Origin of the sequence: Marinitoga piezophila KA3, from assembly GCF_000255135.1 — a bacterium.
GTDB lineage: Bacteria > Thermotogota > Thermotogae > Petrotogales > Petrotogaceae > Marinitoga > Marinitoga piezophila.
The window spans coordinates 1,441,787-1,499,457 of the sequence record NC_016751.1 but is presented as its reverse complement, the minus strand read 5'-3'; the positions used below and the strand labels follow the sequence as shown (position 1 = coordinate 1,499,457).

45 protein-coding genes, 2 tRNA genes and 3 rRNA genes (1 of these 50 cut by a window edge) are annotated in these 57,671 nt (G+C 31.1%); 27 read left to right on the top strand and 23 right to left on the bottom strand.

The annotated features are described in order from the left end of the window. Window positions 1-400: 400 nt before the first annotated feature. Genes speE through MARPI_RS07070 form a run of 3 tightly spaced genes read right to left on the bottom strand, consistent with a single transcriptional unit; the run spans window position 401 to window position 2,261 of the window. Window positions 401-1,282 carry a polyamine aminopropyltransferase gene (gene speE, locus MARPI_RS07080; protein WP_014296905.1) on the bottom strand — a complete coding sequence of 294 codons (882 nt, stop codon included), beginning with the start codon at window positions 1,280-1,282 and terminating at the stop codon, window positions 401-403. A 13-nt stretch (window positions 1,283-1,295) separates the two neighbouring features. Then, window positions 1,296-1,691 (bottom strand): adenosylmethionine decarboxylase, encoded by a 396-nt coding sequence (gene speD / locus MARPI_RS07075; RefSeq protein WP_014296904.1) that lies wholly within the window; start codon window positions 1,689-1,691, stop codon window positions 1,296-1,298. A gap of 36 nt (window positions 1,692-1,727) precedes the next feature. Next, window positions 1,728-2,261: a cupin domain-containing protein gene (locus MARPI_RS07070; protein WP_041638989.1), complete on the bottom strand. Its 534-nt coding sequence runs from the start codon at window positions 2,259-2,261 to the stop codon at window positions 1,728-1,730. Window positions 2,262-2,612: 351 nt separating this feature from the next. Here MARPI_RS07070 and MARPI_RS07065 point away from each other — a divergent pair, with 351 nt between their 5' ends. Next, window positions 2,613-3,221 (top strand): hypothetical protein, encoded by a 609-nt coding sequence (locus MARPI_RS07065; protein ID WP_014296902.1) that lies wholly within the window; start codon window positions 2,613-2,615, stop codon window positions 3,219-3,221. Window positions 3,222-3,230: 9 nt separating this feature from the next. After that, window positions 3,231-3,689: a flagellar export chaperone FliS gene (gene fliS, locus MARPI_RS07060; RefSeq protein ID WP_014296901.1), complete on the top strand. Its 459-nt coding sequence runs from the start codon at window positions 3,231-3,233 to the stop codon at window positions 3,687-3,689. A 56-nt stretch (window positions 3,690-3,745) separates the two neighbouring features. Here the strand turns inward: fliS and MARPI_RS07055 are convergent, their stop codons facing one another. Continuing rightward, on the bottom strand, window positions 3,746-4,339 hold the full coding sequence (locus MARPI_RS07055) for a hypothetical protein (RefSeq protein ID WP_014296900.1): 594 nt from the start codon (window positions 4,337-4,339) through the stop codon (window positions 3,746-3,748). A gap of 151 nt (window positions 4,340-4,490) precedes the next feature. Here MARPI_RS07055 and MARPI_RS07050 point away from each other — a divergent pair, with 151 nt between their 5' ends. From MARPI_RS07050 to MARPI_RS07015, 8 genes are all read left to right on the top strand, one after another. Beyond that, a complete protein-coding gene (locus tag MARPI_RS07050) occupies window positions 4,491-5,516 on the top strand; it encodes an L-threonylcarbamoyladenylate synthase (RefSeq protein WP_014296899.1) in 1,026 nt (341 codons plus the stop codon). Between the two features lie 3 nt (window positions 5,517-5,519). Continuing rightward, complete coding sequence (locus MARPI_RS07045; RefSeq protein ID WP_014296898.1) at window positions 5,520-6,290, top strand: type III pantothenate kinase; 771 nt, start codon at window positions 5,520-5,522, stop codon at window positions 6,288-6,290. After that, a complete protein-coding gene (locus MARPI_RS07040; protein ID WP_014296897.1) occupies window positions 6,287-7,630 on the top strand; it encodes a B12-binding domain-containing radical SAM protein in 1,344 nt (447 codons plus the stop codon). Before MARPI_RS07045 ends, MARPI_RS07040 begins: the two co-directional genes overlap by 4 nt. Before the next feature lies 1 nt (window position 7,631). Beyond that, a complete protein-coding gene (locus MARPI_RS07035) occupies window positions 7,632-7,988 on the top strand; it encodes a signal transduction histidine kinase (RefSeq protein ID WP_014296896.1) in 357 nt (118 codons plus the stop codon). A 64-nt stretch (window positions 7,989-8,052) separates the two neighbouring features. Next, window positions 8,053-9,003 (top strand): class II fructose-1,6-bisphosphate aldolase, encoded by a 951-nt coding sequence (gene fba, locus MARPI_RS07030; RefSeq protein WP_014296895.1) that lies wholly within the window; start codon window positions 8,053-8,055, stop codon window positions 9,001-9,003. A gap of 104 nt (window positions 9,004-9,107) precedes the next feature. Further along, the gene (locus tag MARPI_RS07025) at window positions 9,108-10,139 is read left to right on the top strand and encodes an HD domain-containing phosphohydrolase (protein WP_014296894.1); all 1,032 of its coding nucleotides are present in this window, start codon (window positions 9,108-9,110) and stop codon (window positions 10,137-10,139) included. 25 nt (window positions 10,140-10,164) lie between these two features. Then, window positions 10,165-11,244 carry an ABC transporter substrate-binding protein gene (locus MARPI_RS07020; protein ID WP_014296893.1) on the top strand — a complete coding sequence of 360 codons (1,080 nt, stop codon included), beginning with the start codon at window positions 10,165-10,167 and terminating at the stop codon, window positions 11,242-11,244. A 17-nt stretch (window positions 11,245-11,261) separates the two neighbouring features. After that, window positions 11,262-13,346, top strand: coding sequence for a hybrid sensor histidine kinase/response regulator (locus MARPI_RS07015; RefSeq protein WP_014296892.1), 2,085 nt, complete (start codon window positions 11,262-11,264; stop codon window positions 13,344-13,346). Window positions 13,347-13,376: 30 nt separating this feature from the next. On the opposite strand, the gene MARPI_RS07010 is transcribed toward MARPI_RS07015, so the two are convergent. The 12 genes from MARPI_RS07010 to MARPI_RS06955 form a co-directional block, all read right to left on the bottom strand. After that, window positions 13,377-13,745 (bottom strand): hypothetical protein, encoded by a 369-nt coding sequence (locus MARPI_RS07010; RefSeq protein ID WP_014296891.1) that lies wholly within the window; start codon window positions 13,743-13,745, stop codon window positions 13,377-13,379. Window positions 13,746-13,755: 10 nt separating this feature from the next. Next, window positions 13,756-15,378: a hypothetical protein gene (locus MARPI_RS07005; RefSeq protein WP_014296890.1), complete on the bottom strand. Its 1,623-nt coding sequence runs from the start codon at window positions 15,376-15,378 to the stop codon at window positions 13,756-13,758. Window positions 15,379-15,388: 10 nt separating this feature from the next. After that, a complete protein-coding gene (locus MARPI_RS07000; protein ID WP_014296889.1) occupies window positions 15,389-17,137 on the bottom strand; it encodes a hypothetical protein in 1,749 nt (582 codons plus the stop codon). A gap of 20 nt (window positions 17,138-17,157) precedes the next feature. Continuing rightward, a complete protein-coding gene (locus MARPI_RS10955; protein WP_014296888.1) occupies window positions 17,158-21,540 on the bottom strand; it encodes a beta-alanine-activating enzyme beta-propeller domain-containing protein in 4,383 nt (1,460 codons plus the stop codon). Window positions 21,541-21,694: 154 nt separating this feature from the next. Further along, window positions 21,695-21,808, bottom strand: a 5S ribosomal RNA gene (gene rrf / locus MARPI_RS06990). 34 nt (window positions 21,809-21,842) lie between these two features. Beyond that, window positions 21,843-24,761 (bottom strand): 23S ribosomal RNA (locus tag MARPI_RS06985). Between the two features lie 30 nt (window positions 24,762-24,791). Then, window positions 24,792-24,868: transfer RNA gene (locus tag MARPI_RS06980), tRNA-Ile, on the bottom strand. Window positions 24,869-24,917: 49 nt separating this feature from the next. Then, window positions 24,918-26,458: ribosomal RNA gene (locus MARPI_RS06975) — 16S ribosomal RNA — on the bottom strand. Together the 16S, 23S and 5S rRNA genes with 1 tRNA gene alongside form the textbook arrangement of a ribosomal RNA operon. Before the next feature lie 229 nt (window positions 26,459-26,687). Continuing rightward, complete coding sequence (locus MARPI_RS06970; protein ID WP_014296887.1) at window positions 26,688-27,713, bottom strand: potassium channel family protein; 1,026 nt, start codon at window positions 27,711-27,713, stop codon at window positions 26,688-26,690. A 16-nt stretch (window positions 27,714-27,729) separates the two neighbouring features. Continuing rightward, the gene (locus MARPI_RS06965) at window positions 27,730-30,621 is read right to left on the bottom strand and encodes an Eco57I restriction-modification methylase domain-containing protein (RefSeq protein WP_014296886.1); all 2,892 of its coding nucleotides are present in this window, start codon (window positions 30,619-30,621) and stop codon (window positions 27,730-27,732) included. Between the two features lie 6 nt (window positions 30,622-30,627). Beyond that, window positions 30,628-31,335, bottom strand: a complete 708-nt coding sequence (locus tag MARPI_RS06960; RefSeq protein WP_014296885.1) for a hypothetical protein — start codon at window positions 31,333-31,335, stop codon at window positions 30,628-30,630. Window positions 31,336-31,339: 4 nt separating this feature from the next. Beyond that, window positions 31,340-33,073: an NAD+ synthase gene (locus tag MARPI_RS06955; protein WP_014296884.1), complete on the bottom strand. Its 1,734-nt coding sequence runs from the start codon at window positions 33,071-33,073 to the stop codon at window positions 31,340-31,342. Between the two features lie 916 nt (window positions 33,074-33,989). On the opposite strand from MARPI_RS06955, the gene pgeF reads away from it, so the two are divergent. Beyond that, window positions 33,990-34,757 (top strand): peptidoglycan editing factor PgeF, encoded by a 768-nt coding sequence (pgeF, locus tag MARPI_RS06950; protein ID WP_014296883.1) that lies wholly within the window; start codon window positions 33,990-33,992, stop codon window positions 34,755-34,757. 56 nt (window positions 34,758-34,813) lie between these two features. Then, window positions 34,814-36,184 carry an MATE family efflux transporter gene (locus MARPI_RS06945; protein WP_014296882.1) on the top strand — a complete coding sequence of 457 codons (1,371 nt, stop codon included), beginning with the start codon at window positions 34,814-34,816 and terminating at the stop codon, window positions 36,182-36,184. Window positions 36,185-36,219: 35 nt separating this feature from the next. Here the strand turns inward: MARPI_RS06945 and prfB are convergent, their stop codons facing one another. The 5 genes from prfB to MARPI_RS06920 all read right to left on the bottom strand — a co-directional run bounded on the left by prfB (window position 36,220) and on the right by MARPI_RS06920 (window position 43,075). Further along, window positions 36,220-37,326, bottom strand: coding sequence for a peptide chain release factor 2 (gene prfB, locus MARPI_RS06940; protein ID WP_014296881.1), 1,107 nt, complete (start codon window positions 37,324-37,326; stop codon window positions 36,220-36,222). A gap of 7 nt (window positions 37,327-37,333) precedes the next feature. Further along, window positions 37,334-39,784 (bottom strand): preprotein translocase subunit SecA, encoded by a 2,451-nt coding sequence (secA, locus tag MARPI_RS06935; protein WP_014296880.1) that lies wholly within the window; start codon window positions 39,782-39,784, stop codon window positions 37,334-37,336. Window positions 39,785-39,792: 8 nt separating this feature from the next. Then, a complete protein-coding gene (locus tag MARPI_RS06930) occupies window positions 39,793-41,133 on the bottom strand; it encodes a hypothetical protein (RefSeq protein WP_041638554.1) in 1,341 nt (446 codons plus the stop codon). A 110-nt stretch (window positions 41,134-41,243) separates the two neighbouring features. Next, window positions 41,244-42,584: a collagen binding domain-containing protein gene (locus MARPI_RS06925; protein ID WP_014296878.1), complete on the bottom strand. Its 1,341-nt coding sequence runs from the start codon at window positions 42,582-42,584 to the stop codon at window positions 41,244-41,246. 20 nt (window positions 42,585-42,604) lie between these two features. After that, window positions 42,605-43,075 carry a hypothetical protein gene (locus MARPI_RS06920; protein WP_014296877.1) on the bottom strand — a complete coding sequence of 157 codons (471 nt, stop codon included), beginning with the start codon at window positions 43,073-43,075 and terminating at the stop codon, window positions 42,605-42,607. A 188-nt stretch (window positions 43,076-43,263) separates the two neighbouring features. Here MARPI_RS06920 and ruvC point away from each other — a divergent pair, with 188 nt between their 5' ends. Genes ruvC through MARPI_RS06885 form a run of 7 tightly spaced genes read left to right on the top strand, consistent with a single transcriptional unit; the run spans window position 43,264 to window position 49,497 of the window. Next, the gene (gene ruvC / locus MARPI_RS06915; protein ID WP_014296876.1) at window positions 43,264-43,737 is read left to right on the top strand and encodes a crossover junction endodeoxyribonuclease RuvC; all 474 of its coding nucleotides are present in this window, start codon (window positions 43,264-43,266) and stop codon (window positions 43,735-43,737) included. A gap of 47 nt (window positions 43,738-43,784) precedes the next feature. Then, the gene (mreB, locus tag MARPI_RS06910; RefSeq protein ID WP_014296875.1) at window positions 43,785-44,795 is read left to right on the top strand and encodes a rod shape-determining protein; all 1,011 of its coding nucleotides are present in this window, start codon (window positions 43,785-43,787) and stop codon (window positions 44,793-44,795) included. 17 nt (window positions 44,796-44,812) lie between these two features. After that, window positions 44,813-45,478, top strand: coding sequence for a hypothetical protein (locus MARPI_RS06905; RefSeq protein WP_171814212.1), 666 nt, complete (start codon window positions 44,813-44,815; stop codon window positions 45,476-45,478). Further along, the gene (locus MARPI_RS06900; protein ID WP_014296873.1) at window positions 45,478-45,888 is read left to right on the top strand and encodes a hypothetical protein; all 411 of its coding nucleotides are present in this window, start codon (window positions 45,478-45,480) and stop codon (window positions 45,886-45,888) included. The genes MARPI_RS06905 and MARPI_RS06900 overlap by 1 nt, the downstream gene beginning before the upstream one ends. Beyond that, the gene (locus MARPI_RS06895) at window positions 45,869-47,581 is read left to right on the top strand and encodes a penicillin-binding transpeptidase domain-containing protein (protein WP_014296872.1); all 1,713 of its coding nucleotides are present in this window, start codon (window positions 45,869-45,871) and stop codon (window positions 47,579-47,581) included. Before MARPI_RS06900 ends, MARPI_RS06895 begins: the two co-directional genes overlap by 20 nt. Next, complete coding sequence (locus MARPI_RS06890; protein ID WP_014296871.1) at window positions 47,578-48,828, top strand: hypothetical protein; 1,251 nt, start codon at window positions 47,578-47,580, stop codon at window positions 48,826-48,828. Before MARPI_RS06895 ends, MARPI_RS06890 begins: the two co-directional genes overlap by 4 nt. 15 nt (window positions 48,829-48,843) lie before the next feature. Next, a complete protein-coding gene (locus tag MARPI_RS06885; protein ID WP_014296870.1) occupies window positions 48,844-49,497 on the top strand; it encodes an HAD family hydrolase in 654 nt (217 codons plus the stop codon). Between the two features lie 28 nt (window positions 49,498-49,525). Here the strand turns inward: MARPI_RS06885 and MARPI_RS06880 are convergent, their stop codons facing one another. Together MARPI_RS06880 and MARPI_RS06875 are read right to left on the bottom strand one after the other, a co-directional pair. Continuing rightward, entirely contained in the window at window positions 49,526-49,798 is a 273-nt protein-coding gene (locus MARPI_RS06880; RefSeq protein ID WP_014296869.1) for a stage V sporulation protein S, read from the bottom strand. Between the two features lie 51 nt (window positions 49,799-49,849). Then, a tRNA-Arg gene (locus MARPI_RS06875) sits at window positions 49,850-49,926 on the bottom strand. Between the two features lie 152 nt (window positions 49,927-50,078). Here MARPI_RS06875 and MARPI_RS06870 point away from each other — a divergent pair. The 8 genes from MARPI_RS06870 to MARPI_RS06835 all read left to right on the top strand — a co-directional run. Then, window positions 50,079-50,546, top strand: a complete 468-nt coding sequence (locus tag MARPI_RS06870) for a metallophosphoesterase family protein (RefSeq protein WP_014296868.1) — start codon at window positions 50,079-50,081, stop codon at window positions 50,544-50,546. Continuing rightward, window positions 50,531-51,502: an adenine nucleotide alpha-hydrolase family protein gene (locus MARPI_RS06865; protein WP_148265158.1), complete on the top strand. Its 972-nt coding sequence runs from the start codon at window positions 50,531-50,533 to the stop codon at window positions 51,500-51,502. The genes MARPI_RS06870 and MARPI_RS06865 overlap by 16 nt, the downstream gene beginning before the upstream one ends. Window positions 51,503-51,518: 16 nt before the next feature. After that, on the top strand, window positions 51,519-52,997 hold the full coding sequence (gene lnt / locus MARPI_RS06860; RefSeq protein ID WP_014296866.1) for an apolipoprotein N-acyltransferase: 1,479 nt from the start codon (window positions 51,519-51,521) through the stop codon (window positions 52,995-52,997). A 25-nt stretch (window positions 52,998-53,022) separates the two neighbouring features. Beyond that, window positions 53,023-53,871, top strand: coding sequence for a carboxypeptidase-like regulatory domain-containing protein (locus MARPI_RS06855; RefSeq protein ID WP_014296865.1), 849 nt, complete (start codon window positions 53,023-53,025; stop codon window positions 53,869-53,871). Window positions 53,872-53,899: 28 nt separating this feature from the next. Continuing rightward, window positions 53,900-54,790: a bifunctional enoyl-CoA hydratase/phosphate acetyltransferase gene (locus MARPI_RS06850; RefSeq protein ID WP_014296864.1), complete on the top strand. Its 891-nt coding sequence runs from the start codon at window positions 53,900-53,902 to the stop codon at window positions 54,788-54,790. Window positions 54,791-55,050: 260 nt separating this feature from the next. Then, the gene (locus MARPI_RS06845; protein ID WP_014296863.1) at window positions 55,051-56,076 is read left to right on the top strand and encodes a hypothetical protein; all 1,026 of its coding nucleotides are present in this window, start codon (window positions 55,051-55,053) and stop codon (window positions 56,074-56,076) included. 13 nt (window positions 56,077-56,089) lie between these two features. Further along, window positions 56,090-57,388, top strand: coding sequence for a TolC family protein (locus tag MARPI_RS06840; protein WP_014296862.1), 1,299 nt, complete (start codon window positions 56,090-56,092; stop codon window positions 57,386-57,388). Further along, on the top strand, window positions 57,385-57,671 hold the start of the coding sequence (locus MARPI_RS06835) for an efflux RND transporter periplasmic adaptor subunit (protein WP_014296861.1). 694 nt of this gene lie beyond the right edge of the window; only the first 287 of its 981 coding nucleotides appear in the window; the start codon lies at window positions 57,385-57,387; its stop codon lies off the right edge, out of view. The genes MARPI_RS06840 and MARPI_RS06835 overlap by 4 nt, the downstream gene beginning before the upstream one ends.

The window sequence follows — 57,671 nt, the reverse complement described above, 5'->3', positions numbered from 1 at the left end:
GCGAGTGAAGGCTCGCAGAGTGCCTGAGAAAATTGTGAGTGGAAGGGGTCAAAATCACACGGATGTGATTTTGAGTGAAGACGAACATGGACGTGAGTCTGCAACGACCCCTGAGAACGAGCAATTTTCGAAGATCAGCACTCAAGTCGCCTGAACAAGCTTTTATTTTTTCCAACACAAAGAATTTTCAAATGGAGCGAGGATTAGAAATTCTTGCCGTCTGAGTGAATATTATTTTTCTACTTTCAAAGAGATTTTCCGAAGATTAGCACTCAAGTCGTACAAATGAACTTTTATTTTTCTCAATCAACATCAAAAGGACGAACACAAATGTGAGTCTGCACATAAAATAAAAACCGGTGAGAAAATTCTCACCGGTTTTTATTTTAATCATCTATAATTACTTTTCAACACCTATTAACTTCTTTACAAATGTTGGAAGCGCGAAACTTGCAACATGTATTTCTTCATTATAATATTTTAATGTATCTTTCTTTTCAAAATTCTTTAATTTTTCAGGATTGAAATCCTTTAATGGATCTAGTCCCTTTGAAGCAAATGTATAACTCCACATTCCTGATGGATATGTTGTCATGAATCCCATATAAACCTTTGCTACAGGAAATGCGTTCTTTATTCTGTTGTATGCAATTCCCACCCATGCTCTGTCATAGAAAGGATCTTCTGTTTCTGCTGAGAATACACCGTTTTCTGTCAATGCATCTCTACATGCTTTATAGAAATCTTCTGTAAATAAGTGTCCACCTTCACCTGCTGTTGGATCTGTTGAATCAACAATAATTACATCAAAATAATCTTTGAATTGCTTTATATATTCTGCTCCATTTTCATTAACTATTTTCAATTTTGGATTATCAAATTCAACACTTGTTGTTGGCAAATATTTTCTTGCTGCTTCAATAACCATTGGGTCAATTTCACACAAAATTACTTCTTCTACTGATGGATGTTTTAAAACTTCTCTTGTTGAACCTCCATCTCCACCACCAATTACCAATACCCTTTTTGGATTTGGATGAATGAACATAGGAACATGAACTAACATTTCATGATACATAAATTCATCTACTTCTGTTGTCATTGTAATTCCATCTAAAGAAAATACTCTACCCAATTCTGGATTTTCAAACACATCTACCCTTTGATATTCACTCTGACCAGAAAATAAAATCTTATTCATTTTCATGAATAATCCTACATCGCCACCTGTATACCATTCCATGTATAATAAATGTCTGCCTGGTTCTAAATTCTTTTCCATTCTTATCCCTCCCTTAAGCTTCTACCTTGTGTGGAGAATTTTCATCAATACCAATTTCTTCATAAACGCCTCTTAAATGTTCTACTGTTTGTGCCCTTTGTGAATTAAATGCTTTCTTTAAAAATTCAAATCCTTTCCATGGATCAACATGATCGCCACATGTATAGATATCAACGGATGCGTATCCATATTCTGGCCATGTATGAATAGCAAAATGTGATTCAGAAACTATAACAGCTCCACTTACCCCATGGGGCAAAAATCTGTGGAATGTTGAAGTTACAAGAGTTGCTCCTGATTCAATAGAAGCCTTTTTCATTAATTCTTCAATTTTATCTACATCATCTAAAATATCTTTATCACATTCATAAAATTCTGCTACAATATGTCTTCCCAATGATTTTGCCATATACAACCCTCCCCATGGTATCTATTTTATTTTTATTTAATGTATTTCAATCCATAAAACCTTTGCTTTCTTTTTTCTACTTGCATTTTTTATGTAATGTTTTTTATCTGACTTAAAATAGAATGCATCTCCTGTTTTTGCTTTATATTTTGCATTATCCAACCATAATTCTATATTTCCTTCAAGAACATATCCAAATTCTGATCCTTCATGATAATCTTCTTCCTCTGTTTGAGACTGCGGTTCAAGCTCAACTATCATCGGCTCAATCTTCTTTACTTCAGTATCAGTCATTAATAATTCTTCTTTAACTCCATCTGGCGTATCATACAATGGGACTCTTTCGCTTTTTTTATATATAATCTTTTTTTCCTCAAAGTCAGAAAAAAATTCTTTTAAATTTGTTCCCAACGCTCTCAAAATCATTTCAAGACTTTCAAGTGTTGGAGACGTTAAATCACGCTCTAACTGAGAAATAAAACCTCTTGTTAAATCTGCTCTAACAGCAAGTTCTTCCTGAGTTAATCCCCGTGAAAGCCTTAATTTCTTCAGTTTCTCCCCTATTTTCATAATATCACCTGTATTTTTAAATGCGTTATTTATGTAACTTATATTAAACAATTCTATACCGCTATAATAAAGCTTTACAACATTTTTTCCAAAAAAAGTTCTTTTAAAAATCGTATTTTTAGATTTAAAAATGAACGGTATAATAAACAATACGTTTATTATTATAATCTTTTTTTCTTTATATGTCAACAAAAAAACATATCAAAATGTTAATATCAATATTAAATTTTTTTGACATACATACTTCGTATAAAATACAAATAGGAAATTCATCTATTTTTATAAAATCATAATTAATGATATAATAAAATTAGACGATAATACATATGGAATTTAGTAGGAGGTTATAATATGAACGATAAAATAAAAGTAAAGGTAATTTACGAATCTGACAATCAAAATTTTGACAGAGAATTTTCAAAAGAACAATTTTCAAATTTCAATGAATTAGTCAATTTCTTTCAAACAGAAAAATTGAATTCTGTTCTTGTTGGAATGAAAATAAACGGGAAAGATATACCTATGAAATTCTATGACGAATTAAAAGGTGCATATTTTGAAGGCGGAGAAGAGGTCGAACTTACATTTGATGATCTATATGGCCTTGTAAAAAAATTGCTCCTTGAAGGAAAAGAATATATAGATAAGATTGAAAAATCACTTGAAAATGTTTCCAAAGAGGTTATGTTAAACACAGAAGAAGGGCATAAAATGTTAAAAGCGTTAGCTGAAGGTTTGCAGGCAATGAATACAATAATAAATCAGGCTTCCAATGTATTAAACAAACAATTTATAAGTGATGAAGACATGGAAAAACAAAAAGAGATTTTGGAAAAAATAATAGAATCACAATCAAATGCAGATAATGTAGAAATTTCGGATATTTTAGATTATGATTTTCCTCAAATATTAGATATGTTTAAAGACGCTTTTGAAAGGGCTATAAATGAAATTGAGTGAGGTGATAAAATGTATCAACCAAACAGTTATTATCCAAATACTGCAAATGCAAACGATAGATACCTCGAAAGTATGGTTAAAACCGCAAGTCCTGCTAAATTAGTTGAGCTTTTGTATGTAAATGCCATTGAAAGGTTAAATAGAGCTATAAAATATATAAGGGATAAAAAACTACCGGAAGCACATAATCAAATTGTGCGCGTAGAGGATATTGTAATGGAATTAAATCTTTCTCTGGATATGGAAAAAGGTGGAGAAATCTCAAAAAATCTAAGAGCATTGTATAGCTATATGTACAGAAGATTATTAGAAGCAAATTTAAAAAAAGACACAGAAATTCTTGAAGAGGTTAAGGGACTTTTAAACACATTATTAGAAGCATGGAGAGAAGCCATGAAACAGGCTGGCGATGTTATAAAGCAACAGGTAAATCAGCAACCAAAAAAAGGACTTGATATTTCAACATAAAGAAAAATAATAAAACGCCTTCCAAATGGAAGGCGTTTTATTATTTTTAACAACAATTAAAATTGTAATTCTGCACCTAATAACAATGGCCATGGAAAGAACAATGGTTTTACATAAATACCATTTATTTCTATTGGTTCAATCTGGAATCCTATTCCATAATCAAAACTAAGAACCATATTATCAGTTAAAGCTATTCCACTCATGTTCTTTTTAGCTTCATCACTTAATGCTGAAAAGTAATAATCCATTGTAACTCCCAATTCAAGACCTGGAATCCATTGCAATCCAAAAATCTTAAATCCCAAAATAGGTGTTCCAAAAAATGCAGATGTTTTTCCGGTTAATAAGAAGGATCCATATGTTTCATCCTCTAATCCCAGAACACTTGCATCAAATTCTGCATAATTTAATCCGCCACCAACATATACACTTGCATCTAAGACTTCTGAATTTTCTTTTCCCAAAATAGGTTTTAAATCATAGATCTTTGAGGTATCAAAATCATATCTTACTCCACCATATACCCCATATCCACTAAAACCAATAAAAATATCCGTCCATCCATAAGCCCCTACAATTGTTGTAGGTGAAGAAAATACAACCATGCTTAAAACTAACACACTAATAAATAACAATGCTTTTTTCATACTCTCCCCCCTCTTCCGGAATAATTTATCTAATAGTAATTATAACATATTTTTATTCTAAATTCAAAATAATATTAAAAATATAAATATTATAATCATTAGATGATATAATTAAAATACCAAACAAATTTAAAGGCGAAAGGAGAATTTCATGCAAACAAAAATTTTAGAAATAGATCCTTTAAATTTCCAGCTTGAAAAAATAAAAGAAGCAGCTGAATATATAAAAGCTGGAAAATTAGTGGTTTTTCCTACAGAAACCGTTTATGGGTTAGGCGCAAATGCTCTTGACGAAACTGCAGTAAAAAATATCTTTATAGCTAAAGGAAGACCTTCAGATAATCCTTTAATTGCTCATTTTAGTGATATAAAAGATATATTGGATTTTGTGGAAATAGATAAAAATTTATTTGAAAAAATAAAAATACTCACTCCAGGTCCAATAACCTTTGTTTTGAAAAAAAAGAAAAATATACCGGATATTGTAACAGCTGGGCGAAATACAGTTGCTGTAAGAATCCCTGCACATCCAATAGCTCGCGCTTTAATTAAAGAATCAAACACACCAATAGCCGCTCCAAGCGCTAATCTTTCAGGAAAACCCAGCCCTACCGATCCACAACATGTTATCGAGGACTTAAATGGCAGAGTAGATATAATAATAAATGGAGGAAAGGTTGATTTTGGTCTTGAATCAACAGTTATAGATTTAACAGAGAAGATTCCAACATTATTAAGACCTGGACCAATTACTCCGGAAAAATTACGTGAAATATTTGGAAAAATAGAAATTCCTGAATTTATATATGGAAAAGCAAAAGTTGATGTTGCCAGAGCCCCTGGAATGAAATACCGACATTATGCTCCAGACAAAAAAACTATCCTCATAGAATATTCAGAGAATAGAATAGAAAAAATACATCAACTTGCTAAAAATTATAAAAATCCTTTAATTATTGCTTTTAAAGAAGATGAAAAATATTTTTCTGAGATAGATACATTAATTTCTGGAAGCATAGAAAATTACTTTGAAATAGCAACAAATCTATTTGCTTTTTTAAGAGAAGCTGATAAAACCAACAATGATGTTATAATTATAGAAGGAGTAGAAGATAAAGGATTGGGAATATCCATAATGAACAGATTGAGAAAAGCTGCAACAGAAATATGGAGGTAAAAAATGAGACTATTATTTGATGTAGGAAACACTCATATGGTAATAGGATTATTTGAAAATGACTTTTTAAAAACCTGGCGAATTGGAACAAAATCATTTGAAACAGAAGATGAATTATATTCGCATTTATACTCACTTTTATCAAGAGAAGGCATTTCTGAAAATGAAATAGACACAGTTATAATTTCTTCTGTTGTGCCTTCTGTAAATTATATACTTGAAAAGTATGCAAGCAAATATTTTAATGTAGAAGCAATATTTGTAAATGCTGCTCAATTAAAAGGAATGGAATTAAGGGTTGATTATCCTCGTGAAGTTGGTGCTGATAGAATAGTAAATGCATTGGCTCTAAAAAAATATTACGGAAATAACGCTATCTCCATAGACTTTGGAACTGCCATAACAATAGATGTAGTATATAATGGCGATTTTATAGGTGGCGCCATTATACCAGGAATAAACACCCAGATGATGGCATTATTCTCAAAAACTGCAAAATTACCACAGGTAGAATTTAAATTCCTTGACTATACTGTTGGAAAAAATACTATTGACAACATTCAAATAGGTATAATAAAAACGGTAGTATATGGTATACAAAAATTAATCTCAGAAATAAAAAAAGAATATAATACAGATTTTAAAGTTGTACTTACTGGTGGAATTGGTAGGAGTTTAAAAGGGGTAATAAAGGAATTTGAAATATATGATCAGTATTTAACCTTAAAAGGATTAAATGTATACTATGACCTATTAAAAGGTGATAATAAATGAAGCATTTTTTGCTAATAAACCCCTGGATATACGATACAGCAGCATATGATTTCTGGTTAAAACCATTAGGGTTGTTATATGTAGGTGGAATATTAAAAAAAGAAGGATTTCAGGTAAGTTTATTGGACTTAATGAACAGATATGATAATTACTTTGTAAAAAACGACAAAATAAAAGATAGATATTACGGCACAGGAAAATTTCATTATGAAAAGGTTGAAAACCCACCTGTATTAAAGGATATACCAAGAAGATTCAAGCGTTATGGTCTTCCAAAAGAAGAGTTAAAAAAAAGACTGGAAAATTATTCAGATATAGATGGAATAATAGTTACCTCTGTAATGACATATTGGTATTATGGAGTATACGAAACAATAAAAGAAATAAGAAAAATATTTCCGGAAAAACCTATATTTCTCGGAGGAATATACGTTAACATAATGCCAGCACATGCCAAAAAGATTTTTGAAGAATTAAATGTACATATAATAAATGGAACAGGAACATTTGCAATTAACAAAATGCTGAAATATTATAATCTTCAAATAGATAATTTCAATTGGTTTGAAGAGATTGATCCAGCTTATGAATTATATAATTCCCAATTGCCACACGTGGTTATAACTTCATCAATAGGCTGTCCATTTAGATGTACATATTGTGTAACGCCAAGAATGTGGAAATATCAAACACGTAGCGTAAAGAAAATAATTTCCGGTTTAGAAACAATCTTATCAGAAAAACCTGTTAAAGATGTAGTTTTCTTTGATGACGCATTCTTGTTACATCCACAAAAAGAAGAATTACTAAATGAATTATCCAGATTCAATGTTAGATATCATTTGCCAAATGGCATTCATGCTAAACTTGTAACCCCAAAAATAGCTCGATTATTTGCTAAAGCTAATTTTAAAATAATTAAACTCGGTTATGAAACTTCAGATGAAGAATTACAGAAAAAAACAGGTGGAAAGGTTTCCAATGAAGATTTAAAAAATGCAGCAAATTATCTATTAAATGAAGGGCTTACAGATGTTTCTGCCTATATAATGGCCAATTTACCAGAACAAAAGGTAGACGATGTAAAAAAAGCTATAGATTTTTGTCTGGAAAATAATATAATACCTTCTGTAAATGAATTTACACCTATACCCAACACACCACAATATATGGAACTTGTTGAAAAAGGCTGGATTGATATAAATACTGATCCATTACTGCTTAACAATTCCATATTGCCATATTGGTGGAAATATGGTATGAGCGTTGAAGAAATAGAAGGAATTAAAAAATATCTACAAAAAAAGAAAGAAGAATACAATCTCCTTGGGAGGCATTAATATGAAAAATAACGAAAACTTAGAAGAAATAAAACTGTTAATTGACGAACTGGAAAAGATAGAGTCGTTAATAGATAGAATGATTAAAAATGAAGATTATGAAACAATGCCTAAAATCTTAGAACAAAGAAAAAAAATACTTGAAAAGATGTTACCATTTGCAGATAATGAAAAAATAAAAGAAAAAGCTCTGTCTATTATTGAAAAAGATAAAGAAAGAATAAATCATATAAAGCCTGAAATGGAAAAAATTAAAAAACTTTTAAAAACAACAAATAAAGGTAAAATCGCCATTAAAAATGGATATATGAAGGTAAACGAAGAAATTTCACGAAGAAAATTCAATTCTAACGGATAAACGAGATGTAACAGAATTATGGTATAATATGTTGAAAAATCATTGAAAAATGGGAGGGAAAAGTATGCCTTACGTAGATACTAAAGTTATACTTGAAAATGCAGATAAAAACGGTTATGGTGTTCCAGCATTAAATATTAACAACCTTGAGTTCTTACACTATATAATTGAAGCTGGAGTAAAAATGAATTCACCTGTTATTATTGAAACAAGTCAGGGTGCTATGAAATATGCAGGAAATGGCGATTTCAGAAAAGGTGCCGAATTATTTGTTAAAATGGTTAAAACATTTGCAGATGAAGTTGATATTCCTGTAGCTTTACATCTTGATCATGGTAAAGATTTCGAATATATAGTAACAGCAATAAAAGCTGGATACTCATCAGTAATGATCGACGCTTCAGAACATCCATTTGAAGAAAACATGAAAAGAACAAAAGAAATTGTAAGAATTGCACATGCTGCAGGTGTTTCAGTTGAAGCTGAACTTGGTCAATTAGCCGGTGTTGAAGATGAAGCTGTAGCAGCTGAAAATGTTCTTGTAAATCCTGAAGAAGCAAAAATATTCGTTGAAGAAACAGGTGTTGATTTCTTAGCACCAGCAGTAGGTACTTCACACGGAGCATTTAAATTTAAAGGAGAAGCAAAAATCGATTATGACAGAATTAAAAAGGTAAAAGAATATACAAAAATACCTTTGGTACTTCATGGCGCTTCATCAGTAGTTCCAGAATTTGTTGAAATTGCCGAAAAGCACGGTGCAGACTTTGGTGGAGCCAAAGGAGTTCCAGCAGATATCTTAAGAGAAGCTGTAAAATGTGGAATTAATAAAGTAAATACAGATACAGATTTAAGAATTGCTTTTGTTGCTGGTTTAAGAGAATTCTTAAACAACAACCCAAAAGAATTTGATCCAAGAAAATACTTCAAACTTGCCAAAGAATATACAATTAAGGTTATTTCAGATAGAATGGAAGTTCTTGGTTCAGCAGGAAAAGCAGAATTATTTAAATAATACATATATCATAAAAAAGGCCTGGATTTAAAAATCCGGGCCTTTTTTATGATATAATAATAATGTATTAACAAATATGTAAACCACAGAAAAGAGGTGAAGATATGGCAAACTTAAAAATACTTGTAGCTGATGATGAAGACTCTGTGAGATATAGTCTTAAACGACTTTTAAAAAAATGGGGATATGAAATCTATGAAGCTCAGGATGGTCAGGAAGTAATAAATATGATCTTACCTTCTGAGCCTGTACAATTAATGGAAAAGAAAATACACGTGAATTTTATAATTTTAGATTTAAAAATGCCTGGAATTGATGGATTTGAAGTTTTAGAAAAAATATCAAATACCTTTATTGAACGAAAACCATACATAATAGTTCTAAGTGGTATTGAAGATAAAGATAGTATTGTTAAGGCTTTGGAATTAGGTGCTGATGACTATATGACAAAACCATTTGAAATTCATGAATTAAAGGCACGCCTTAAAGCAGCAGAAAGACATCATGCACTGGAAATAAAAGATTCATTTATTTTAATGCTATCTAAAATGACGGAATTTAAATCCTTTGAAACTGGAAAACATATAGAAAGAGTTCAAAAATTTGCGGTATTACTTGCAAAAGAATACTTTCATCTTATAGGCAAAGAACCTGATATCTCATTTCTCTATGAATTACATCATGCAGCACCTTTACACGATATTGGAAAACTACTTATTCCTGAACAGATCTTATCAAAACCCGGGCCTCTATCAGCAAATGAATTTGAAATAATGAAAATGCATACTGTCTATGGCGCACGAATGTTAAGCGAAATCTCTGAAGAAACAATGTCATTTGAATACTTTAAAACCATCCATGAAGTGGTTCTTCATCACCATGAGCGCTGGGATGGAAAAGGCTATCCTGAAGGATTAAAAGAAGAGCAAATACCGCTTTCCGCACGAATTGTATCGTTATGTGACACATATGATGCCATAACTTCAAAAAGAGTTTATAAAGATGCTCAAAGTCATGAATTTGCAGTTAATGAAATATTGGCTGGAAAAGGAACACAATTTGATCCAGAAATAGTTGAAGCTTTTGAAAATATCCAACATCTCTTTAAACAGTTACGAGAAAAATTCACCGACTAATTTATTAAATTTTAGGGGGGATTTTATGAAAAAAATATTTATCTTTATCTTTATTATTCTATTAATTTCTGTATTTTTAATAATTTCATGTTCAAAAAATCCTGTTAAGGTTGGTGTAATTACAGCCTTATCTGGCAGAGCAATGCCCTCAGGAAAATCCTTAATTGAAGCTATTAATCTTTATATCAGGGAAAACAACCTTGAAAGCAATATAACCGTTATTCCTGCTGATGATAGCTGGGATCAGGAAAAGATAGAAAAAGAGTATAATCGTTTAAAAAAAGAAGGTGTCAGATTTATAATTTTTGGCACCACTTCAAGCTCATTAAATAGAGTATATAAAAAACTAAAAACTGACAACATTTTAGGTCTTGTTATCTCTGCTACTTCTCCTAAATTTAAGGGAATAGACGACAGAATTATTAGAACAATTCCCGATACAGAAAAAGAACAAAAAGAAATAGCTAATTTTCTTAATAAGAAAAACATAAAAGATATCTTTGTCATAGTAGATTCCTCAAACCCTGTATACACTGAGGCAGCATATGAATATTTTAAAACTTATTTTAAGGGACATATTGAACATTTGAAGGTTAATTTTAAAACAGATGGATATATTGACCTTATTACAAATGCATATAAAAACCAGAATAATGTATATATTATTGCCGGTTTAATTGGAGAAGTTGGAATGGTTATTCAGGAATTAAAATTAACAAATTCAAATGTAAATATTATAACCACTCCATGGGTACGAAGCAAAGGGCTTGAAATAGCTGCTGGAGATTATCTGAAAAACGTTATTGTCCCTTCACATTATCCATATGAATACACAGGAAAATTAAAGGATTTCTATGATTATTTTATAAATGATTTAAAAGAAGAACCTTCTTTACATGCATTTTTAGGTTATGAAATTATGCAAATTTTCTGGGAATCTTACAAATCAGGAAATAATACACCAGAAAAAATGGAAAAATTTATTACAGAACATGAATTTAAAACTATTTTTGGTAATGTAAAATTCGACAAATATGGCGAAAGCTCTAAAAATATGTATTTTGGAATTTATGATGGAAATAAATGGGTAGAAATAATCAATTAAATTAAGCGGTGATAACTATGCTTAATAAAAAAAGAAATTTCATTGAATACTTTAATTATATTATCATCTTCACATTTATAATATTCGCAATTATCTCCATTATTATAATAAAAACAACCACGTCAGCATTAAAAGAAAATGAGCTTGAAAAACAGGAAAAATTAATGGATTTAACAGAGTACAACGTAAAAACCTTAATAGATCAATGGATGAATGTAATAAAAGTTGATCTATACACAACACCTGATTATATTAATATAAAATTATTTCACCTCGAATATATAAAAGGGGCTTATTCTTTTGATGAACATTATAAAATAAAAAATATTCTAAAACAAGGTTCAGAACATCTAAAAAAAGATTTTTCAGTAAAATATTATAAAAACACATGTCAAAATATGGTTGTTGGTGAATACAGGGTTTTGCCTTTTGTATTTTCACCTTTATCCTCTTCTCCGGAAATCTCAGCAATTGTAAAATACGATAATAATCTGTATTATATCTTTATCTTTGATAATGAATTTATAAAATCAGAAATATTAAAATTCGTTCCTGAAAAAACATACATTATATTCACAATGAATAAAAATGTTGTTTTCTTAAATAATTCTCCGTATGAAATTAGAATAATAAACAACAAAGAAGAGCTTAAACAATTTTTTGGTGCAAACGCCGTAATCTCTTCAAAAAAACTCGATTTTTTTAGCGGTAATATTTATTTTATAACTCCATTTGAAAAATTTTCAAATAGCCTTTTCTATTTAAAACTATCTTTTCTAATAATTTTATTAATGCTAATAATAATCTTTATAATAATCCATACACTTGAAAGAAGTTTTATTCATGAAATGAAGCAAATTACCCAATGGGGAAGAAATTGGAATCCAGGAGATATTATTCTGCAAAAAGAGACTCATTTTAATGAAAATCATCTTATAAATAATGCATTTATAGCTCTTATGAACAATGTAAATACAACACTTAAACAACTCAAAGAAACACAGTTTGAACTTATGCAAAGCCAGAAAATGGAAACAATGGGTTTAATGGCCGGTGGATTTGCTCATGATTTCAATAATATACTCACCGTTTTAAAAACAGAAGTAGAACTTATGAAATATACAGATGATCCCGAAGAAATAAATGAATCATTGGAAAATATTGAAGAATCAATAAAAAGGGCAAGTAATATAATAAAGCAAATGCTTGTTTTTTCAAAAAAAGGAGATGTTAACTTTGAAACATTTAATTTCAATGAATTTATAAATAATACATATAAGCTACTGAGAAAAGGAATTCCATTAAATATAAAATTATCCATAAACAATAACATAGATAATAATGTTAAAATATTCGGTGATCAAAATCAGCTAACTCAGGTATTACTAAATCTAATTACAAATGCTCGTGACGCTGTAAAAAATGTTGAAAAACCTGAAATTATAATAAATATATCAACAGAAATAATAGAAAATAATAATTTCATAAAGCTACAGATAATAGATAATGGCACAGGAATTCCAGAAGAAAATATTAAAAAAATATTTGATCCATTTTATACTACAAAAGGGAAAAAAGGCACCGGACTTGGTCTTGCAATAGTTAACAAAATAATATCAGATCATAATGGAAAAATAGAAGTTTCTTCTTCTCCAAATAAAGGAAGCATTTTTTCAATCTATCTACCAACAACCACCGATAAAATTATATTTAATGAAATGGATATAATATATGAAACCACAAATCTCAAAGGAAAAAATATATTAATTGTAGACGATGAAATTGGAATAAGAAAAAATTTAAAAAAACAATTTGAAAAAATGGGAGCAACAGTTTATACTGCCCATTGTGTAAAAAATGGAATTGAATTATATGAGAAATTTAAAGATATTATAGATATTGTTATTACAGATTATATGATGCCTGAAGAAACAGGGGATAAACTCGTAGAATATATTAGAAGATATAATCCAGATGTTAAAATTGTAGTAATCACAGGATATTTATCAGATGAAGTTAGAGAGAAGCTTGAAAAATTCAATGTTTTAATTCTAAATAAACCTTTTGAGTTTGCTGAATTAATAACTGCAATAACCAGATAAAAATAAAAAGCGAGCATAATGCTCGCTTTTTTATTTTATTTCAAATTTAAGAACTCCATCTTTGCTTTCTATTACAATAGTAACTTCTTTATCAATTTTTATTGTATCAGAATATGTTTTTTCATCTTTATCTAACTTGGCTTCGAATTTATAATCACCTTTATCTAGATCTTTTATTTCTACCTTTTTTCCGCTTTCTACATTTAATGATTTAACAGGTTTACTATCCTTATATAATTTTAAATTTATAGTTGTAGAGCTTCCATCTGTATAATATACACTATTAACAACTGCTATATTTACCTTACCTGAAAACATTGAAGTAACATCAAGATCCGTACATGATGAAACTGAAATTATTAATATACTTAGAAGTAAAAATATTCCTATTTTTTTCATTTCACACACCTCACTTTGCATTTTTAATTATTTCTTCATAGATCTGTGTAAACTTTTCAACGCTCATATTTAATGAAAGCTCTCCATCACCTGTATATAATTCATCTTTATATGTATCATATATAGCTACATTTTTATTTGATCCATATTTAATATATGCAAATCTTCCATATTGATCATAAAATTCTATATCCTGAATATTATTCAAACCTGCTAATCTTGTTGAATTTAAATCCAATACATTAAATTTGTATTTCTTTGCAAAATACTTAAACTTTGCATTATAGCTCAATTTTTCGTCTTCTGTTTGATAATTTACCACAAAATCAGATTCTATACTTGATCTTAAATCTATTTTATATAGATTATTACCTGTCTTTATTATTATATAATTCTCCGGTGAAATATAAATATCTGATTCATCGTTAATAATATCCTTATACTCTTCTGATAAATAATATATATTTACTTTTTTTGTTGCTGTTTGGGTTATATTACCTTCTTCTGGAAATTCCACTACAAACAATGGAATTGTGGTATTTGCTATTACTACATTCGTTGCCCCTCTTGTTAAGTCTTCAATAACCATTGTAGATTCAAGTGTGAAATTTTTAAATACTGCATATGCAGAATTATCTTTTGAATATACATCATAAATACCTTCAAATGTTGCTGTTGAAACAGGTGATTCTGATATATCTGCATTACTTGCTCCAACAAGTTCTATATCTGTATCTTTTACTATATCCTCAGGAAATAAATCTATGGCACTTGTAGCTGTTGAGGTTAAATTATTTATAGATACAAGTGTTGCTATCTTTGAATTTGATAATTCACCATATAATAACTTATCCGTGTTTAATAAAAATGGTCCTTTTTTATTTGATAAATCAGGTATTAATGTTTTCTCTGATACAGAAACATTTGTTGCACCTGTAGATGGATTATATCCAACAACTTTAAGAACTATTTTATCTCCACTTTTTTCTTTCCATAATAATTTATTTCCAGGTAATACTTTAAAATACAAATTACCCTTATCCAATGTAATCTGCATTGATGTTGGTTGTTTTGAAATCTTTACATTGTTATCAAACATCAATAATTCATATTTATCTGTAGTAAATCCAAAAAGTTTTCCATTTGAATCAAATTGCAAAGGAGACCATGTTTTTCCGTTAGCCTCAACTCTTTCAGTATATAATTCTTCTGTAGAAATTGAATTTGGTAAATCTTTTCCTGCAGGATAAAGCAAAACTGTTCTTTTTTCATTATCTCCAAATTCAAAAGTTCCATTTACATAAACATTTCCATTTTCTTCATCCATTAAAACTGTATTTATATTCTGGGTGCTGAATTTTGTTAAAACTTCGCTATACCATAAAACCTTATCCAGGCCTGTTAATCTTAAATAGGATAAATTATTATCCTTATCTATTGTGATTAATCCAGAAACAACCTGATTCCCATCTTTATCATAACTTACATATAATCTGTTTTCATCTAAATTTATTAAATTTACATCTGGGTTTTCAATAAACGTTGGTTCTATAAATTCAACCTTTTCTTTTGTAACACAGCCAACAAACATTAACATAATCACTAATATAAAAATATAGATTAATTTTTTCATTCTTCACACCTCACTTTGTAATCATATTTTTTACTGCTTCTCTCTTTAACGATTCAACATCAACATTATTTAAAACCCTTATTACTTCCATCTTTTCATTATTTATTTTTGTTAAATCCAATATCCCATAAATAGGTTTATTTTCAAGATCTGTACCTTCAAAATACATATATATTCCAAAGTCATCAGCAAATTTTGAATTTATTGTTTTAAATTTATATGGAATATTATTTCTTACAGCTAAATTCTTTAATTTTTCAAAATCAAGATTTACAGGTGTCATTAATCTAACTTGCATTTTATTACCTTTTATAATGAGATTAATATCTGCAGCATCTTTAACCTGTTCTTCCTGAACCTTTTTAAATTCTATTTTATATTCTGTTGAACTTGTTAAATCAAATCTTTTAATATATGATCCATCTTCAAGAGTTTTGTGTGGATCTGCTGGAACTATAGCAAAGAAATGTTTATTTAAAATCTTTTTTACTCCGTTATTTTCATTTTGTGGTTTTTCAAATAAATAAATTACCTTTTTGGTGAATAATGGATAATTATCCCTGTTATGAGGAACAACCAACACAGCATAATAACTTGCTTCGTTTTGATCATCCAGTGGAATTTGAACCTTATAATCTAAAATTATTTGAACCTTATACTTTATTGTTAAATCTGAAAATAAAATATATGTTTTCCCATCGCTATATATAGCACTTTCAATATTGTTTATTTTTATTGCCACATCTTTATTAGTTAACTTAACGCTTCCTCCAAGTTTTACATCAGAATTCTGTTCTATATCAGTAAAGAGCTTTAATTCTGTTGGTTTTGAACTACTTGCGTTTAAATTAAGATATTTTAGCTTGGATATATTTTCGGTATTATCAAGATAAACAATATATCCGGAATTTGACATAGCAATTGGATATGAAACCTTATTTGATAAATCATATAATTCTTTAACCCCTGTAACAGTTTTTATCTTCTGTCCTTCTTCAAGAGTTGCCGTAACCCCTAATTTACCAACATAAATTTTATTTCCTGATGAATATACAATAAAATTATTTATTATCTGATAATAATCATTTGCAGAAAATTTATCCAGTGTCTTATTTTCTTTATCAACCAATCTATAATAATCACCTGTTTCATAGTCAAATGCATATAATCCTGCATTAGCTGTATTTATGAAATACAACCATCCTGTATTATCCATTTGAATTGGTTGCCATGAACCAGGGAATTTTTCATTTCTTGAAGTTAAAACATTGATTTTTAAATTTATATTTTCTGCTTCTGCATCTGGAATTCTCAAAATAGGATTTGTATTGGCATTTTTTAATAATACTATTTTCCATATCTTTCCGCTGCTTTTACCAATAGATATGGAAAAATTACCTATTAAATAATAATTTCCTGCAGAGATTCTTAAAATATAATCAATGTTGAAATCTGTAAATACAGAAGGTATTTCTATCTCTACCCTTGGATTTTCTGAAATTGATTCATCATAAATTTCCAATATCTTCTTTCCTTCTGTACCCGGTATAACAGCTGCCTTTAAAAGGTAATTGGTGGAATTATCAACAAAAATCTTTTGCTGATCCCAGAAAGCTTCTGCTCTTGATAAATTCTTTGTTTGTGAAGTAGTGGACACATTATTTTTTTTACCTCCAAAAGGATTTAAAAACGCCAATGGACCACAACTGCTTAAAATCATCATCATTCCTACCAAAAGTATCAGTAATAACTTCTTCATTAATCCAGCCCCCTTCAAAGTTATTTATTATAATAATTTTTTATAATATAGTTTTCTGGAGTATTTTCACCTTCAATTTGAAGAGCATACATATATCCATCTTTACTTGAAATATACAATATACCATCCTTTACTATTGGACTTGAAGATATCCCATATCCGCTCTTAAATATCCAATCAATCTTATAATCTTTATTCAACGCATATACTTTAGAATCAAGGCTTGCAAAATATATATATCCTTTATCATCAAATGTCGGCGTTGAAATAATTGGTCCATCTGTTTTAAATCTGGTAATAAGCTTTCCTTCTTTGTTTATAATATATAGATAATGATCTAAACTTCCAAAATAAATATTTCCATTTGAATCAATACTTGCCTTTGTCTGAATAGAACTATTTGTTTTAAATTTAAATACCAGTATTCCATCCTTTGTCAGTTTATATAGATAATTATCATCGCTTCCAATATATATATTTCCTTCATTATCTATAGACGGCGACGATTTTACAGCACCACTTGTTCTAAACTTCCAGTTTAACTCTCCCTTTTCATTAATAGAATAAACATATGAATCGGAACTTCCAAAGATTATATTTCCATCATAATAAGAAGGCATAGACGCAATATAATCTCCTGTTTTAAATGTCCATAAAATTTCACCATTTTTATCTATTGCATATAATATTCCATTAGATGTTCCTATATATATTTTACCATTTTTTACAAGAGGTGTAGAGATAATATCACCATCTAATTTCAATGTCCAGATTAACGTTCCATCTCTGGTAATTGAATATAATCTTCCAGAAACATCTCCAAAATATATTATGTTATTATCCTCTGTATTCGGAGAAGCAATAATTTCTGAATTTGCAAGGAATTTCCATTTTAAATTACCATTTGTAGTTAATGCATAGAAATATTTATCATAACTACCAAAATATATGCTATTTCCCACTATCAAAGGTGTATTTTCAACCCAGCCCAATGTTTTAAAATTCCATTTTATCTTTCCATATGGATTTATTGTTTTAAATGACCACACTGGCCCTTCCTTTACTCCATTTCTAACATCTTTTACAACAACCTTCCAGTAATATACCGTTTTTGGAGATAATATATGTTCAGGCGTATATTCAGATACCGGTGAATTTTCCACAATCTTTTTCAATTTATCCTTTTCTGTACCAAAATATAAATCATATACTATTTTATCTCCATCCATATCATAAGCCTGCCATTTTAACTTTGTATACAGCGAAACATCCTTTTGATTATCCTCTGGATAAGGATTATCAGGTCCCAACGGCAAAGAATTTCTTACAGTTACCAGCTTACCCATATTAAAGTTATCCCTTTTAAATGCAGGCCAATGTGCAAGAGAATCCAGATTTTTATCCTGAACATTTAAAACATAAAGAAATCCTTTTACATCTGCAAAAATAAGCTTATTATTAGAAAGTATGAGATTAGTTCCTATCATATCATTCATTTCACGTTTCCACTTCAAAGATCCTTCCTCATCAAAACAGTAAATAAAATGATCGTAACCTGCCATATATATATTTCCCAAATTACCTATTACCGGCGAAGACAACAATACATACTCTGTCTTATATTTCCATTTTAAAGAACCGTCAGGATTTATTGCATAAAAATAGTTATCCCAACCTCCAATATATACCACACCATTCCTATCAATAACAGGTGAAGATTTTATATAACTTTCTGTCTTAAACTTCCATTTTAATTCCCCTTCAAAGTTTAAAACATAAAGATTTCCATCTTCACTGCCAATATAGATATTTTCTTCCCTATCAAGTGCTGCTGTCTGGGATATTCTATTTTCTGTTTTAAATTTCCATTTTAAAGTACCATCTGGATTTATCGCATACAAAAATCCATCCCAGCTACCTATATATATTGTTCCATCTCTTCCCATTACAGGACTTCCGCTAATAGAATTATTAGTCTTAAACTTCCATTTTAAAGTTCCATCCGGGTTTATCGCATACAAAAATCCATCCCAGCTTCCCACATATATTGTCCCATCTATATCTATTAAAGGAGAAGAGGTTATTATATCTTGCGTTTTAAATTTCCAGATTAATTCACCTTTGCTATTTAATACATATAAATAACCATCATTGCTTCCAAAATAAACCAGGCCATTATAATAAGTTGGGCTGGACCAGATTTTATCCTCTGTTTTAAATCTCCATAATAAAATGCCTTTAGAATTTATTTTATAGAAATAACCGCTATTATCTCCAACATAAATATTCCCTTCATTATCCAATGCAGGATTACCTTCAACTTTGTCATCCATAATAAATTTCCATTGTAAAATAGGAGAAAACTTTACCTTTATAATATATACCTTACTTTCCACATAATTTCCCTTACCATCTCTAACCCCTATTTTAAACCTATAACTCTTACCAGGAGATAAATATGAAATAACTATTTCATTCTTTTTATAATCTTCAATAATCTTTTTCATTTCACCATCATCATATCCCAAATATAAATCATAGGATAAATTATCGTTATCCTCATCTTTTGACTCCCATACAAATGTTGCATCATAGGAAATTTCCTGAGAAAGGTCAGGTTCCAATATAACAGGTGTAGATGGCGGATTTGAAGTAACAAATTCAAAAACATTACTAATATTCTTATTATTATTATCATCAATAACCTCTACCTTCCAATAATACTTAAAAGAAGGCTTTAATTTCTGTTTTAAATCAAATGTATTTAATGTGAGATTAGTTGCAACAGGAGAAAGATTATCTTTATCTTCGCCAAAATACAGATTATATTTTAATCTTGTACTATCTTTATCTCTGGCTTCCCATTTTAAAACAGGATTTAAAGATATATTTTTCTCTTCATTTAAAGGTTGAACAGCTACAGGTCTTTCAGGTTTATACAAAATTCTAAAGGCATAAACATCACTATCCACAGCATTAACACTATCAAATGCTGTAATTTTAACATAATATGTTCTTTTCCCTCTTAAATTTTTTAATTCGAAAGTAGGCTTAACAAGATTTTTTGCCGCTAAACTTAAAGAATTTTTATTTGTCCCATAATATACATTATAGGTTAAACCCTCATTATTTAAATCATATGATTTCCATATTAATTTAAGGGCTTTTTCAACAACAACAGAAGTATTGTTTTTAGGATAAACCAGCATAGGCTTCTGAGGAGGTAAATTCATATATCCTCTGTTTAAATATCCATAAGATTGTGTCCAGAATAAAGCATTATAATCAACATCTAATTTTGTATAAACTACTTTATCTTTTAAAGGAATAAAGATATTCTTTCCATCAAAGTAGATATAATCCAATAAAATATTCTCGGAAAGCTTATATCTATATACCTTTTTCTCCTTTAAATCCAACACATTTAACAATTTATCCTTTGTGCCAAACAATATTTTATCCTTAGCATATATTATCTGCGTAAAGATTTTTCCAATTTCATATTTTCCTATTTCTTCAAAATCCTTATTATATACATATATATTCTCATCTGTTGCAAGATAATAATTCAAATTATCATCAACCAATACGTTTAAAAGCACTTCATCATATTCGTTAGTCCATAAAATTTCACCATTATTATCAATAACATATAAATACTTATTACTGCTTAAAACATAAATCTTTCCTGTATTATCAGTGGCAAAATTTCCAACGGCACTACCACTTATCTTTGAAACCCCTAAACGGTTACCGTTGGAATCATATATATATATATTACCATTAGCATCGCCAAAAAATATTCTATTATTATAACTAATAATCAAATTAGATGTAATAGTTGCATTTAACCTCTTACTCCATTGAACTTCTTTATCCTTTAATTTAAATAATGTGCCAACATCTGACAAAACATATATTTCATTAAATGGGGTAATGGCTATAGATTTAATGCTCTCATTAAAATCATATTCAAAAAGTTTTTTCCCTTTAAAAGAATATTTATATAAAACAGAGCCATTGGAAAAAATTAAATTATTATCATGAGAAATAATAAAATTACTAAATAATGTAGAATTAAATCTTTCACTGTATATAATTTTTTTATCCTTTAAAGAGTAAATATATAACGTATCAATATCGTGATAATAAAAAAGATTATCATAAGATAAAAAAGATCCAAACAATTTATTATCAACGTCAATTGATAATAAATCTATAATCTGAGGAGCTAAAAATTCAACTTTATTCTTTTCATCTTCAGCAACCATAGCAGAATTATCAATATTATTATTAACAACAGGTCCATTATCAGGTTTTGTAAAAAAAGGCAAGGATAGATTACAACTAGAAAATAAAAACAAAGAAAAAATTAAAATTAAAAAAAAGAAATACCTCCTCATACACATCCCTCCGATTTTATCATTTTATCTTCATAATACTATTATAACAAATTTTTAGTTAAAAATACATATTCGAATAATAAATCGTCTAAAAAAATATATAATTTAACATAAACAAAAACCCCCAGTCTTTTGACTGGGGGAAAAATAAAAAGAGGGGCGCTACCTACTCTCGCATGGACAAGCCATACTACCATCGGCCCGGATATGCTTAACGGTCGGGTTCGGGATGGGTCCGCGTGTTCCCATATCCGGTATCTGCACCCCTCAATCTCTCATTCACATGTGCATAGTTACTCAATAAGGTCAAGGCCTCGGGCTATTAGTACCGGTCGGCTCAATACATCACTGTACTTACACCTCCGGCCTATCTACGTCCTAGTCTCGAACTGCCCTTACCTCCATATGGAGTGGGAAACCTCATCTCGGGGCCCGTTTCCCGCTTAGATGCTTTCAGCGGTTATCGGTCAGGTACGTGGCTACTCAGCTCCTGCTCCTGGCGGAACAGCTGATTTACCAGTGGTACCCTCACACCGGTCCTCTCGTACTAGGTGTGACCCCCCTCAAGTTTCCTACGCCCGCAGCAGATAGGGACCGAACTGTCTCACGACGTTCTGAACCCAACTCACGTACCGCTTTAATGGGCGAACAGCCCAACCCTTGGGACCTACTTCAGCCCCAGGATGCGATGAGTCGACATCGAGGTGCCAATCCGCGCCGTCGATATGAACTCTTGAGCGCGATAAGCCTGTTATCCCCGGGGTAACTTTTATCCGTTGATCGACGGCCCTTCCACTCGGATCCGCCGGGTCACTAAGACCGTGTTTCCACCCTGCTCGACCTGTCAGTCTCGCAGTCAGGCAGGCTTTTGCCTTTACACTCTCCTGTGGATTTCCAACCCACATGAGCCTACCTTCGCGCACCTCCGTTACTCTTTAGGAGGCGACCGCCCCAGTCAAACTGCCCACCTAACACTGTCCCATCAGTGCTCTTCACACTCAATGGTTAGTAACCCATCATGCTGAGGGTGGTATCCCACCGGCGGCTCCACCTACCCTGGCGAGCAGGTTTCTCTGCCTCCCACCTATCCTGTACACAACATGACAAGTTACAATGTCAGGCTACAGTAAAACTCCACGGGGTCTTTCCGTCTAACTGCGGGTACTGGGCATCTTCACCCAGTCTGTAATTTCACCAGGCCCTCCGCTGAGACAGTGCCCAAATCGTTACGCCATTCATGCAGGTCGGAACTTACCCGACAAGGAATTTCGCTACCTTAGGACCGTTATAGTTACGGCCGCCGTTTACCGGGGCTTCGGTTCGTTGCTCTCACAACTCCCCTTAACCTTCCGGCACTGGGCAGGCGTCAGACCCTATACTTCCTCTTTCCGAGTTCGCAGAGTCCTGTGTTTTTGGTAAACAGTCGCCTGGGCCTTGTCACTGCGACTCCCCGGTGCAGTTGCCCACACCAAGGAGCACCCCTTCTCCCGAAGTTACGGGGCTATTTTGCCGAGTTCCTTAGCGGAGGTTAGCCTGCTCCCCTTAGCCTTCTCAGCTCACCCACCTGTGTCGGTTTTCGGAACGGGCATGTATATACTCAACGATAAGCGAGGCTTTTCTTGGCAGCCGGGCTACCACCTCGTTGGACTTATGTCCTCCCCTTCACGCTTCAGACTCCAGTAGCGGATTTACCTACTACTTTCTCTGTCCTTTGCGCTTGGATGAGCGTGCCACTTGCTCACGAGGCTTCGCCTTCTGCGTCCCCCCTCTTATCTCGTATATACATGGCACTGGATTCTTTACCAGTTTCCCATCGGTTACTCCTTTCGGATTCACCTTAGGTCCCGGCTTACCCTGGGCGGACGACCCTTCCCCAGGTACCCTTGGGCTTTCGGGGGGAGGGATTCTCACCCTCCTCTCGTTACTCATGCCCACATCCGCTCTTGTGCTTCGTCCAGTAATCCTCACGAATTACCTTCTCCCTACTGCACAATGCTCCCCTACCAATCCGCAGATTCCGCAGCTTCGGCGTACGGCTTCAGCCTCCTTACATTTTCGGCGCAGTCCGCCTCAACCGGTGAGCTGTTACGCACTCTTTTAATGATGGCTGCTTCTAAGCCAACATCCCGGCTGTCTCTGGCAGTCCACTACCTTTCACACTTAGCCGTCTCTTCGAGACCTTAGCTGGCGGTCTGGGCTGTTTCCCTCTCGACCATGGAGCTTTTCCCCCACAGTCTGTCTCCCGTACATCAACTAACGGTATTCGGAGTTTGACAAGTTTCGGAGGTTACCCCCCTACGCCTATCAGTGCTCTACCCCCGTTAGTCTTGTACGAGGCCGTGCCTACACACGTTTCGGGGAGATCCAGCTATCACCAGGTTCGGTTGGCTTTTCACCCCTATCCACAGGTCATCCGAATGCGTTTCACTGCATACCGGTTCGGGCCTCCATTGCGTTTCACCGCAACTTCACCCTGCCCATGGATAGCTCACCTGGCTTCGGGTCTGCATATACTGACTATCCGCCCTCTTCAGGCTCGCTTTCACTTCGGCTTCGCCTCTCCCGGCTTAACCTCGCCAGTACATGCAATTCGTGGGCACATTAATCAAAAGGCACGCGGTCACTCTCTCGAGCTCCCACTTCTTGTAGGCTTACGGTTTCAGGTTCTCTTTCACTCCCCTCCCGGGGTCCTTTTCACCTTTCCCTCACGGTACTTCTACGCTATCGGTCGACGGGTAGTATTTAGCCTTGGATGGTGGTCCACCCTGATTCACGCAGGATTCCTCGTGTCCCACGCTACTTGGGATCATAATCCAGCCACTCACATGTATTTCGCCTACGGGGCTTTCACCCTCTCCGGCATACCTTCCCAGGTATTTCGGCTATACATGCTTCGTGACCGAGCCTCGTGCTGTCGGCTCCGATTATGTCCCGCTACCCCATACTGGCAACGGCAGCACCCTTTTACACCAGTATGGTTTGGGCTCCTCCCCTTTCGCTCGCCACTACTCAGGGAATCTCTCTTGATTTCTTTTCCTCCGGGTACTAAGATGTTTCCCTTCCCCGGGTTCGCCTCCCTTTCGGGATCTTTTGGGTTCCCCCATTCGGACATCCACGGATCTACGCTCGCTTGCAGCTCCCCGTGGCTTTTCGCAGCTTGCCACGTCCTTCTTCGCCTCCCGTCGCCTAGGCATCCGCCGTAAGCCCTTTTTACCTTGACCTTATCTTTCACTATGCACTTGTCAATGAGCTGGTGGGCCCGGGTGGACTCGAACCACCGACCTCACGCTTATCAGGCGTGCGCTCTGACCACCTGAGCTACGAGCCCAAACTCCTTCACTACTGAACAGAGACACCCTTTTCTTTTTTCTCCTTAGAAAGGAGGTGATCCAGGCGCACCTTCCGGTACACCTACCTTGTTACGACTTAGCCCCCCTCGCTGACTCCACCCTCGATAGCTGGCCTCCTTTCGGTTAGCCTCACCATCTTCGGGCGTTTCCAACTCGGGTGGCTTGACGGGCGGTGTGTACAAGACCCGGGAACGTATTCACCGCAGTGTGGCTGACCTGCGATTACTAGCGATTCCGGCTTCATGCAGTCGGGTTTCAGACTGCAATCTGAACTGGGGTAGGGTTTCTGGGATTCGCTCCACCTCTCGGCCTCGCTGCCCTCTGTCCCTACCATTGTAGCGCGTGTGTCGCCCAGGACATAAGGGGCACGATTACCTGACGTCATCCCCTCCTTCCTCCGCCTCGTCGGCGGCTGTCCCGTTAGCGTTCCCACCCTAAGTGCTGGCAACTAACGGCAAGGGTTGCGCTCGTTGCGGGACTTAACCCAACACCTCACGGCACGAGCTGACGACGGCCGTGCACCACCTGTATAGGCTCCCGGTACCGAAGTACCGGGTCCCCTGCATCTCTGCAGAGTACCACCTATATGTCAAGCCCTGGTAAGGTCCTTCGCTTAGCTTCGAATTAAACCACACGCTCCACCGCTTGTGCGGGTCCCCGTCAATTCCTTTGAGTTTCATCCTTGCGGACGTACTCCCCAGGCGGCCCACTTATCGCCTTAGCTTCAGCACGAACGGTACTACCGCTCACACCTAGTGGGCATCGTTTACGGCTAGGACTACCCGGGTATCTAATCCGGTTTGCTCCCCTAGCTTTCGGGCCTCAGCGTCAGGTTTGCCCCAGGAGACCGTCTTCACCACCGGCCTTCTTACCTGTATCTACGCATTTCACCGCTACACAGGTAATTCCGTCTCCCTCTAGCAACCTCAAGTCTAACAGTTTCAGACGCATTTCCCTGGTTGAGCCAGGGCCTTTTACATCTGACTTATTAGACCGCCTACACCCCCTTTACGCCCAGTGATTCCGGGCAACGCTCGCCCCCTACGTATTACCGCGGCTGCTGGCACGTAGTTAGCCGGGGCTTTTCCTTACCTACCCTCATCAGATGGCCATTCCCTACCATCCTTATTGTTCGGTAAGTTCAGGAGTTTACGTCCCGAAGGACTTCTTCCTCCACGCGGCGTCGCTGGATCAGGGTTCCCCCCATTGTCCAATATTCCCCACTGCTGCCTCCCGTAGGAGTGGGACCCGTGTCTCAGTGCCCCTGTGGCCGGCCACGCTCTCACGCCGGCTACCCGTCGTCGGCTTGGTAGGCCTTTACCCTACCAACTACCTGATGGGTCGCAGGCAGCTCCTCCAGCCAAGCCTTAGCTCGCTTTCCCCTCTCGGGCTCATCCGGTATTAGCCACCGTTTCCAGTGGTTGTCCCGGTCTGGAGGACACCTTCCTACGCGTTACTCACCCGTTCGCCACTAGTACTACAGCCCGAAGGCTGCCTCCTCGTTCGACTTGCATGTGTTAAGCACGCCGCCAGCGTTCGCCCTGAGCCAGGATCAAACCCTCCATCCAAGATTTCGAGTTCGATCTTAACTCTTTGAATCTACTTCCGCTGGGTGTCTCTGTTCACTTGTCAAGGAGCTTCTCTTCCTCTTCTCTTTTTCTTCCAGACGCTCTCACCCGCGTCCGAGTATATATATTACCACCTTTCTTCCCATTTGTCAACTTACAAATCTGTTAATTTCGTTAAGCGTTAGTGAATTGATTTCTTTTTTTCGTTGTTTGTTTTCTATAATAAGCTTTATTCCTGCATTATAACATAATGTTTTAATTTTTCTATTTTTTCCTTATCACCAATTACAACCAACGAATCACCTTTTTTTATAACTAACTCTGATTTCGGATTAAACTGTGTTTTCCTATTATTTCTTACTGCTATAACAACCAGATCTATTTTTTTAGGAATTTCCAATTCTCTTAATTTTTTTCCTATCATCCAGCTATTATCCGGTATTTTTACTTCTTCAAAATTGAAGTTTTCTCCAAAATCCATCTGAAAACTTTCGAAGAATGATAATACATTAGGTCTTAACACCATGGATGACATTCTTTTTCCTGTTATTTCAGGTGGCAATATTACATTATCTACACCGGCATATAATAATTTTCTTAATTCTTCTGCGTCATTTGCTCTTGAAACAACATATAATGCTGGATTTAATGTTTTCGCAGTAAGTGCAATATACAGGTTATCTATATCACTTGGTAATGTAAGCAATAATCCTTTTGCATCAAATATATTTGCCTTGATTAGCACATCTTCTTCTTTGGCATCTCCTATTATGTAATTTAGATCTTTATATTCATCACGAGACAATAGTTTTTCTATCTTTTTTTCATCATCTTCTATTACTACATGCGGAACACCGTTTTTCATAAAATCATCAATTATATATTCTCCAGTTTTTCCACCACCAACAACAATATAGTGATCAGAAATATTTTCCAATCTTTTCATCATTTTCAAAACCCCCAATATTTTTTTAAAGTCTCCTTCTACAAATAACGCTGTTAGAGAGGATATTAAATATAATACTACAGATATACCTGAAAATATTAACAACGCATCAAAAACCTTTGTTACATTGGATATTTTATACGGCATTTCATATCCCACTGTGGAGAGGGTTATTGCTGTTACATAAAAAGCATCAAAGAAACTCCACTTTTCAAGTATCATAAAACCTATTATCCCTATTACAAATATTATCATTATAATTGCTATTGATACTGTTATTTGCCTGAAAAATTTCTTATATTCTTCCATTTCCTCCCCTCCATGTTCATATATACGGAACTCTTTTTTTAAAATATTTTTTTTGATCTAAAAGTATTTTTTCGCTAATATATTCTTCTAAATCTTTAATTTTCGAATATTTTTTTAGTATTTCTTCTGTAATTCCAAGACTGTTGATTTTTTCTTTTATATATTCAATATTCCCTTTTTCTTTTATATATTCATGATTTATGGCAAGGAATATAAGCTCTCTTATATATTCTTTTTCTTTTAATATTAATTGATTATTAATATTATTATACACTATTAATGGATTTGTATTCAATACCCTCGAAAGTCTTTTTATTTTTCCTTCATTATTTTTTCTATTTTTAGAAAGATAAACTTCTTCAAATTCTTTTCTTTCTATTTTTTTATTTTTATCTTTTCTTGTTTTTAAGAATCTATTTATTTCTTTTTGAAGCATAAGTATATCCTGCTCTTTTATATTGAATTCATTTAAATACTTATTTTTTAAAATTGAAATATCAAAAGATATTTCATCTTCTATATGACCAATCCATATTTCAGGAATACCTTCTTGATTTAATATTTCTTCTATTGTTTTTTTCTTTATTCCATATATTTGAAAGATTGTTTTTTCTATAAACCCTTCAAGTATTGTAATATATAATTCCAGCAAATATTTTTGCTTTGTGTATTTTATTACTTTATTTTCAAAATTTTGCATTTCCTTTATTGAATGAAGAGGTGATTCTATATAATGAAGTTCAAGAGGAGATGTTTCAATTAATTGTTTTTTTATTGCTATTATTAATTTTACAGCTTTAATGAGCATTTTTTCTTTTTTTGAATTTTTATATAATCCTGGAGCAATAGGAATATTTTTCAGATCTCCAACTTCAAGATCTACACTTCCTGCTATAAATCTATATATATAAAAAGCTAATTTGCTATTTAAAAATCCCAGTAATGCAAATTTAAAATTTTCATTATCAGTAAATATGCTACTTCCTTTACAATCGAATAAAAAATTTTCAGGTAATAATCTGAATGTTGGCCCTTTTGATGTTGTCATAGAATAGGTTATTCCTGATTTAAAATAGTATTGTCTGTTAGGTAAATGATTTCCCATTTTTTTTAAAAGTTTATAATTCTCTTCATCAAAGGCTATTACCCACCATAAATTCCCATACCATTTATTATAAGGTCCTCCTTTTGCATACGGAACCCATTTTTTACCATCTTTTTTGTGGTTAAAACTTATCTCTTCACGAGGAACTTCCCAATGATATCTTAAAAATCTTTTATTGTCACCTGTTGCAATTCCCTGCCTAACATCAGCAAAATTTATTAATTTCTCATATTCAAAGATTTTTTTTACTTCTTCATTTATCCAATATACAAATGGATAGCCCGGTATTTTTTTAAATTCGTTTTGATTTTCATAATATATATATTTTCTTTCTTTTCCTTTTTTTATTATGTTATCTAATACTTCCTTCTTTTTGTTATAATCTATATCCCTTAAATCTATAAATAAACTTTTATTTTCTTTATTCCCTTTTTCTTTTCTAAGAATATACATGGCGGTATCAACAAGTGCATCTTCAAATACGCCTCCAAGACCAAAATGAACAAGAGATTCTATATGCATATTTTTTATTATAAACTTTCTTAAATCTTCATAACTGCTAATAAACATAAAGGTTTGTGGGGTTATCATACCAAGCAATCCGCCATCTCTTAAAAAATCATAATTTCTTTTTATAAAGCACGAATACAGGTTTTTTCTAAAATCAAAGTATCTTTCTCTTATAAGTTTTCTCAATTCTGGCGTATAATCATGAGAATCTGCATAAGGAGGATTGGATATAACTATATCATAGTTTAGAGATAATATTATCAAATATTTTTTCATTTTTTCTGCATAATGTTTTTCTAAAACTGTTTTTTCTGTAAATAATGAATATTTTTCATATTTTTTTATTATCTTTTCTCTATTTTCTTTTGAAAGAGTTATTAAACTCCCTAATTCTTTATATCCAGAAATTTCATTTTTTATAGATTTTAATATCTCCTTAAACTCTATATCTTCAATATCTTCTTCTTTTACAATATCAAAGTTTGTAGAAACTATATTAAAATTTATTGGTTTAATATATCCATCTTCCAGTGCTTTTATTTTCAGAATTGTCTTTGCTATTTCAACACCTTTTTCATCTATATCTATACCATAAATATTTTTTTCCAGTATAAACTTTATATATTCTTCTTTCTTATATCCCTGTTTTTCATAAAATTCTTTTAAGCGGTTATATACTTTTATTAAAAAATGTCCGCTTCCACAAGCGGGATCTATAATTTTTATATTTTCAAGTTTTATTTCTCTTTCTTGTTTCTTATATTGTATTTTGTATTTATTAGCTATTTCAGAATCATCATAGATTTCGCAATAATATTTTGTCAATGTATTGTCAACAAGATATTCTATTATCCACTCAGGTGTATAAAATTGAGATTGTTTATGTATCTTCGGAATATTTTCATCAAGATTGTAATATTGATATGCCCATCCCAGAATATCATCTTTATCCCAATCTTCTACACTACTAAAATTATTATGTATTTTTTTTAATAATTTTTCTTCAATTTTTATATTATATAATTCATCAAATAATTCTGGTATATATCGTTTTAATTCATTGTAATCATACGCATTTTTTAATATGCCTTTTTTATATAATAATTTTGAAGATATAATCTTACTTAATATGTTGAAGGTTATTTCATTTATAAATTTTTCTTTATTATTATCCTTTGCTAAAAATTCCCTGATTATTAAATTTTCCTTTTTAAAATTTTCTATGTTTTTAATAATAAACTCCTTTAGCGTTTTTTTTGATTCTAAAACGCTGTTTTTCAGGTTTTTATACATACTATTTCACCTTTTTTCCACTAAATATATCCTCAAAATATAGTTTTTATGTTCTATATTTATAATATAATATTCTTTGAAAAGCTCTGTTTCCTTTTCGAATAGGTATTTATAATCATCTATTTTATAGATGTTTTCAATATTTTCAATTACGAAATTGGTATACTTAGAACTGATATAAATTACATTTTCTTTTAAACCATTTTTTAACTCTTCAGGTAAATCATTTTCATTTATCTTTTTATATTGCCCAAGCAGAAACTTTGTAAAAAGTTCATCATAACAATCTATCAAATCAATAGGCACTTTATAAAATTCATATATTTTATTATTATAAAAATAGATATTTTTTATTCCTCTAATATAAAAAGCCGGAAAAGATAGTAATACTCCATTTTCTATATATCTAACATTAAAATATTTAAATCCTCTTTCTTCCAATTCCAGATTTTTATATTTTATTAAAAAAGTGGTATCGCCCCTTTTTATAATTTCAATATTACCATCATTGGTTTCTATATACCCCTCATCAAAATACATTTCATCCCAATCTTTTTTAGCCAATCTTAAATGAGGTAAAATTGTAAATTCATTAATTACATATTCAAATTCATCCCAGACAAACCATATAACAAAATATACAGCAAATAAAATCCCAAATATAAATAAAAATGATTTAAAATTCTTTTTCTTTTCATTGTTTGGTAATCTCATTCTATTACCACCATACCTTATATCCATTTGTTATTGGCATTCTTCTATCCTTTCCAAATGCTCTTTGAGTTACTTTTATACCAGGCGCTCCCTGACGTCTTTTATATTCATTAATATCAACTAATTTAACAACGTACTTTACAGTTTCAACATCAAACCCATCTTCTGTTATTTCATCTATACTCATTTCATATTCAATATACCTTTCAAGAATTGCATCTAATATCTCATATGGTGGTAATTTATCCTGATCTGTTTGATCAGGTCTCAATTCAGCTGATGGCGCTTTAATAAATACATTTTCAGGTATAACCCAACTTCCCTTTATTCTATTAAAATATTCCGCTAACTTATATACTTCGGTTTTATATACATCTTTTATTGGCGATAATCCACCAGCCATATCTCCATATAATGTTGCATAACCTGTTGCAACTTCACTTTTATTTCCAGTTGCAAGGGCAATATGGCCAAATTTATTTGAAAAAGCCATAACAATAGTTCCTCTAATCCTTGCCTGAATATTTTCCTCAGCTACATTCATTGGTAATCCACTAAAAGCTGCATCTAATTCTTTTAATAAACTTTCAAATGTTCTTCTAATTGGAATTGTATGCGTTTTTATACCGAGATTTTTTGCAAGATCATATGAATCCTTTATACTTCCTCTTGAAGAATACTGTGAAGGCATTAAAATGCCAAGAACATTCTCAGCACCCAATGCATCTGCTGCCAATGCTGCAACAAATGCTGAATCCATACCTCCACTTAATCCTAAAACCACTTTGCTAAAACCATTTTTATGAATATAATCTTTTAATCCAAGTTTTAAAGCATTGTATATCTCTTCATATCTTTCAAGTAATAATACCTTTTTGTTTCCTTTATAAACGTTGTCCTTCTTTTCTATTGTTTTATTTATTTTAATAACTTCAACATTGTGATTTTCATATATTAAATGTCTTCTTTTAGCTTCTCTTAAATTAGCTCTTGTTGAAGAAATAGGATCAATATCAATAAACTCTATTTTTTCTTCAAATAATGGTAATGAATGTACAACTTCCCCAAATGGATTTATTACCACGCTACCGCCATCAAATACTATTTCATCCTGACCTCCAACAAGGTTTACATATACTAACCATGTAGATAATTCTGCTGCTCTTGTTTTAAGCATTTCCAATCTACTTTCTGGTTTTCCTTTTGTATATGGAGATGCTGAAATATTTACTATTACATGTGCCCCCATTTCAGCAAGATCAACAGCAGGACCATTTGGTACCCATATATCTTCACAAACAGTAACCCCTATTTTTAATTTATTTTCAAGTTCTATCATTAAAGGGCTATGCCCGGGTGAAAAATATCTTTTCTCATCGAAAACAGAATAATTTGGCAAATATATTTTATGATACTTTGCTGATTCTTTTCCATTATACACAACATATGCTGAATTATATGCATCCACATCAAAATCAAGATTACCAATTACAGAAATTGTTTCTTTACCTTTAGAATATGAAATAAAATCATTTAGTGATTTTTTTGTGTCGTCTAAAAATCCTGTTTTTAAAACAAGATCTTCAGGTGGATAACCAACAAGAAACAATTCTGGAAAAACAAGTATATCAGCCTTATTTTCCTGTGCGATATCAAGAGCATTCTTAGCCTTATCAAGATTCCCTTTTAAATTTCCCACATGGGCATTTAATTGTGCCAATCCTATTCTCAACCTCATAACATACACCTCTTTTATAATTATTTAATTTATTAATTTTATTATACCATTATAATACTCATGAGTAAAGACTTAAAAATCACAACTTCCACTTTTTCACAAACTAAATAAAAAAACAAAAATTCCTTAAAAATATTTATTGTAGAAAACTTCATAAAAAGATTCACTCATGCGACTCGATTGCTAATCCTCAAAAACTGCTCATATACGCTGGGGCGCTCAGATTCCCCATCCCTGGGGAAGCTTCGCTCAAAAAAACATCCTGTTTTTTTTGTCCCTCTTCATTCGCAGTTTTTTCGGGCAATCTTCGAGCATTCGTTCATCTTTTTATTCAATTTTCTTTTATGTTTTACTTATTTTAATATAATCTAATAAAGAAAATAAAAATAATAATATGAGTGAAGACTAAGAATTTCCCGAAGCGGGGATTACAGGATAGTTGGAAAAAATAAAAGCGAGTGAAGGCTCGCAAAGTGTTGGATTATATAAAAGAAAGTAGAAAAATAATATGAACGAAGACTAAGAATTTCCCGCAGCGGGGATTACAGAATAGTTGGAAAAAATAAAAGCGAGTGAAGGCTCGCAGAGTGCCTGAGAAAATTGTGAGTGGAAGGGGTCAAAATCACACGGATGTGATTTTGAGTGAAGACGAACATGGATGTGAGTCTGCAACGACCCCTGAGAACGAACAATTTTCGAAGATCAGCACTCAAGTCGCCTGAACAAGCTTTTATTTTTTCCAACACAAAGAATTTTCAAATGGAGCAAGGATCAGAAATTCTTGCCGTTTGAATGAACATTATTTTTATTTTTTTCAATCAAACACAAAAAGAACAATCATAACCGTGAGTTTGCAACGCTCGGTAGGAATATGCTATTATAATAGTAAAAAATAGCATTAAGGAGCTGATTATATATGTTATTAAAAGAAAAAGAAGGCCTTAAATTCCTTACATTCTCTCATTTCGAAAAATTCAACAACCTCTTTCATCTATTCACAACAAGAATATACAAAAACACCAATGATTTTAATCTCAACAAAAGACTATTAGATTCAGATATACAAATAAAAAACAACTATTCAACGCTGTGCAGAATATTCAATATCCCTCCAGAAAACTTAGTCTTTTCAGATCAGGTTCATGACAATAAAATAAAAATAATAACCCAAAATAGTGATTCCATAAAAGAAATAGATGGATTAATAACCAATGAAAAAAACATCTTCTTAGTTACATATTATGCAGATTGCACTCCAATATATTTCTACGATTATAAAAAAGAAATAATCGCATTGGCTCATTCTGGCTGGAAAGGAACCCTAAAAAGAATTGCACAAAAAACTATAAACACCATGGTAACTAATTTCAATTCCAACCCTTCAGATATATTAGTTGGTATTGGTCCCTCAATAGGACCAGAATCCTTTGAAGTAAAAGACGATGTAAAATCATTATTTGAAAAGGAATTTAACTATAACGACATTATAATAAGAAAATCCGGCAAAATATACATCGATATATGGAAGACTATAAAATACCAGCTTATTGAATCTGGTATTCCAGAAAATAATATTGAATCTTCTAATCTTGATACATATAAAAGAGCAGACTTGTTTTTCTCATATAGAAAAGAAAAAACCTCCGGAAGAATGGCTGCAATAATGGGATTAATTGACAAATAAAAATTATTCTGATATAATAGTTCGTAAGACTAACTGTTTGTCTGGAGGTTTTGAAATTGTCTAAAGCTACTATTAAAAAAAATCACAGGGTTGATATATTCTCGAGATCCATATTAAGTTCTTTATTTTTATTGTCATGGCCAATGATTGTTTCCAATTTAATGCAAACACTATATAACATAGTTGATGCATATTTTCTTGGCAAGTTAGGAAAAGTAGAATTTTCAGCAACCACCATCACATGGCCTCTGGTATTTGTATTTATTTCTTTTACAATAGGATTTTCAAATGCTACTGTAACCCTTGTTTCGCAATATACCGGCGCAAAAAATAAAAAGATGTCACAAAAAACTGCGGGACAGGCTTATGTTGTATCAATAATCCTTGGATTAATCCTGTCCACAATTGGGATTCTGTTTTCAAATCAAATAATACATGCAATAACAGGTGAAAAAAGTGCTGAAGTTATTCCATATGCCATAAGATATTTTAATATAATTATGATTGGTATGCCATTTGGATTTTTATTTAATATTTCTTCTTCTATATTAAGAGGTTGGGGCGATTCAAAATTTTCAATGCACATGATGTTCTACTCTACTATTATTAATATAATACTTGACCCTATATTTATATTTGGATTCTGGTTAATACCGGAAATGGGCGTTGCTGGTGCTGCATGGGCAACAACAATTTCAAGGTTTATTACAGGTGTTGTTTCATCCTACCTTGTATTCAAGGGAGAAAGAGGATTTAAAATTAATATAGAAGATTTAAAACCTGATATTGAGATTATAAAGAAAATATTATTTATAGGTTTCCCGGGTTCTTTAAGTTATACTATCACTTCAATTGGATTTGCTGTTATTATGAAATTTGTATCTTCATTTGGACCTGTTATAGTAAGCGCTTATGGAATAGGAAACAGAATAATAAATTTAATAACCATGATCTCCTTTGGTATTGGCTCCGCTGTTACCACAATGGTTGGTCAATTTTTAGGGGCTAATGAAATAGAAAATGCTGAAAAAACTGTAAAAACTGCTTTTATAACTAACTTTTTAATAATTACAGTATTGAGTACATTTACATTTTTCTTTGGCGGTCATTTAACAAAGTTCTTTATAAATGAACCTGAGGTTATAAAAATAGGGGACATATTCTTTAAGTATGTTTCTTTTTCACTTCCGTTTTTTGCATCTATGAGTGTTTTTGTAAATACCCTTGTAGGCGCTGGAAAAACAGGGCAGTCAATGATAATAAATATTACCAGATTATGGGGAATTAGAATACCGCTCATTGCTTTAATGTCTCAAAAATGGGGGTTTTTAGGTTTATTCTATGCTATGATTATAAGCAATATACTTGCCATGATATTAGCATGGCTTTTCGTTAAATTTGGAAACTGGCGAAAAAGCATTATATAAAACAAAATGCCCGAAAAAATCGGGCATTTTTTATATTATTCTTTATTCAATTGTGCAAAGTATAAAAGTTCTGCTTCTATAAATCCGTCAAGTTCTCCATCTAAAACCGCATCTGAATTTGATGTTTCATAATTAGTTCTATGATCCTTTACCATTTTATATGGATAAAGCACATAAGATCTAATTTGATTACCCCATGAAATATCCTTAACATCTCCCATTAATTTCATCTTTTCTTCCATTTTCTTCTGCATTTCCAATTCATATAATCTTGCCTTTAAAATCTGCATGGCTGTTGCCTTATTTTGATGCTGCGATCTTTCATTTTGACATGCAACAACAATACCTGTAGGTAAATGAGTAATTCTAACTGCAGAGTCTGTCTTGTTAACGTGCTGCCCACCAGCACCTCCAGCCCTATATGTATCTATTTTCAAATCATCTGGCCTTATTTCAATATCTATTTCTTCATCTATTTCAGGTGTCACAGAAACAGAAGCAAAAGATGTATGTCTCCTATTTGCCGCATCAAATGGCGAAACTCTTACCAACCTATGAACACCAGACTCATATTTTAATTTACCATATGCAAATGGACCGCTAATTTTTACAGTTACACTTTTTATACCTGCTTCATCACCAGGTAGATAGTCTATAATTTCCAATTTGTAATTGTTTTTTTCTGCCCATCTGGTATACATTCTAAGCAACATATCAGCCCAATCCTGAGATTCTGTTCCACCTGCACCAGGATGAATTGTAAGATAAACATTGTTTGAATCGTATTTGCCAGAAAGTAGCATTGCCAATTCAAAATCCTTAACCTTTTTTTCTATCTCTCCTAATATCTCCATTGCCTGTTCTTTCATTGAAGGATCCTCTTCGCCAAATTCTATAGCAACCGCTAAATCATCAAACAATGAAGATAAATTATTGAACTCTTCCATTTCATGTTTTAAATGTTGCAATTCACGAGAAATTTTTTCTGCCTTTTTTTGATCATTCCAGAAATCAGGATCTGTCATTTTATTCTCTAATTCAGATATTCTAGCAGTTGTTTTTTCAATATTAAAAAGATTCTTTAGATTTTCAAACTTCTCCTTAAGCTCGTCTATTTTCACTTTTACTTCATAATCGAGCATCGTCGTTTCACCTCTTCACTCTAATTCTTTTGTGGGATTTTTTATTTTGCTTTCTTTTTTCTTCTCTATTAATAACGCTACCATCATTATGCACAAAGTTTAATTGATGTATCTTCTTCTTTGTTTCTTCCTCTTCTTTTGAAGTATCTACCTTTACTATTCTTAATAGATACGATACTGTATCATCATATATATTGTTTATTAATTCCTCAAACATAATATACGATTCTTTCTTAAATTCCATTGTAGGATCTTTTTGACCATAGGCTCTTAAACTTACAGCCTCTTTTAAATGTTCTATAGCTTCTAAATGTTTTCTCCATCTTTCATCAATTATTCTTAACATTATAAATTTAGCTATTTTCTTAAAGTCTTCCCCAAATTCTTCTTTCTTGGACTTGTATTTATCCCATAATATTTTAAAGATTTTATCTTTGCATTCTTCAACTGTATCAAATTCTATATTTTCAACTATTCCATATGATAATAGTTTTTTCTTTAATTCTTCTTTATCTATAGTTTCTTCATCAGTTATTGAAGATTCAATTATTCTATCCACAACATCTTCAAATATTTCCTTTAGGTGATCATCATAATCACCCTGAGATAAAATCCAATCCCTATGAGCATATATAGAAGAACGCTGATAATCCATTATAGAATCCAATTCAAATAATCTTTTTCTTATGGAAAAATGTATTCCTTCTACCCTTTTTTGAGCATCTTTTATTATTTTACTAAGCAATCCATGCTCTATAGGCTCTCCATCCTGTATCTTTAAAGCACCCATTATACTCTTTAACTTTTCACCACCAAAGAGTCTTAATAGATCATCTTCAAATGAAAGGAAGAATCTTGATTCTCCAGGATCTCCCTGCCTTCCAGACCTACCTATGAGCTGATTATCAATCCTTCTACTTTCATGCCTTTCAGTACCAATTACATATAAACCACCAAGCTCTACAACACCTTCACCGAGTTTTATATCTGTACCCCTACCTGCCATATTTGTTGCAATGGTAATCATTCCTTTTTGACCGGCTTGTGCAACTATTTCTGCTTCTTTTTCGTGATACTTCGCATTTAATACATTATGTGGTATTCCTTCTTTTTTCAACATGCTACTGAGCAATTCACTTGTTTCAATTGACGTTGTACCAACGAGCATTGGTTGCCCTTTTTTATATCGTTCTTTTATTTCAGAAACAACTGCATTCCATTTTTCCTTTTGTGTTCTAAATATTAAATCATTTTGATCCTTTCTTATAACAGGTTTATTTGTTGGAATAACCACAACATCACAGTTGTATATCTGTTTAAATTCATCTTCTTCTGTTTTTGCAGTACCTGTCATACCAGCAAGTTTTTCATACATTCTAAAATAGTTCTGGAATGTAATTGTTGCATAGGTTAATGATTCTTCTTTAACCTTTACACCTTCTTTTGCTTCAATTGCCTGATGAAGCCCTTCACTATAACGTCTTCCATGCATAAGCCTTCCTGTAAATTCATCAACAATAATAACTTCTCCATCCTGAATTATATAATCTTTATCTCTTCTAAAGTAATATAAAGCTTTTAATGCATTTAATGTATGGAATAAAAAGTGTATATTTTTTGGATCATAAAGGTTATCAATTCCCAGCATCTTTTCAAGTTTTGATATACCTTCATCGGTTAATATTACCGCTTTACCCTTTTCATCTAAGGTAAAATCTTCGTCTTTTTTCAACTTTCTTGCAATTCCTGCAAATTTTGTATATAAATGTGAAGGTGTATCAGAAGGACCTGAAATAATAAGCGGTGTTCTGGCTTCATCAATTAAAATACTATCTGCTTCGTCAACTATTGCATAATGATGTCCTCTTTGAACTTTATCTTCAAGATCATATACAAGATTATCCCTCAAATAATCAAAACCAAATTCATTTGCTGTTCCATATGTAATATCGCATTGATAAGCTTTTTTTCTATCGGCTGTCTCCATTCCTGCCTGAATAAAACCTACGCTGAGACCAAGAAATTCATATATTGGCCCCATCCATTGAGCATCCCTTTTAGCAAGATAATCATTATGCGTGGCAAGATGTACTCCTTTTCCTGTTAATGCATTTAAATAAACAGCAAGCGTGGCAACAAGAGTCTTACCTTCACCTGTTTTCATTTCTGCTATATTTCCTTCGTGTAGAGCAATACCACCCATTAATTGCACATCAAAATGCCTCATATTTAATACTCTTTTAGACGTTTCCCTTACTGTAGCAAACGCTTCAACTAATAAATCATCAAGCGTTTCTCCATTTTCCAATCTCTTTTTAAATTCTTCAGTTTTTGCCTTTAACGCTTCATCTGATAATTTCTCATATTCCGGTTCTATTTTATTTATTTTTTCCACCGTTTTTCTATATCTGTTTAATGTTCTTTTATTTTTATCAAATATTTTTGATAAAATACTCATCCTTTCACCTACCTTAATATTATTAACTCTTTAAATCTATTATCCTCTTCAGAATTTAAAATTAAAACTTCACCGGGAACTGAATCGCCTATATACTCCTCGAAAAAAGAATTTATATTTATATACCAGAAATATAATACATTATTTTCCAGATTATCAATATTTTTAAATACTCCTAAATTTGATATCTTTTTAGAACTTACTATAATATATTTCATTAAAGATGGAGAATTTGAAGATATAATTAACTGTTTTTCGTTTAAATAAAGATATACCGGATCTCCAATATTTTTATAATAAATAGTATAATAAGTATAATTCCCCAATTTTTTACTTTTGATGTTCCAATGAGAAAATTTTTCTTCCAATTTTTCGACGTTAACTTCACCTGGTATAATTATGGATATCCCATCACCCTTTCTCGAAAAATATTCGCTTATATATACTGAATCTACATTTTTTACGCTTTCAAGAATATATCTTAATACATTAAGCGAATAATCGTCATCTGGTGTAAAAATTCTCTTTGCGATATTTAAAATATTTTCTTTTTTTTCTATATTTAAATATACAACAGAATCACCAAAAATTTTATAATCTTTTTTCAGCGAGGTACTTTTTAATACTTTGAAATTTGTATCAATATTAAATATGATATTTTTATTTTCATATTGAACTGTTACTGTTCCCTCAGAAGTATCCGGATATTTTTGAATATATTTTTCCTGCAAAGGTTCAACAAAAAAATTAAATTTGTGATTTTTAAAATGGATATATACATTTGTGGTTACCTGTAATTTTAACTCGTTAAAATAATCTAAAAGCCCAAAAATTTCTGTTAAGTCTATTGCTTTTCCATTATAAAATATTATATGATCTGCTATTAATTGGAATTTTAAATTTAACTGTTTTATATTATATTTTCCATTATTATATTCTACCTCATAACTAAAAAGATTTTTTATCAAATAAATTAATTTTTCTATATCATTATAATCTGTTATTATATATCCATTAAAATTAGATATAAATTTAATACTATCCTGTATAGGAATTATCCAGAACATATTCTCCAGAGATAATGTATCATTGGTTAAAAATAAAAAATCCGAATTAATAAACTTTAAAACATCATTTTTAAGACTTTTATCTATATTTTTTTCCAGAAAAGAATATAATTGTTCCTGTCCCGCACCTTCTTTAGAATACAAATATCTAAAAAATGGTATATTCTGATATACGCTGGAATAAAATCTTCCAGGAGATTTCCAGTAAAAAGATATATCAAACCCTATTGAAAATATGGTTATATTAATAAAAATCAATATAATTATCAGGATTTTCTTCAACACAATCACCTCTAAATTTTGATAAATCAATTATATCAAAAAAATTTTTGATATAAAAGTATAAAATAAAAACAAAGCCTGACGGCTTTGTTTTTATTTTATTTTATTTTTTATTCAACTGGGGTAAGAGGCAGGTTAAAGGTATATTCTATTGATCGCTTAAGTAATAAAATATACCATTCGCTATCCCCTGCTAAATTTCCAATATAATATTCCAGAGGAGAAGTCGAAGCGATTACCCTTCCATTTCCATATCTATATTCAATATATGTTGGATATTTTTCATTTGTAGAATATTCTTTTATAAATACCACAGGGTTAATTATATCTGCCGAACTTAAATTATCAAAACCTCCGTGACTTGCATAATTACCCACTAAAGATTCTTCAGGAAAGCCTGCCAATAATGGATGTGTTCTATTTGTTATTTCATTATAACTATCATAATAATCTCTCCAGGTTACACCGCCAGGAAGAGTTCCTGTAAAATCTCCTCCATTCCAGCCATTGTCGCAGGCAATCCAGAATAACGTTCCACCATTACTTACAAAAGTATTAAATTTATCCATATTGGTTTTATATATATCATAAAAATTACCTGTCTGATCACCCTCGATAATTATAGCCCAACTTGAATCAAATGAATTTAAATTATTAATATCTTCAGAACTTTTTATTTCATATTGTTTTATACCACTACCTTCAGAGAAACCTATATTATCTAAAATATCCGTAACAGCACTTGGTTCTGACCAGGCATCTACATCTTTAAAAATAACAACATGTTTTGCCGCTTTACGTAATATCAAATCCGGTGCCACTGTATTTTTTCCGTTTTCTATAACAATTGGTGCTGCATCTGCCGAATATTCAGAGTTTTCTTCGACATCTCTTGCATACACTATATAATTACCCACAGGAACAAAATCAAATGAATAGTTTCCATTTTTGTCTGAAAATGTGTACATCCCGGGCAAAGGTTCTCCTTCTGGCGTTCTAATTTCTAACAAAATACCTGTTTGGTCTGATTTATCAATATATTTAACTTTTCCATTTAAAGTACCATAATCTCCTAACGGATATAACACCAGAGATGCTCCTAAAGTCGTTTTTTCATTATTTTTTATATCTATAAATTTTTTTGTTGGAAAATACCCATCCTTTTCGGCCTTTATTATATATTTCCCTTCTGGAATATTCTCCAATGAAAAATAACCATCTTCAATTGTTTTAGTTTTATTTAAGGTACTTATAGTATCAACTGGACTAAATCCATTTCCTGTTGCCTCTAAACCTTCTATTGATACTTTAATATTGCTATTATCCACATTATCACTTAAATTTGCATATCCATCAACATCTCCATTTTCCATTATCGGATCAACTTTTTGACATGAAAAAAACAAAAATATGGTTATTAAACCTATTATAATAATTATTTTTCTTTTCATAATTTTTCCCTCCATTAATTTTAAAATCTTAGTCCAAATTCACCATATACTCCAAATATTCCAAATGTCTGTTGAAATGACAGGTCAAAAACTGTATTAACACCACCTGTAATAACAAAAGGCCCTAAATATATTGAAATTCCTGCTTTTGTAAGATACATTGTATAGGAATAAATTGAAAATTCTCCATTGTAATATTGAATAATTGGACTTATTCCCGAAAATACCTTTATTCTTTTAGTTGGAATCTGGACTAAAAAAAAGATAGTTGGTTGCAGATATGTTATTTCACCTGTATTTATAATATCCTCCGGGGAAAAAACACCTATTTCCAATCCAAATATATCCTTATCACCAATAGTTACACTTCCACCCACAAAAGCTCTTTCATATCCAGACAATTCTTTTAAATAACTTCCTGAGATTTCAAAACCTAACATAATCCCTGAAAAAACACCTATAACCAATAACATAAATACCATTTTTTTCATAAATACACCTCATTTCCTTTATTTTATTATGCGATGCCACTATATTTAAAGTTAATAATATTTGAATATTTTTTTAATGTATGTATTATGATTATACTCTTATTCTTGAATTAAAGCAAATTAAATAAAAATAATTGATTTTATGTTATAATCTGAATGAAAAAATATTATATTTAAAGGAGTAGAATATGAGAATATTAGGAATAGATCCTGGATATGGAAGGATTGGTTTTGGAGTTATTGATAAGATTGGAAACACCTTTAAACTAATAGACTTTGGAGTAATAGAAACAGATAAAAATGCAGATTTAAACAAAAGATTACTGGAAATATATGAAAAAATGAATGAGTTAATAAATAAATATAATCCTGATGAAGCTGCTGTTGAAAGTCTTTTTTTCTTTAAAAATGTAAAAACTGCCATTCAGGTTGGAGAAGCAAGAGGAGTAATACTGCTGACTCTTCAGCAAGCTGGACTTGTTATTGCTGAGTATACGCCTTATCAGGTAAAACAGGCAATAACCGGTTATGGACGTGCTGAAAAAGGACAGATACAGAGAATGTTAAAAACAATATTTAACCTAAAAAAAACACCAACCCCTGATGATGCAGCAGATGCCATTGCAATTGCCTTTTGTCACGGAAATTATAGACGTTTTTAAGAAAATATGATATAATATTAAAAACATGAATTTCGGGAGGAAATAAAATGAGAGCTAATATAGGAATAGATTTAGGAACTGCAAATACATTGGTCTATGTAAAAGGAAAGGGAATTGTTGTTAACGAACCATCTGTTATTGCTATAGAAAAGGATACAAGGGAAATCTTAACTGTTGGAAAAGAAGCAAAAAAAATGATAGGAAAAACACCTGCAAATATTATTGCCATAAGGCCTTTGAAAGATGGCGTTATTGCTGATTACAATACAGCACTTGCAATGTTAAAATATTTCATAGATGCTTCTGTTGGTTCATTTACATTTTTAAAACCCATAGTTGTTGTTGGTATTCCAACAGATGCAACAGAGGTTGAAAGAAATGCTTTACATAAGGCTACACTGGACGCTGGTGCTGGAAAAGCTTTTCTTATAGAAGAAGCTATGGCAACTGCTATTGGTGTAGGATTAAATGTTGAAGAAGCTTCCGGTAATATGGTTGTAGATATAGGCGGTGGAACAACAGAAATTGCTGTAATTTCCCTTGGAAGTATTGTTCTATCAAAATCCGTTAGAATTGCTGGAGATGAATTAGATGAAGCAATAATAAATTATGTAAAAGAAAAAAGCGGACTTCTTATCGGAGAAAGAACCGCTGAAAGAATCAAGAAAAAAATTGGAAATACCTGGCCAAATGACGAATACGATAATGAAGAAGTTGAAATTATAGGAAGGGATATTTTATCAGGATTACCAAGAAATATTGTATTAAAAGGCTATGAAATCAGGGAAGCTATAAGCAATCCTGTATCAAAAATTGTAGAACAGATAAAATTAACTGTAGAAGAAACTCCACCTGAATTATTAACAGATATTGTTATGAAAGGTATTTACCTTTCAGGTGGTGGTGCTTTATTAAAAGGACTTAAAGAACTTATTGAGCATGAAACAAAAATTAATGTTGTTGTTGCTGAAGATCCGCTTACTGCTGTTGCCAGAGGTGCGGGAATGGTGTTGGATAAGGTTAAAATACTGGATAATCTTTCAAAACTTCATAAATAATTATGAATAGAAAGTTTTTGTATTACTTAATTTCTTTAATACTTTTATCTGTTATATCAACTATATACCCTCATATAAATTTTATTATATCCAGAGTAAATTACCCTCTGGATATTGTTTTTGTTGACCTGCGAAATAATTATCTTTTAACTATAAAAAATAGAGATTATTTAAATATTTTAGAAAATAAAATAGTAGAATCCACGAAAAGCTATTCCATAAAAACTAAAGAAACTAACATATCTTTATCTTTAACCCCTGGAATATATATAAATGAAGATGAACGATATATATATATAAAAAGTTCAAAAAACGTCAGAAAAAACAGTATATGTTTTTCAAAAGAAAATATTATTTCAGGATTTGTGGAAGAAAATTTAAGAGGTGAAATTGTTGTTCAAAAGCTCGGCTGGGGAAAACGAGAATTTTTCGGAAGATATGATGGATACGATATTTTAATAAAGGAAACAGGAAATGGAAATCTTATTATTCATATTCCAGAAGGCATAAAACTTTTTGAAAATGGCAAAAATTATAAGATTTTAATTTCATATAAAAACTGGCTTCAATCAAAAGTTTATATTAAAGGGACCGCATATATAAAATCAAATACTTCTTATTTCTTTAAAAATGACATTCCACAAGCGGATATATTCCTATTTTCAGAATTAGAGGTGGAATAATGGATATTTTATATATAACACTAATGACATTAATTTCCGTTTCCTGGGATAGATGGTTTGGAGACATACTTTTCTTTACCTTTGGTATAGTTTTTTTAATTGTTCAATATACAAAACCCGAAAAGCTGATATTCTTCTCATTTTTATACTCAATAATATACTTTTCCTCCAAATATGATATTGGAGGAATGACAATTATATTCTTTTTAATCACAATTGCTTCTGGAAAACTCTTGGAATTTTTAGAAAAAAGTTTTTTTAGAAGTATAATAAGCACACTTCCTCCTCTATTTTTTCTGGCATTATTAAACAAAAATTTCTATACACTTATAATCTCTTATATACTAATAGCCATAGCCCATTTTATTATAACCGGAAGGGTTGGAAAAAATGAAAGAATCACGCTTTAGAAGTATAATCTATGTAATATTTATCTCCTTTGCTTTTTTAATAATGAGAAGTGGATATTTGCAAATAATAAACCATAAAAAATATGCCCGTGATGTTGATGAACTAAGTACAAGAATTATCACTCTCAACGCAATTAGAGGAAATATATACGATAAAAACGGAATCTTATTGGCCTGGAATGAAAAGGAGTATGTAATTGAAAATTTCAATGAATCATTTTCTGAAGAAACATATGAAAAATTAAGAAAAGTATTCTCAGAAATCAGTGATTCTCCTGAAACATATATTGATAAACTGCTATTTCAAAAAAAGATTACTGTAAAATTAACACCTGCTGGTATTAAAACACTAAATAATCTTAAAGGTTTTAGAATATCTGAAAAATACGTAAGGAAATATAAAGACAAATCTATATATCCTATTGTTGGTTATGTAAACTCAGATGGAAAACCATTATATGGAATAGAAAAAGTTTATAATGATATTCTTGAAGGAAAACCCGGATATCAAATAGCTAAAATAACCCCAGGCGGTCGTGTAAAAAAAGTTCTCGAAGAAGTATCGCCTATAAAAGGAAAAGATATATATCTTACAATTGATTATAGACTTCAAAAGTTTATATATGATGAAATAGAAAAATATAAAAAACCCGGCGCAGTAATAATGTCAAACCCAAATAATGGGGATATTCTGGCGTTGGTAAGTTATCCTTCTGTAGAACCCAATCTATTCTCTTCAGGACTAACAATAAGGGAATGGAAGAAAATTTTATACGACACAAAGCAACCATTGGTTAACAGGGCTATTTCTACCACTTATGCTCCGGGTTCTGTTATAAAACCTTTTTTTGCGCTGGTTGGATTGGAAGAGGGAATTTCTCCGGAATCCACAATAATGTGTGATGGAAAGTTTGAACTAAAAAATTCTTCAGGAAAAATTATAGCTGAATATTATGATTGGAATATATTTGGTCATGGTATAACAAACCTTGTAAAATCCTTACGTGTATCATGTAATTTATATTATTATGAACTTGGTCTAAAACTCGGTATTGATACAATGAGTTCATACGCCAGTGCATTTAAATTATCCAAAAAAACAAATATAGATTTAACAGGAGAAGTCAATTCAATATTTCCAAGTAGAACATGGAAACAGGAAAAATTCCATCAGGACTGGTATATTGGGGAAACTGTTTTAACTTCAATAGGTCAGGGATATATGCAATTTACTCCAATAAGTATTTTGCGATTATATAATATATTAAGCACACAGGGAAAATACTATAGATTTCATGTAATGGACAAATATATAACAAATATAACAGGAAATTTTAAAAATTTTGAAAAGCATCTTGATTTTTATCATCCAATAAATGAATTTAATTATTTTAATATATTAAAGGGATTAGTTGAAGTTACAACATATCCCGGTGATAGTTCAAACGGCGGAACGGCATATCATGTTTTTAAGGACTTCAAAGAATTAGTTGCTGGTAAAACTGGAACAGCAGAAGTAATGGGAGGAAAATCGCCTCATTCATGGTTTGCCGGATTTATGCCTGCAAACTCGCCAGAAGTATCCATTGTATCCTTTATTGAAAATGGTGGCTACGGTTCCGCAGTGGCTGCTCCAATAGCACGAAAAGCTTTAGAAAAATATCTTTATTTAAAGGGGGAAAACAAAAAATGAAAAAAATTTTAATTTTATCATTGTTAATTCTGTTTGCATTTTCAGTTTTTGGAGATAAATTACTGATATTTAGAAATACTGGAATTATAAGCAAAGAATTGCCATGGACAGAAAATTTTAAGTTTTCTCTGGAAAAAGACCAATCTGTAATCTTCATAGAAAATGCCGAATATTACAGTATATCCTTCCCGGCTCCTGAGGACGTAGCTTTTAGAATAATAGGAAACAATGAAAAACTTCATGAAGCTATAAATGGCAGGGTAAAAATATTAAACCAAAATCCTCTTATAATAGAAGATACATTTAATCCGGCATTTATCTATTACTTTGATAATAATCTAAAAATGTGGTGTAAAACAGAAAAAGAAAATCTCAATAAACTCTTTAATAATAAAATTCTAACTGCAAAAAAGATTAAAGGATTAATATTAATATCCACCCCTATGAAATGGGATATAGTATATGATATGAAAGATGACGGAACATTATATGCAACATATAAAATATCCGGAAGATTAAACCAGGAATACGATACAATACTAATAAATGAAAACTTTACACAAACTGCAAAACCACAAATTAAAGAAAATTATTACTCAAAATCACTTGCAATGGAAAGACCTGTAGAAAACTATGATATACCTCAATTAATTAATGAATCCACAATAATAAACATTGGAAAAATATTGCCTTTTAATGGAGATTTCAATAAAGTAGTTTCACTTGGTAAAATAAAGAAATACGAAGACATACAGTATCTCACATTTGATTTTTATTCTGGTTCAATAAAAAATAGATACCTCGATGTTTTAAGAAGGTTCTTAAATTCAAAAGAAAACGGTTTAGGTGTTCCTCTTATTTCAGGAGATTTTAGAATATACACAAAAAATGGAAAAACAGAATTTATAAACAAAGTTTCAAAGCTTACAAAAACTTCCATAAATGACTATGCTGAAATAAATCTTGGAAAAGGCTGGAATGTAAAAGCCGATATAATACTTTTAAATGAATACAGAACAAAAGATTACATTGAAAAAACATACAGGATAAATCTAACAAACAGCTCTACTACAACTAAAAAATTCAAAATCAAAATAACCGGATATTCTGTAAACCTTGAAAATATAAAATCCAATTTAAATAATATTGAGAAAAAGGTTTTTGGGGATTATATCGAATTATTTGGAGTGATTAAAGATAAAGGATTCATAGAATTAAAATTAAAAGAAAATATAATGAGTTACTAAAATGGCGGTGAAAAAGTGAATTTTATATTTGACCTCGATGGAACATTAATCAATACAGAAAACATTGCAATACCTGCAATAAGACAATTATTAAAAGATCTTGGATATAATCCTAACATTGAAAAAGAAGAAATCTTACAATACATAGGTTATACAATAGATGACATCTTTTATGGTCTTTTAAACACAAAAGACCCCGAAATTATAGAAAAAGCCATAAAATTGCTTGATAAATACGAAATTGAAATAATAGAAAAACTTCCTAAAAATGAAATCTTTTTTGACGGCGCAATCGAAGTACTAAAAACATTAAAAAACGAAAATCACACATTATATATACTTTCCAATTGCAACAAAAAATATTTAAACGCATTGTTGGAAAAAGAATTAAATAAATACATAGATTTCCCACATTGTTCTGAAATGTATAACTGGGCAGAAAAGGATTATGTATTAAAACTAATAACCAACGGGAAGAAAGATTTTGTTATGATTGGAGATAGACATAAAGACGTAGATGCAGCAAAGAAGAATGGAATATTATCTGTGGGTTGTACATATGGCTATGCACTGGAAGAAGTAAAAGATGCAGATTTTATAATATATGACATAAAAGAACTTTTAACAATAAAAAATAAAATAATAGAAAGTGCTTATAATACAATATAAAAAAAATAAAAAGGGCGTTAAGCCCTTTTTATTTTCTTGGTTGAACAACGAACTTTATAGCTGTTCTTTCTTCTGAATCGATTTTTACATCAACAAATGCTGGAATACATACAAGATCAATCCCGCTTGGTGCTACATAACCACGTGCAATAGCAACTGCTTTTACAGCCTGATTAACAGCACCTGCTCCAATAGCCTGGATTTCAGCTTTCCCCTTTTCCCTTATAATTGCAGCTAATGCGCCAGCGATAGCAATAGGTTTTGAGTTTGCAGCAACTTTTAATACTTCTACTTCTGCCATAAATCTTACCTCCCTTTTTTTAATACTATTTCTGCGATTATTGGCGTGTAATGGCGCACCTGGAGGGATTCGAACCCCCAACCTGCGGATCCGAAGTCCGACGCTCTATCCAATTGAGCTACAGGTGCAAGACTTCCTTATATATTATACTGTAAAAATCGAATTTAATCAAGTGATAAAAAGAAAATTTTTGCATACTGTATTCTATTTTCTCATTGAACAATAGAAATTTAATAAGAAGTTTATAAAAAATCTGGTATAATAAAAGTGGGTGATATATATGAAAAAAATACTCTTAATTTCAGATATTCATATTCCAACACGCAGCACGTATTTGCAATTGGAAAAAATTGATTATTCAAAATATGATTATATTATAGCCTCAGGTGATTTTATAGAAGAAGAGGTTATTTTTTATTTTAAAGCTCAGTCACCTGAGTTTATTGGCGTATATGGAAATGCAGATTATTATGATGTAAAATATTCATTACCTGAAAAACGTATTATAAATATTGAAGGCAAAAAAATTGGAATTATACACGGACATCAGGCAGGATGGGGAGACCCTGAGCGTCTTATAAAAAGATTCAGCAATATTGATATTATGATATACGGACATACGCACAGACCTGATGACAGAATAATAAATAATATTAGATGCATAAATCCAGGTGCATTTTGTGAAAACAGTTATGCAATATTGGAAATAGGGAGTGATGAAGTATCTTTGAAATTCCAGAAAATATAGAAAAAAAGGTTGAACAGATCAAAGCAGAAATAAAGGATTTAGTAAAAGACGACATATTATACGTAGCCTTTTCTGGCGGCATGGATAGCACAGTAACAGCATTTTTAGCAAAAGAAGCTTTGGGGAAAAACCGCGTAAAATTAGTAAACGTATTATTTGGTCCATTTGCTTATTCAAAAAGTATAGAATCTGTTTTAAGAACCGCTGAGGATTTGGATCTTGAAATTATATTTACTGACAAGCACATGGCACAATACAAAATAATGAAAAAAGGACCAAACTGTAATCAATGTACTAGAAAACTTAAAATGTCAGGAGTAAAGTCTGTTGCAGGAGATAAACTTGTTGCAACAGGTGCAAATCAATCGGACTCATGGGGAAAAACAGAAATAAAAGTAATGAACAATCTCTATTCACCCATTATTGGCTTAACAAAAGAAGAATTAAGGGAAATTATTAAAATATATAACATTAAAATCAGAAAAGTTGGAGAAAATGCCCATAGAGAAGGTTGTAAATTAAAACATCTCTTAAAATTATTAATAAACATGAATTATCACGGAAGAGCTGTTTCTTTTGCAAATGAAATAATACATGACATTTTAGACAAATATAACTACAAAAGAGAAATTGCTAATGTAAAAATAATAGGTCCTTTATCAAAAAATATTGCTTTAATAAACATAAAACCATATCCACCTGAGGAAATATACAATGAAATTATAGATATCTTAAATTCAGAAAAAAGCATTGATGAAGTCTATATTGTAAACAAGCCTATAAAATTAACAATAAGCGTAAATCCTGGTATATTTAACCATAAAGAATCAAAATATTGGGTAGACAAAGGAAGATTACAACCAGAATTTGCTGCACCAATAGAAATAGAATGGAAAAAAAGTAAAAACGAAAGACTTGCAACATTCCATGTAGTAGATTTTGAATACATGAAATAATTTCAGGAGGGATATTTTGAACTATATTTTGCCTTTGATTTCAGGAATTTTAACTGGATTATCAATGCCGGGAAATTTATCTTCATTTCTCGTCTGGTTTTCTGTTGCTCCATTTATATATTCATTTGTAAACTCAAAAAAAACATTAGAAAGACTGATAAAAGTCTTTTTATATAGTTATTCGTTAATGGTAACCACATTATGGTGGGAAGTACCTGTTTTAACCAAAAACATTCCCGAGGTAATAAAAACATTCCCGGGATATATAGGCTTTTTCTCATATCTGCTTATGATTCTAATACTTACAATTCCATATTATATTATATGGATTTTAGGAGAATTATATTTCAGAAAATCGCGCGTTATAAACAAAACATCTTTAATACTATTTTCTGTATTCTCATATGCAGCAGCTGAAATTTTAAAACAATTTGGAGACCTTGCATTTACAGGTGCAAACTTATCCGATGCGCTTTACATGCACACAGGATTTCTACAAATACTCCCTTTTACAGGTAGTATTGGACTTACCATATTAATATTATTCGTTAATGCATATATTGCATTTTCACCTGAACGCGAAAGACTTAAAATCGGTATTTTTATTATAGGCATACTATATATAATAAACTTTACAATCTCAGAAAAATTACCTATGATAAACACCTCAGAAAATTCCGTTAAAATCAGTGTATTCCAGACAAATGTTCCTCAGGAAGTAAAATACTCAAATGACATGTGGAAATCATATGTTGAAATATCAAAATACATAGAAAAAAGCAAGGATAATTCTGAACTATTAATCCTGCCAGAAGCTGTATTTATAAAAGACATAAGAAACGATGAAATATTCAAAGTCATTAAAGAAGCCATTAAGTTATCAGATAAAAACTGGCTCATGGGTTTTCCCACTGTTGATTATGAAAAACGTGAATATTATAACAGCGCTATATACATAAACAAAAATGGTGAAATAGAAAATATATATAACAAAATTAGATTAATGCCTTTTGCAGAGTTTCTACCATATAAAAGCGTCTTCAGCTTATTTTCTTTCTTTAAGTTAGTAAGCTTTTACACACCAGGTGATGAATACTCTATACTCAACTTAAATGGCAAAAAATTCAGTGTTCAAATCTGTTTTGAAACATATTTTCCAGAACTTTCAAGAAACTTCACAAAAAACGGTGCTCAATTCTTAGTCGCCATAAGTAATGATGGATGGTTTTCTCATAAAACAGCTCTACTACAACATTTTTCCAAATCTGTTTTACGAGCGGCAGAAAACAGAAGAACATTTATACAGGTTTCAAATACCGGTATTACCGGAATAGTAGATAAATACGGAAGAATAATAAACACATTACCAACACATACATATAAAGGTGCTCAATTTTCAGTTCCATTAAATAACGAAATTACATTCTATACAAAATATGCAAATATCATAATTGTAATTATCCTTATTTTAGCAATAATCTTTAGTCTTATATAAATAAAATAAAAAGAGGTGAAAAATTTTGCTAAAAAAAGTATTTATAACCACAATGATACTCATTATTTTCCTTTTCTCATTAACCGGATGCGTTAAACCAAAACCCCAAACCTCAGAAGAATTAACCAAAATAATTGTTTATCTAACCGATGCACCAGATGAAAGCATTTCAGAAGCAACTTTAAAGGTCGCATCAATGAAATTAACCTCTGATTCCACCAATATTGAATTATTAAGCAATTATGAAAAAAATTTTCTTACACTTGCTGGAACTCTTGAAAAGATCAAAGAATTTAATATTAACGAAAAAGACTTAAAAAACGCTAAAATTTCTGTAATTCTTTCACCAACAGCAACAATTGTAGAAGAAGATAAAACAAAGAACATATCTATTTCATCAACTGAAATGGATATTACAGTTAATATTGATTCTATAAGTGCCGGAAGAACTTATAACCTAATCATTGATTTTGATATTGGAAATTCATATAATTCATCGCTTGAAGAGTTTTCGCCAATAATACGGGCATGGACTGTTGCAGATACCGAAGCAGATTATAGAACTATAGAAGGACATGTATATGACAATTCAGACTTAGGAGAACTGGCAACCCCAAAACCTGGAAGAGTTGTTTTAATACTTCCAACAGATAATTCAACTGTATTATATTCAACAATTACCAATAAAGATGGATATTTTAAGTTTAATAAAATAAAACTTGGACCAGGAGTTTATAATATCGGTGTCGCAAAAAGTAATGCTACTTTTTATTACGAGAATGATCCTGATCTGGGATATTCTTACTATCTTGCAAGATATATTGAATTAGAACCTGCCACCGTTCAAATTAATATTTCAATAGGTGATCAATAAAAACTCTTATATAAAGGGGGAATTCAGGTTGAGAACTTTAAAAGATGTTATTGAAAAAGCAAAAACAGTAAACAAAAAAAGGGTTGTAGTAGTTGGTGCAGAAGATAAAGAAGCTTTAAAGGCTGTTTCTGCCGCATACGACGAAGGTTTTGTAGAACCTGTATTAGTTGGTAACAAAGAAATTATTGAAGAAAATTTAAAGGAATTAGGAAAAGAATTCGATATAATCGACGCAAAAACAGAAGAAGAAGCCGCAGAACAGGGAGTTAGATTAGTTTCTTCAGGTGCAGCAGATATTGTAATGAAAGGTTTAATAAAAACATCAAAATTATTAAAAGCTGTATTAAATAAAGAATGGGGTCTTAGAACAGGAAGCGTATTAAGCCATGTAGCAATAGTTGAAACAGATGCACTTGATTCATTAAAATTAGTAACAGACGGTGGAATGATAATAAAACCTACATTAGATCAAAAGGTTGCTATAATCAATAACGCTGTTGAATTAGCTCATTCAATGGGAATTGAAAATCCAAAGGTTGCATTATTAGCCGCTGTTGAAGTTGTAAATCCAGATATGCCAGAGACAATGGATGCAGCAATTATCACACAAATGAACAAAAGAGGTCAAATTAAAGGCTGTACAGTTGACGGACCTTTGGCATTGGACAATGCATTGAGCGAAATGGCAGCAAAAATCAAAAAGATTAAAAGCGATGTTGCTGGTCATGCAGATATCCTTGTTGTACCAGATATTCATGCTGGTAATGTTCTTGGAAAAGCTGCTGTTTACCTGGCAAACGGTAAAATAGCTGGTCTTGTTTTAGGTGCAAAAGCTCCTATAGTTATTGTATCAAGAGCTGACACAGCCGAGTCAAAACTTGCATCACTTGCACTTGCTGTATTAAAATCAGAAAAATAATTTATAAGTTTAATAAACAAAAAGCCTGATTCATTATGAATCAGGCTTTTTATTATTCTGTTTCAATTTTACTTTATTTAAAAAACACTAATATTGACAAATTCATATAATACGATAAAAAGTAAATTACAAGATTATTTTTAAATTTTTTTGTTAATTTTCAGTTAAATTTTATTTTTATGGTTGAAACCATAGAAAAAAATGATATAATATTATATCGAGAAAAAAGAATTTATTCACATTATGAAAGGAGTGGGATTGTGAAAAAGTTTTTTGTTATTTTACTTTTAATTGGTACCGTTATTGTTTATGCAGAAGGAATTAAAGATTATATCTCTTCTTTCAAAGAAAATAACGTGGATTATCTGTTAAATGAGTTAAGCAGGGAAGAACAACTTATGGAATATGAAAATGCCAGAATCACAGCAGATAGTACTATAGCATTAATAAAAAGTGAAATAATGCATTTAGATAAAACCGGGTATTATTTAAATACACAAAAGGATTTATACAAAAGATTTTTAAATTATCTATTCAATCTTGATGTAACTGCAAGAGATTTAAATATTAAAAAATTAAACTACGAAAATGCTAAATATAACTATGAAAAATCTCAAAAATTATACAATAAAAATCTCATAAGCAAAATAGAATTATTAAATGCTGAATATCAACTAAAAAACGCTAAGTACATATATGATACGATAAATGAAAAATATAACAATATAATAGATGAATTCAAAAAGTTTTGTGGAATTTCGCAAATAAATTTAAATAATATTGTTGTAAATGAGGATAAAATAACCAAAAAACACTTTGATATTAAATCATTAATGAATAATGATATTGATTTAAAAAGGCAAATGCTAAATTATGAAATTCTGGAAGAAGAATTTAATGCCACAAAAGATATTCTAAGCGGATTTGAACTAAAAAAGAAAGAAATAGAATTTAAAAAAGGGCAATATAATCTTTTAAAAGTTAAAAATTTAAAAGAAAAACAAATAAATGACTTAATAAACAGATTTAACAGTTTGCTGAATGAAATTAGAATAAATAAACTTCAACAGGAATATATCAAATTACAATTAAAAAATGCTGAAATGAAATTAAAAAATGGACTTATTGAAAAAACACAGTATAATCAATTAAAGATTGATTATCTTTCCACATTAAATCAAATAACCTTAAAATATAATGAAGTTGTTTCAGTTTATATAGATCTTATATCCTTAGAAGGAAGCGATTTTGAGAGTTGTATTGAAGAAATCATCTCTTTAAATTAATGAGGTGTAGATTATGAAAAAAAGCTTTTTAATTTTATTCTGGACATTATTGACCCTTACAATATTTGCAAATTTCGTTGATAAAATAGTTGAAAAAATAGAAAATGATACTCAATATTTAATGGCTTTAAATTCTTATAATAATGCTTTGAATAATCTAAAAATGGAAGAATCTATCTTAAAAAATATAGGTATCAATGAAGGTGTATTTACAAGCAGATTTTACGACAACAATAATTTTAAGCAACTTGAAATTCCTTTATCTTTAAATATGAAAATTTATGGTTTTGATATTATTGGAACCCTCAAATATACGTCTGATTTTAACAACAATAATAATTCTTACTCTGTTAGCATTTCTAAAAAATTATTTTCTTTTGATGATTTAAATAATATAGATAAAAAGATTTTATTATTATCCACAAAATGGGAATTAAAAAATTTAAAAAATTCTCTATTTATAAATACTTTAAAAAACGCTTATTATTATAATTATTATAGTAATTTATTAAATCTTCAAAAAGAAGCTTTTGAAATAAGGAAACAATTGTTCTATGAGGCTAAAAAGAAGTATGTAAAAGGCATTATTGGAAAAATAGAATATCTAACTCTTCAAAAAAATTATTTAAATGAAAAGATATCTATTAATAATCTGCAGATATCTATTAATAAAATTAAAGAATATAATATCCCCGATGTTATATTAATTGAACTCTCTATGCCCTCAACAATAACGGAAATTCCATTAAATAGAGAAGATATAAGAGCTGCTCTTCTTGAAGTTGAAAAAAACAAAGCAAAGCTCAAAAGAAAATTTGTTTATGATCTTCCTGATATAAATATGGGAATTTTAATGAATTATAATAAAAACGATTTAACCAATAGCTATAAAACAGATACAACAATATTTTTAAATTTTTCATACAATATATTTGATAACAACTATCGACAAAATACGAAAAAAAGCATGGATATGGATTATATTATTTCATTAAAAAAATATAAGAACAAATTAAATGCTATTTTCACCGAAATAAAAAACATCCAGGAGAAAATAAATAACGACGAATTACAGCTTAAAAGTATTGATCTTGAAAAGCAGATTTCTGAAATCAATTATGAAACTGCAAAAAAACAATACGAGAAAGGATATTTGAGTTTAAATGAATTAAAACTTGAAAAAATAAATATGTTAAAAACACATTTTGAATATGAAAGAATAAAAGCTGAACTGTTATTTGATAAACTTACATTATATAATGTCCTTGGATATGATATTATAAGTATTTTTGAGGAGGAATTAAATAGATGAAAAGAAAAATAATTGTTATCTCTATTATTTTAGCTCTTATTATGATATTAATATCCTGTAATGCAAATAAAGCTTTTTCAAATATAAATAATGAAATAGAATATGTTGTAAAAAAAGGGGATTTAACGGAATTTATTAATGTAGACGGATATGTATATCCTGAAAATTTCTATATAATATACTCAAAAATAGGCGGAGAAGTAAAGGAAATATTTACTAAAAACGGGCAGTATCTAAGAAAAGGGGATAAAATTTTGAAAGTGGACGATCTTGACTATAAGAT

What these genes read in the sequence shown, in the direction of transcription:
- prfB (WP_014296881.1), bottom strand. Translation starts at nt 37,326, where the DNA reads ATGCTCGATTATGAAGTAAAAGTGAAAATAGACGAGCTTAAGGAGAAG.
- fliS (WP_014296901.1), top strand. Translation starts at nt 3,231, where the DNA reads ATGTATCAACCAAACAGTTATTATCCAAATACTGCAAATGCAAACGAT.
- MARPI_RS06870 (WP_014296868.1), top strand. Translation starts at nt 50,079, where the DNA reads ATGAAAAAAATACTCTTAATTTCAGATATTCATATTCCAACACGCAGC.
- MARPI_RS06895 (WP_014296872.1), top strand. Translation starts at nt 45,869, where the DNA reads ATGAAAGAATCACGCTTTAGAAGTATAATCTATGTAATATTTATCTCC.
- pgeF (WP_014296883.1), top strand. Translation starts at nt 33,990, where the DNA reads ATGTTATTAAAAGAAAAAGAAGGCCTTAAATTCCTTACATTCTCTCAT.
- fba (WP_014296895.1), top strand. Translation starts at nt 8,053, where the DNA reads ATGCCTTACGTAGATACTAAAGTTATACTTGAAAATGCAGATAAAAAC.
- MARPI_RS06890 (WP_014296871.1), top strand. Translation starts at nt 47,578, where the DNA reads ATGAAAAAAATTTTAATTTTATCATTGTTAATTCTGTTTGCATTTTCA.
- MARPI_RS06965 (WP_014296886.1), bottom strand. Translation starts at nt 30,621, where the DNA reads ATGTATAAAAACCTGAAAAACAGCGTTTTAGAATCAAAAAAAACGCTA.
- MARPI_RS07035 (WP_014296896.1), top strand. Translation starts at nt 7,632, where the DNA reads ATGAAAAATAACGAAAACTTAGAAGAAATAAAACTGTTAATTGACGAA.
- MARPI_RS06840 (WP_014296862.1), top strand. Translation starts at nt 56,090, where the DNA reads ATGAAAAAAAGCTTTTTAATTTTATTCTGGACATTATTGACCCTTACA.
- MARPI_RS07005 (WP_014296890.1), bottom strand. Translation starts at nt 15,378, where the DNA reads ATGAAAAAATTAATCTATATTTTTATATTAGTGATTATGTTAATGTTT.
- mreB (WP_014296875.1), top strand. Translation starts at nt 43,785, where the DNA reads ATGAGAGCTAATATAGGAATAGATTTAGGAACTGCAAATACATTGGTC.
- MARPI_RS06880 (WP_014296869.1), bottom strand. Translation starts at nt 49,798, where the DNA reads ATGGCAGAAGTAGAAGTATTAAAAGTTGCTGCAAACTCAAAACCTATT.
- MARPI_RS07000 (WP_014296889.1), bottom strand. Translation starts at nt 17,137, where the DNA reads ATGAAGAAGTTATTACTGATACTTTTGGTAGGAATGATGATGATTTTA.
- MARPI_RS06960 (WP_014296885.1), bottom strand. Translation starts at nt 31,335, where the DNA reads ATGAGATTACCAAACAATGAAAAGAAAAAGAATTTTAAATCATTTTTA.
- MARPI_RS06970 (WP_014296887.1), bottom strand. Translation starts at nt 27,713, where the DNA reads ATGGAAGAATATAAGAAATTTTTCAGGCAAATAACAGTATCAATAGCA.
- MARPI_RS07015 (WP_014296892.1), top strand. Translation starts at nt 11,262, where the DNA reads ATGCTTAATAAAAAAAGAAATTTCATTGAATACTTTAATTATATTATC.
- MARPI_RS10955 (WP_014296888.1), bottom strand. Translation starts at nt 21,540, where the DNA reads ATGAGGAGGTATTTCTTTTTTTTAATTTTAATTTTTTCTTTGTTTTTA.
- MARPI_RS07055 (WP_014296900.1), bottom strand. Translation starts at nt 4,339, where the DNA reads ATGAAAAAAGCATTGTTATTTATTAGTGTGTTAGTTTTAAGCATGGTT.
- MARPI_RS07025 (WP_014296894.1), top strand. Translation starts at nt 9,108, where the DNA reads ATGGCAAACTTAAAAATACTTGTAGCTGATGATGAAGACTCTGTGAGA.
- MARPI_RS07045 (WP_014296898.1), top strand. Translation starts at nt 5,520, where the DNA reads ATGAGACTATTATTTGATGTAGGAAACACTCATATGGTAATAGGATTA.
- MARPI_RS07040 (WP_014296897.1), top strand. Translation starts at nt 6,287, where the DNA reads ATGAAGCATTTTTTGCTAATAAACCCCTGGATATACGATACAGCAGCA.
- secA (WP_014296880.1), bottom strand. Translation starts at nt 39,784, where the DNA reads ATGAGTATTTTATCAAAAATATTTGATAAAAATAAAAGAACATTAAAC.
- speD (WP_014296904.1), bottom strand. Translation starts at nt 1,691, where the DNA reads ATGGCAAAATCATTGGGAAGACATATTGTAGCAGAATTTTATGAATGT.
- MARPI_RS07070 (WP_041638989.1), bottom strand. Translation starts at nt 2,261, where the DNA reads ATGAAAATAGGGGAGAAACTGAAGAAATTAAGGCTTTCACGGGGATTA.
- speE (WP_014296905.1), bottom strand. Translation starts at nt 1,282, where the DNA reads ATGGAAAAGAATTTAGAACCAGGCAGACATTTATTATACATGGAATGG.
- MARPI_RS07050 (WP_014296899.1), top strand. Translation starts at nt 4,491, where the DNA reads ATGCAAACAAAAATTTTAGAAATAGATCCTTTAAATTTCCAGCTTGAA.
- MARPI_RS06920 (WP_014296877.1), bottom strand. Translation starts at nt 43,075, where the DNA reads ATGAAAAAAATGGTATTTATGTTATTGGTTATAGGTGTTTTTTCAGGG.
- MARPI_RS06900 (WP_014296873.1), top strand. Translation starts at nt 45,478, where the DNA reads ATGGATATTTTATATATAACACTAATGACATTAATTTCCGTTTCCTGG.
- MARPI_RS07065 (WP_014296902.1), top strand. Translation starts at nt 2,613, where the DNA reads ATGAACGATAAAATAAAAGTAAAGGTAATTTACGAATCTGACAATCAA.
- ruvC (WP_014296876.1), top strand. Translation starts at nt 43,264, where the DNA reads ATGAGAATATTAGGAATAGATCCTGGATATGGAAGGATTGGTTTTGGA.
- MARPI_RS07010 (WP_014296891.1), bottom strand. Translation starts at nt 13,745, where the DNA reads ATGAAAAAAATAGGAATATTTTTACTTCTAAGTATATTAATAATTTCA.
- MARPI_RS06955 (WP_014296884.1), bottom strand. Translation starts at nt 33,073, where the DNA reads ATGAGGTTGAGAATAGGATTGGCACAATTAAATGCCCATGTGGGAAAT.
- MARPI_RS07020 (WP_014296893.1), top strand. Translation starts at nt 10,165, where the DNA reads ATGAAAAAAATATTTATCTTTATCTTTATTATTCTATTAATTTCTGTA.
- MARPI_RS06925 (WP_014296878.1), bottom strand. Translation starts at nt 42,584, where the DNA reads ATGAAAAGAAAAATAATTATTATAATAGGTTTAATAACCATATTTTTG.